The sequence below is a fragment of the Cupriavidus sp. GW822-FHT03E04 genome, assembly GCF_058801495.1.
This window is the reverse complement of record NZ_JBXANI010000008.1, coordinates 282,809-328,256: the sequence shown is the minus strand read 5'-3', so window position 1 is coordinate 328,256 and position 45,448 is coordinate 282,809. Positions and strand designations below refer to the sequence as shown.

General features: G+C 66.4%; 36 protein-coding genes and 1 tRNA gene (1 of these 37 only partly in view). 15 read left to right on the top strand and 22 right to left on the bottom strand.

From position 1 onward, the window contains the following. Positions 1-137 precede the first annotated feature (137 nt). Complete coding sequence (locus tag AC1RQC_RS14000; protein ID WP_492883701.1) at positions 138-917, bottom strand: hypothetical protein; 780 nt, start codon at positions 915-917, stop codon at positions 138-140. Positions 918-1,491: 574 nt separating this feature from the next. On the opposite strand from AC1RQC_RS14000, the gene AC1RQC_RS13995 reads away from it, so the two are divergent. Further along, a complete protein-coding gene (locus tag AC1RQC_RS13995; RefSeq protein ID WP_492374716.1) occupies positions 1,492-2,580 on the top strand; it encodes a sterol desaturase family protein in 1,089 nt (362 codons plus the stop codon). 255 nt (positions 2,581-2,835) lie between these two features. Here the strand turns inward: AC1RQC_RS13995 and AC1RQC_RS13990 are convergent. The 19 genes from AC1RQC_RS13990 to AC1RQC_RS13900 form a co-directional block, all read right to left on the bottom strand. Beyond that, positions 2,836-2,922, bottom strand: a tRNA-Leu gene (locus AC1RQC_RS13990). A gap of 100 nt (positions 2,923-3,022) precedes the next feature. Beyond that, the gene (locus AC1RQC_RS13985; protein WP_492374711.1) at positions 3,023-4,294 is read right to left on the bottom strand and encodes an amidohydrolase family protein; all 1,272 of its coding nucleotides are present in this window, start codon (positions 4,292-4,294) and stop codon (positions 3,023-3,025) included. A gap of 36 nt (positions 4,295-4,330) precedes the next feature. Further along, entirely contained in the window at positions 4,331-5,296 is a 966-nt protein-coding gene (locus tag AC1RQC_RS13980) for an ABC transporter permease (RefSeq protein WP_492374715.1), read from the bottom strand. Continuing rightward, entirely contained in the window at positions 5,293-6,384 is a 1,092-nt protein-coding gene (locus AC1RQC_RS13975) for an ABC transporter permease (RefSeq protein WP_492810554.1), read from the bottom strand. The genes AC1RQC_RS13980 and AC1RQC_RS13975 overlap by 4 nt, the downstream gene beginning before the upstream one ends. Next, positions 6,374-7,966, bottom strand: coding sequence for an ABC transporter ATP-binding protein (locus tag AC1RQC_RS13970; protein ID WP_492883699.1), 1,593 nt, complete (start codon positions 7,964-7,966; stop codon positions 6,374-6,376). Before AC1RQC_RS13970 ends, AC1RQC_RS13975 begins: the two co-directional genes overlap by 11 nt. Positions 7,967-8,072: 106 nt before the next feature. Next, positions 8,073-9,080, bottom strand: coding sequence for a BMP family protein (locus AC1RQC_RS13965; protein ID WP_492883697.1), 1,008 nt, complete (start codon positions 9,078-9,080; stop codon positions 8,073-8,075). Then, entirely contained in the window at positions 9,070-9,786 is a 717-nt protein-coding gene (locus AC1RQC_RS13960) for a TetR/AcrR family transcriptional regulator (protein WP_043355603.1), read from the bottom strand. Before AC1RQC_RS13960 ends, AC1RQC_RS13965 begins: the two co-directional genes overlap by 11 nt. Further along, positions 9,786-10,445: a uracil phosphoribosyltransferase gene (upp, locus tag AC1RQC_RS13955; RefSeq protein WP_174427839.1), complete on the bottom strand. Its 660-nt coding sequence runs from the start codon at positions 10,443-10,445 to the stop codon at positions 9,786-9,788. The genes AC1RQC_RS13960 and upp overlap by 1 nt, the downstream gene beginning before the upstream one ends. 151 nt (positions 10,446-10,596) lie before the next feature. Beyond that, the gene (locus AC1RQC_RS13950) at positions 10,597-11,919 is read right to left on the bottom strand and encodes a URC4/urg3 family protein (protein WP_492374707.1); all 1,323 of its coding nucleotides are present in this window, start codon (positions 11,917-11,919) and stop codon (positions 10,597-10,599) included. Then, entirely contained in the window at positions 11,916-13,154 is a 1,239-nt protein-coding gene (locus AC1RQC_RS13945; RefSeq protein WP_492810561.1) for a GTP cyclohydrolase II, read from the bottom strand. Before AC1RQC_RS13945 ends, AC1RQC_RS13950 begins: the two co-directional genes overlap by 4 nt. Positions 13,155-13,430: 276 nt before the next feature. After that, entirely contained in the window at positions 13,431-14,549 is a 1,119-nt protein-coding gene (locus tag AC1RQC_RS13940) for an acyltransferase family protein (protein ID WP_492374706.1), read from the bottom strand. 167 nt (positions 14,550-14,716) lie between these two features. Further along, positions 14,717-15,193: a hypothetical protein gene (locus AC1RQC_RS13935; protein WP_183037099.1), complete on the bottom strand. Its 477-nt coding sequence runs from the start codon at positions 15,191-15,193 to the stop codon at positions 14,717-14,719. Between the two features lie 67 nt (positions 15,194-15,260). After that, entirely contained in the window at positions 15,261-16,442 is a 1,182-nt protein-coding gene (locus AC1RQC_RS13930; protein ID WP_492883695.1) for an MGDG synthase family glycosyltransferase, read from the bottom strand. An 81-nt stretch (positions 16,443-16,523) separates the two neighbouring features. Next, complete coding sequence (locus AC1RQC_RS13925) at positions 16,524-17,369, bottom strand: YfaP family protein (RefSeq protein ID WP_183037100.1); 846 nt, start codon at positions 17,367-17,369, stop codon at positions 16,524-16,526. 86 nt (positions 17,370-17,455) lie between these two features. Further along, positions 17,456-18,280, bottom strand: coding sequence for a YfaP family protein (locus AC1RQC_RS13920; RefSeq protein ID WP_492883693.1), 825 nt, complete (start codon positions 18,278-18,280; stop codon positions 17,456-17,458). Further along, complete coding sequence (locus tag AC1RQC_RS13915; RefSeq protein WP_492883691.1) at positions 18,277-20,034, bottom strand: DUF2300 domain-containing protein; 1,758 nt, start codon at positions 20,032-20,034, stop codon at positions 18,277-18,279. The genes AC1RQC_RS13920 and AC1RQC_RS13915 overlap by 4 nt, the downstream gene beginning before the upstream one ends. Positions 20,035-20,041: 7 nt before the next feature. Further along, a complete protein-coding gene (locus tag AC1RQC_RS13910; protein ID WP_492883689.1) occupies positions 20,042-24,793 on the bottom strand; it encodes an alpha-2-macroglobulin family protein in 4,752 nt (1,583 codons plus the stop codon). A gap of 5 nt (positions 24,794-24,798) precedes the next feature. Continuing rightward, on the bottom strand, positions 24,799-25,461 hold the full coding sequence (locus AC1RQC_RS13905) for a DUF1175 domain-containing protein (protein ID WP_492374713.1): 663 nt from the start codon (positions 25,459-25,461) through the stop codon (positions 24,799-24,801). 26 nt (positions 25,462-25,487) lie between these two features. After that, positions 25,488-27,314, bottom strand: a complete 1,827-nt coding sequence (locus tag AC1RQC_RS13900) for a DUF2138 domain-containing protein (protein WP_492883687.1) — start codon at positions 27,312-27,314, stop codon at positions 25,488-25,490. A 272-nt stretch (positions 27,315-27,586) separates the two neighbouring features. On the opposite strand from AC1RQC_RS13900, the gene AC1RQC_RS13895 reads away from it, so the two are divergent. Then, positions 27,587-28,525, top strand: coding sequence for an amino acid ABC transporter substrate-binding protein (locus tag AC1RQC_RS13895; RefSeq protein WP_492810573.1), 939 nt, complete (start codon positions 27,587-27,589; stop codon positions 28,523-28,525). 344 nt (positions 28,526-28,869) lie between these two features. Then, a complete protein-coding gene (locus tag AC1RQC_RS13890; protein ID WP_043355619.1) occupies positions 28,870-29,178 on the top strand; it encodes a hypothetical protein in 309 nt (102 codons plus the stop codon). A gap of 119 nt (positions 29,179-29,297) precedes the next feature. On the opposite strand, the gene AC1RQC_RS13885 is transcribed toward AC1RQC_RS13890, so the two are convergent. Continuing rightward, complete coding sequence (locus AC1RQC_RS13885) at positions 29,298-30,119, bottom strand: hypothetical protein (protein WP_492374712.1); 822 nt, start codon at positions 30,117-30,119, stop codon at positions 29,298-29,300. Positions 30,120-30,352: 233 nt separating this feature from the next. Here AC1RQC_RS13885 and AC1RQC_RS13880 point away from each other — a divergent pair, with 233 nt between their 5' ends. The 8 genes from AC1RQC_RS13880 (at position 30,353) to AC1RQC_RS13845 (ending at position 38,652) form a co-directional block, all read left to right on the top strand. Then, positions 30,353-30,916 (top strand): HdeD family acid-resistance protein, encoded by a 564-nt coding sequence (locus AC1RQC_RS13880; protein ID WP_492374700.1) that lies wholly within the window; start codon positions 30,353-30,355, stop codon positions 30,914-30,916. 497 nt (positions 30,917-31,413) lie between these two features. Next, positions 31,414-33,186, top strand: a complete 1,773-nt coding sequence (locus tag AC1RQC_RS13875) for a glycosyltransferase family 39 protein (RefSeq protein WP_492883685.1) — start codon at positions 31,414-31,416, stop codon at positions 33,184-33,186. Continuing rightward, the gene (locus AC1RQC_RS13870; protein ID WP_043355625.1) at positions 33,183-33,554 is read left to right on the top strand and encodes a DMT family transporter; all 372 of its coding nucleotides are present in this window, start codon (positions 33,183-33,185) and stop codon (positions 33,552-33,554) included. Before AC1RQC_RS13875 ends, AC1RQC_RS13870 begins: the two co-directional genes overlap by 4 nt. A 63-nt stretch (positions 33,555-33,617) precedes the next feature. After that, positions 33,618-34,781 (top strand): DegT/DnrJ/EryC1/StrS family aminotransferase, encoded by a 1,164-nt coding sequence (locus tag AC1RQC_RS13865; RefSeq protein ID WP_492810578.1) that lies wholly within the window; start codon positions 33,618-33,620, stop codon positions 34,779-34,781. Further along, entirely contained in the window at positions 34,760-35,752 is a 993-nt protein-coding gene (locus AC1RQC_RS13860) for a glycosyltransferase (RefSeq protein ID WP_043355630.1), read from the top strand. Before AC1RQC_RS13865 ends, AC1RQC_RS13860 begins: the two co-directional genes overlap by 22 nt. Continuing rightward, on the top strand, positions 35,740-36,699 hold the full coding sequence (locus AC1RQC_RS13855; RefSeq protein ID WP_492883683.1) for a formyltransferase: 960 nt from the start codon (positions 35,740-35,742) through the stop codon (positions 36,697-36,699). The genes AC1RQC_RS13860 and AC1RQC_RS13855 overlap by 13 nt, the downstream gene beginning before the upstream one ends. Beyond that, positions 36,696-37,748, top strand: coding sequence for a bifunctional UDP-4-keto-pentose/UDP-xylose synthase (locus AC1RQC_RS13850; protein ID WP_052495092.1), 1,053 nt, complete (start codon positions 36,696-36,698; stop codon positions 37,746-37,748). Before AC1RQC_RS13855 ends, AC1RQC_RS13850 begins: the two co-directional genes overlap by 4 nt. Before the next feature lie 13 nt (positions 37,749-37,761). After that, positions 37,762-38,652: a polysaccharide deacetylase family protein gene (locus tag AC1RQC_RS13845; protein WP_492374696.1), complete on the top strand. Its 891-nt coding sequence runs from the start codon at positions 37,762-37,764 to the stop codon at positions 38,650-38,652. A gap of 187 nt (positions 38,653-38,839) precedes the next feature. On the opposite strand, the gene AC1RQC_RS13840 is transcribed toward AC1RQC_RS13845, so the two are convergent. Then, complete coding sequence (locus AC1RQC_RS13840; protein WP_492883681.1) at positions 38,840-41,227, bottom strand: heavy metal translocating P-type ATPase; 2,388 nt, start codon at positions 41,225-41,227, stop codon at positions 38,840-38,842. A gap of 171 nt (positions 41,228-41,398) precedes the next feature. On the opposite strand from AC1RQC_RS13840, the gene czcI reads away from it, so the two are divergent. The 4 genes from czcI to AC1RQC_RS13820 all read left to right on the top strand — a co-directional run. Beyond that, entirely contained in the window at positions 41,399-41,803 is a 405-nt protein-coding gene (gene czcI, locus AC1RQC_RS13835; protein ID WP_492883679.1) for a cation efflux protein, CzcI family, read from the top strand. Between the two features lie 74 nt (positions 41,804-41,877). Beyond that, entirely contained in the window at positions 41,878-43,146 is a 1,269-nt protein-coding gene (locus tag AC1RQC_RS13830; protein ID WP_492883677.1) for a TolC family protein, read from the top strand. A gap of 18 nt (positions 43,147-43,164) precedes the next feature. Further along, on the top strand, positions 43,165-44,451 hold the full coding sequence (locus AC1RQC_RS13825) for an efflux RND transporter periplasmic adaptor subunit (protein ID WP_492374692.1): 1,287 nt from the start codon (positions 43,165-43,167) through the stop codon (positions 44,449-44,451). Positions 44,452-44,465: 14 nt separating this feature from the next. Then, on the top strand, positions 44,466-45,448 hold the 5' portion of the coding sequence (locus AC1RQC_RS13820; RefSeq protein ID WP_492883675.1) for a CusA/CzcA family heavy metal efflux RND transporter. 2,224 nt of this gene lie beyond the right edge of the window; 983 of the gene's 3,207 nt are visible here — the first part of the coding sequence; it begins with the start codon at positions 44,466-44,468; the stop codon falls past the right edge of the window.

The following is a 45,448-nucleotide window of genomic DNA, read 5'->3' as shown; positions in this document are numbered from 1 at the left end:
GGCTGGCAGGATTCGAACCCACGACCCCTTGGTTCGTAGCCAAGTACTCTATCCAACTGAGCTACAGCCGCACGCGAAGACGGCATTCTAGCGCAGTGAGAGAAAAATGCAAGCCCCTTCTTGCCCGCCCGCCCTGGCTACCAGCGATAGCGCGCGCCCAGCGTGCCCCCAGGATTGCGCCCGGCTTTCAGCTTGACCCAGAGCTTGACGCCCCCGTTCGTGCTGCCGTGCGCGCCAAGGTTGACGGAAAGCAGCCCACGCAACATGTCGGGATCGATGCGGGTGCCATTGATATTGATCACCTGCTTGCGGTCCTGCCAAAGATCCGCCTCGACGAAGGGGTAGACCCCGCCGACGCCGGTCAGCCGGGTTGGCTGCGTCCGGTAGACCCGCACCACCACCTCCGCGGCGCTTGCGTCCGCCGGCTGTCCGGAGAGAAAACCGGTTGCGTTCTTATCGAGGCCGGGCTGATAGGCGAGTTGCAAGCGCGGCTGTATCGTCAGGCCGCCGCTGCGAGGCAATACGGTATCCAGCGCGAGCGCCATGCTTTGCATCCGGCCGCCAACAAACCCGGTGGCCGAAGTGGCATCGTCCAGCCGCAGGAAGAACTCGGCGTGTCGCGGCCGGCTGACGGGTTCGGCATAAACCGGATCGCGCAAGGCCGCCGAAAGCCCGGGGGCATCGTTGTCCGCGCTGGGCGGAGCCGATGCAGTTGAAGTACTGCCGCCCCAGGAGGACCACTTGCCGATCGACGCGACCAGCGGTGCCTGCACATCGCCACCGCTGGCCGGCGCCACCGGCGACTGGGATTCGCTGGCAAGTTGCGCAACTGAATCGGGTTCGAGCTGATCCCAGCCGAGGCCAGCGTTGCTGCCGGAGGGACGCTCTTCGGCCTGCGCCAGGGAGGCCACCAACATAGCAAGGATCGAGCAGCAACAAAGCCGGCAAGGATGGGGATGGGCAGCGTATGTGCAAAGCCTGGTCCCTGCAGTGCCTGCACCACCCTGCGTCGCGCTCGCAGATGACACACTCCTGGCCATGACTGCAACCCCTGGCTGAAATGAACCATGTCGACTCTGCTTTTGAGCATAGGTCAAACAAGGCGCAAGCGTTAGGGGCTGGGCGCGCCTTGCGTGCGGCGCCGTACAGGGCTGCCTGGCGAGCGGCCGGCACGTTCCGCCCGCTCGCCACATCGCTATGCAAACCGGGGGCGCTCCGCTAGGATCGCGGCTGGCCGCCGGGACGCAGGACGAAAGCCCGGCGAGCCTGCCGTAGCAGCGCAGCACAAGAAGAAGCGAAACAACGGAACAGCGGAAGATCCTGATGACCAACGACCCCATTGACAGGCCTGGCAATCCTGGCGAGCCCGATGCTTCAAAAATGAAACAGAACGGCGCCGCCGGCAAATTGCCGATCGCCCCGGTGCACAACGTCCTGCGCGAGACCCGCGAACTGCTGGGCAGCAGCGGCGAGCTCGAAGCCGGGCGCGGCATGATCACCGCCATCCTTGCGCTGGCCCTGGGCGGGCTGAGCCTGCTGGGCGTGATTGCCTTCCATTTCCCGCAATACTTGACCACGCCCGAGCTACGCCACAAGTATTCGGTCGACGTGTTGCGTCACGTGCTGTTTGCCGCGCTGCTGGTGTCCGGCGGCATGTCGCTGAGCAACCTGGTGCTGGGCCGCAAGCGCAGCCTGAACGCCGCGGCATTCGCACTGGTAGCGCTGGCGGTGGCGCTGGGCGGCTCACGCGTAGCCGTGGGCGACTTCCCGGACCACACGCCGTACATCGGCCTGGACTGGTTCATCCTCGACCTGCTCGGCTCGACGCTGATCTTCGTAGTAATCGAAAAGATGTTCCCGCTCTATCGCGGGCAGGCCGTATTCCGGCGCGAATGGCAGACCGACCTGGTGCACTTCGCGGTCAACCACTTCATCGTTGGCCTGATCCTGTTGACGGTCAACTTCCTGATCTTCCGCTTGTTCGGCTGGCTGGTGCGCGACAGCGTGCACGCGTTCGTGGGTGGCATTCCCTTCGTGCTGCAACTGCTGCTGTGCATACTCGCGGCCGACCTGGCGCAGTACTGGACCCACCGCGCGTATCACGAGGTGCCCTTCCTGTGGAAATTCCACGCCGTGCACCACAGCACCAAGACCATGGACTGGCTCGCAGGCTCGCGCCAGCACATGCTGGAACTGGTGTTCACGCGCGTGCTGGTGCTGGCGCCGCTCTACGTGCTGGGCTTCAACAAGGGCGTCATCGACGCGTACATCATCATCGTCGGCTTCCAGGCGGTGTTCAACCACGCCAATGTCCACCTGCCGTGGGGCCCGCTGCGCTACCTGGTGGTCACGCCGGATTTCCATCACTGGCACCATGCGTCGGATGACGAGGCGATCGACAAGAACTACTCGGCGCACTATGCCTTTCTCGACTACCTGTTTGGCACCGCGGTGAAATCCGGCAAGCGTTTCCCCGAAAAATACGGCGTAGTCGGCGACTACATGCCGGACGGCTTCGTGCGCCAGCAGCTATTCCCCTTCCGACCGATGCCACCAGCACGCAAGGACGACGAGGCATAAGACGGTTCGGCATGCTGGCATCGACGTACGCCCACCCGGGCTCGAAGCCCCGCAGGTCGGCGATGTTTTATGCCGGCCGCCGTCCCATCGCGGATGGGGGCGAGACCAAGTGGCGTGCGTGGAGTGCGAAGAATAGGCCGCCATGGGCGGCGGCGCCCTGAAATGTGCCGGATGCCGCCTGGCTAGCAACCGCATGAAAGCGCGGCACAAAAGAAAAAGGCCGCTGCATAAGCAACGGCCTTTTTCATCGAGTCTTGGTGCCCAGAAGAGGACTCGAACCTCCACAGTGTTGCCACCGCTAGGACCTGAACCTAGTGCGTCTACCAATTTCGCCATCTGGGCTTCGTTTTGCTGCTTTGCCGCAGCGCCGCGAAGAACGACATTATGCAGAACACGGAATCTGCTGTCAACTCCTGCCCTGAAATTTCTTTGGAGGCCGCGATCAAGGCTGAAAACAGACGTGCCCAGGCCTGCCATCCAGGTGCAAGGTGGCCGTGGCGGGACGCGTGCTCGCCACCACCTTGCCGGCCCGCAACACCAGCAGGCGGGTGGCGCGCAGCCGGATCGCCTCGACCGCATCGCGTGCCTGCAGCAGCACCAGGTCGGCCCGGCAGCCCGGCGTGATGCCATAGCCTTCCAGGCCGAGGATGCGCGCCGGCGTTTCGGTGACGGCAGCAAAGCACGCGCGCATGGCGTCCTGCCCGGTCATCTGGGCCACGTGAAGCCCCATATGCGCCACCTCCAGCATGTCGCCCGAGCCCAGGCTGTACCACGGGTCCATCACGCAATCGTGGCCGAACGCCACCGGCACGCCGGCGGCCAGCAGCTCCGGCACACGGGTCATGCCTCGCCGCTTCGGATAGCTATCGTGCCGGCCCTGCAGTGTGATGTTGATCAGCGGGTTGGCGATGGCCGCCACGCCCGACTCCCGAATCAGCGGGATCAGCTTGGAGACGTAGTAGTTGTCCATCGAATGCATCGAGGTCAGGTGCGAGCCCGTCACCCTGCCCTGCAAGCCAAGGCGCACGGCCTGGCAGGCCAGCGTCTCGATATGACGGGACATCGGATCGTCGCTCTCGTCGCAGTGCATGTCCACCCGCAAGCCCCGCTCGCAGGCCAGCTCGCACAGGATGCGCACGGACTCGGCGCCATCAGCCATGGTTCGCTCGAAATGCGGGATGCCGCCCACCACGTCCACGCCCATGCCGAGCGCCCGCTTGAGATTGTCGAGCGCGCCCGGCGCGCGCAGCACGCCGTCCTGCGGAAAGGCCACCAGTTGCAGGTCAAGGTAAGGCCGGACCTTCTCGCGCACATGCAGCAGCGCCTCGGTGGCAAGCAGGCGCGGGTCGCACACATCGACGTGCGAACGGATCGCCAGCAGGCCCTTGGCCACCGCCCAGTCGCAATAGGCCAGCGCGCGCTCGACGATGGCGTCCTGCGTCAGCAGCGGCTTGAGCTCGCCCCATAGCGCGATGCCTTCGAGCAACGTGCCGGACTGGTTGATGCGCGGCAAGCCGTAGGACAGCGTCGAGTCCATGTGGAAATGCGCATCGACAAAAGGCGGCGTCACCAGTTGCCCCGCAGCATCGACCTCGGCAGCGGCAGGCGCCTTGAGCGCCGGTTCCACCGCCTTGATGCGATCGCCCAGGATGCCGATGTCGATGCCGGCGCGGCCATCGGGGAGCGTGCAGTTGCGTAGGATCAGGTCGAGCATGGTGCGGGCCTTGTCATTATGATTGCTTGCCTGGAATCAGCGTTCACCCTTGCGATAGGGCTTCATCAGCGCCTGTGGGTAGGCGGCGCGGCGCGCCACCAGCACCAGCGCGAGGATCGACAGCATATACGGCAACATCAAGTAAAGCTGGTAAGGCAGCGGCGGCAAGCCGGGCAGGCTGGCGCCGCTTTGCTGCAGGCGCAGCTGCAGCGCGTCGAAGGCGGCGAACAGCAAGGCGCCGGCCAGCGCGCGGCCCGGCCGCCACGAAGCAAACACCACCAGCGCCACGCAGATCCAGCCCCGGCCGTTGATCATGTTAAAGAAGAATGCGTTGAACGCGGATAGCGTGAGGAACGCGCCGCCCACGGCCATCAGGGCGGAGCCCGCCATGATCGCACCGATACGCATCGCGCCTACGCGAATCCCCTGCCCCTGCGCCGCGGCGGGATTCTCGCCGACCATGCGTACGGCCAGCCCGAGCGGCGTCCGGTAGAGCAGCCAGGCCACCACCGGCACCAGCCCCAGCGCCAGCAGCGTCAATGCGGTCTCCTCGCCAAACACTGGGCTCAACATACCGCCGATCAGCGGAATGCCGCCGATCCAGTGCATCGGGGCAAAGGGCATGATGGTGGGCGGCGCGGACACCGAGGCAAAGCCGAGCCGGTAGGCATAGTAGGACAGGCTGGTGGCCAGCATGGTCACGCCCAGCCCAGCCACATGCTGGGACAGCGCCAGACTCACGGTCAGCCAGCCATGCAGCAGCCCGAAGGCCAGCCCGACACCGGCTGCCACCGCCACCCCGCCCCATAGCGGCGCACCGTGATAGACGGCCAGCCAGCCACCGAAAGCGCCAGCCACCATGATGCCCTCGATGCCAAGGTTGAGTACGCCGGCACGCTCACACAGCAGCACGCCCAGCGTGCCGAAGATCAGCGGCGTAGCCACGCGCAGTACCGCGATCCAGAAGGGCGCCGAGGCCACGATATCGAGCAGTTCCATCAGGCCACCTTACCCGGGGCATCGAAGCGGATGCGGTAGCGTGTCAGCATGGTCGCCACCAGCATCGCGAGCAGCGCCACCGCCACGATCACGTCGGCAATGCTGTTGGGCACGCCCACCGCGCGGCTCATGCCATCCGCCCCCACCAACACCCCGGCCACGAACACCGACGCCGCCACCACGCCAAGCGGATGCAGCCCCGCCAGCATGGCGATAACCACGCCCGCATAGCCATAGCCGGGAGAAATATCGAGCGTGAGGTAGCTGGTGCGCCCGGCCACCTCCACCACGCCCGCCAGCCCCGCAAGCCCGCCGGACAACAACGCGGCCCACATCGTCACCCTGCGCACCGGCATGCCGGCGAAGGCCGCGGCCCGTGCATTTGCGCCTACCGCCCGCATCTGCAGGCCAAACACCGTGAAGCGGTTGACCGCCCACAGAATCACGGCCAGCGCGCAAGCCAGCAACAAACCGCTGTGCACGCGCGAGCGTTCCACCAGCTTGGCCAGCTCAAGCTCCGGCACCAGCGCCACCGATTGCGGCCAGCCCATCGCGGTGGCGTCTTTCATCGGGCCATCGAGCATCATCGAGACAAACAGCAGCACGATGAAATTGGCCAGCAGGGTCGTGACCACCTCATCCACACCGAGCCGGGTCTTGAGCCACGCAGCCCCAAGCAACAACATGGCGCCGGCCAGCATGCCCGCCACCACCATCAGGACAAAGAGCAAGCCCATGGGCAGTTGCTGCGCCCAGGGCGCAACCGCGCCATCGACCTGACCGCCAACCGCCACGGCGGCCAGCGCACCGAGATAGAGTTGCCCTTCCGCACCGATATTGAACAGCCGCGCACGAAAGGCCACCGCCACCGACAAACCGGTCAGGATCAGCGGCGTGGCGCGCGTGAGCGTTTCCGACCACGCAAAACGCGAGCCGAAGCCGCCTTCCAGCAGCAGCGCATAGGCACGTCCCACCGGTGCGCCGGCCCAGCGCACCAGCAAGGCGCAGATCAGCAGCGTGGCAAGGATGGCGACGATGGGCGCCGCCAGCATGGCCACGCGCGAAACGCCGGTTCGGGCCTCAAGCCGCATGGAGCACCTCCTCTTTGCCCGCTTGCGCGTGCTGGCCACCGCCCGAGCCGGCCATGGCCAGGCCGAGCTCGCCCAGCGTCCACGCCGCCGTAGGCCGGGCTTCGGTCAGGTGTCCGGCATGCATCACAGCGATGCGATCGGCCAGCGCGTGCAGCTCATCCAGGTCCTCCGAGATCAGCAGTACGGCAGCGCCTTCGCGCGCAGCCTCGAGCAGGCGGGCGCGCACATAGGCCACCGCGCCGATATCGAGTCCCCAGGTTGGCTGGCTGGCCACCACCAGCCTTGGCGCGCTGCCTTCGCCGCGCACCGAGAGCGCCCGGCCCAGGATCAGCTTTTGCATATTGCCGCCCGACATGGTTCGCGCCGGCACATCGATGCCGGCGGTGCGCACATCGAAACGCGCGACTAGGTCCCGCGCGAAGCGCTGCGCGGCGGCGCGCCGGATGACACCCCAGCGCGAAAAGCGCGGCTCGCTGAGTTGTTCACTAACGGCGTTCTCCCACACGGCAAGATCGCCCACCACGCCGATCGCATGGCGATCCTCCGGCACGCGTGCCACGCCAGCCCCAATCCATGCGCGGGGCTTTGCGGGCATCGGCTTGCCTGCCAAGGTGACACGCCCCTCACTAGCCTCCAGCGTACCGCTGGCCAGCTCCGCCAATGCGGCCTGTCCGTTGCCTGAGACACCGGCAATGCCGACGATCTCGCCGGCACGCACCTGCAGGCTGACCTCGCGCAGCAGCGCGCGCCCGTTGGCAGCGCGCGCGCCTACGTGCTCCAGCGCGAACACGGGTGGCGCCGCGTTGCCATTGGCGCCATCCTCGACACTCGGCCGCGCCGCGCGTTCCGGCATCGCTACCACGCGGCCGACCATCAACTCCGCCAGTTCAGCCTTGGTGGTCTGCGCCGCTGCGCACTGCGCGACCAGCTTGCCGCCACGCAGTACCGCGATGCGGTCGGAAACACGCAGCACCTCGTCAAGCTTGTGGCTGATAAAAATCACTGACAATCCTTCGGCGATCAGTTGCGCCAGCGTGGAGAACAGCGTCTCGGCCTCGTGCGGCGTCAAGACGGCAGTCGGCTCATCGAGAATCAGCACGCGGGCGCCGCGATACAGCGCCTTCACGATCTCCACGCGCTGGCGCTCTCCCACCGACAGCTCACCGACCCTTGCCTGGGGGCGCACCGCCAGGCCGAAGCGCACAGCCAGGGCCATCACCTTGTCGCGCGCGGCGCGCCGCTCCAGGCGCCATTGCCACAGCGGCTGGGTGCCGAGCATGATGTTGTCCAGCACCGAGAGATTGTCGGCTAGCGTGAAATGCTGGTGCACCATGCCGATGCCGGCTGCCAGCGCCGCGCGCGGCTGGCCGGGCGGCAACGGCTGGCCGTCCACCTCCACCGTGCCGGCGTCGGCCACGTAGTGCCCGAACAGTATGCTGACCAGCGTGCTCTTGCCGGCGCCGTTCTCGCCCAGCAAGGCCAGCACCTCCCCGCGCTGCAACTCCAGCGAGATATCGTCGTTGGCCACAAGCGGGCCGAATCGCTTGGTAATGCCGGCAAGGCGCAGGATAGGGGTGGGCATGGATGGCTGATGATGGCGTTTAAAAGCGTCGACGGTTTGCTCCCCTAGCCCAAACGCGGGCGGGGGGAGCAAACGCAGCCGGGCACTTCAAGTGGCTCTGGCCACCTCACTGCGACGACTTCGGCTCCGTTTCCACCAACTTCACCGCGAACTTGCCATCGAGGATCGCCCTCTCTTTCGCCTTGACCTTGGTCATCACATCACTGGGCACCTTGCCGTCGAACGTGCCCAGCGGCGCCAGTTCCGCGCCCTTGAACTTCATCAGCGAATAAGGGCCGTAGTCCTCGCTCTTGAACTGGCCGGCCTTGACCTTGCCGAGCGCGGCGCCCACGGTGGGCTCCATGTTCCACAGCGCCGAGGCCACCACGGTAGCGGGATACTGCGGCTGCGTGTTGATGACATTGCCGATCGCCAGCTTGCCCTTTTCCTTCGCGGCGTCGGATACGCCAAAGCGTTCGGCGTAGAGCACGTCGGCGCCCTTGTCGATCATGGCGAAGGCCGCTTCCTTGGCCTTGGGCGGATCGAACCACGAGCCGATGAAGCTGACCGTGAACTTCACCTTGGGATTGACCTCGCGCGCGCCTTCCATGAAGGCGTGCATCAGCCGATTGACCTCGGGGATGGCGTAGCCACCCACCATGCCGATATGGTTGGTCTTGGTCATGCCGCCGGCGATCATGCCACTGAGGTAGGACGGCTCCTGGATGTAGTTGTCGAACACCGAGAAGTTAGGCGCCTGCGGCTTGCCGGAAGAGCCCATCAGGAACGCAGTCTTGGGATAGTCCTTGGCCACCTTGCGCGCGGCCGCCTCGACGGCGAACGATTCGCCCAGGATCAGCGACGAGCCCTGCTCCGCGTACTGGCGCAGCACGCGCTCATAATCGGCGTTGGACACGCTTTCCGAGAACACATAGTCGATCTCGCCGCGCGCCTTGGCCTCGTTGAGCGCCTTGTGAATGCGCGACACCCATTGCTGCTCGACGGGCACGGTGTATACCGCCGCCACCTTCAGCTTGGCCTGCGCCTGCGCCGGCACGACGCCACCGAGTGCGGCCACGCTGGCGGCAGCCGCCGCGAATTTCAACCAGGACCTGCGCTTACCCTCAAAACTCATGGCTCTCTCCCCTTGTTGACGATAACTCCACGGCCAGGCCAGCCGGTTCCAGCCCGCAACCGCGCAGCAAAAGCCGCACCAGGTGGTCGGTGGCCTGTTCATAATCGCGCTGGCCCAGGTGGCTCACCCCAAGCACGGCGCAAACTTGCGACTCAAAATCGGCATAGGTCTGGGTGGCGGCCCAGATTGTGAAAAACAGGTGCTGCGGATCGACGCTGGCCATCTCGCCGCGCGCGATCCATTCCCGGATCACGCCGGCCTTGCGCGCCACCAGCGCGCGCAGCGCACCGCTGAGCACGTCGCGGATCTCCGGCGCACCGTGCAGCAATTCGTTGGCAAACACGCGCGAGGCATCCGGATGGCTGGCAGACAGCCGCATCTTGGCGCGGATGTACTGCTCCAGTGCCACCTGGGGCCGCTGCTCCGCGCCGATGATGTCGGTCTCGGACAGCCACAGCGCGAGCGTATGCGCCAGCACGGCCCGATATAGCGCCTGCTTGGTGCGGAAGTAGTAATGCAGGTTGGACTTCGGCACGCCGGCGCGCGTGGCGATCTCGTTCATGGTCGCGCCGGCAAACCCGGCCCGGGCGAACACGTATTCGGCCGCGCGCAAGATCAGCGCCTCGTTCTCCTGGCGGATGCGCCCCCCCGCCACTTCCCGCGGCGGCGGAAAGCATGGCGGTGGCGCCGTAGCCGGCGCTCCCATTACTTGGTGCCGTAGAGGCGGTCGCCGGCGTCGCCCAGGCCTGGCACGATGTAGCCGTGCTCGTTGAGTTCCTCGTCAATGGCCGCGGTGACGATGGCAACGTCGGGGTGCGCCGCTCGCAAGGCCTTCAAACCCTGCCGCGAAGCGATCAGGCACACGTACTTGAGCGTGCTCACGCCGGCTTCCTTCAAGCGGTTGAGCGCGGCGATGGCGGAGTTGCCGGTAGCCAGCATCGGGTCGACCACGATCACCAGCCGCTCATGGATGTCTTCCGGCATCTTGAAGTAGTACTCGATCGGCTCCAGCGTTTCCGGGTCGCGGTACAGGCCGATATGCCCGACCCGCGCGGCCGGCAGCAAGTCCAGCATGCCATCCAGGAAACCATTGCCGGCCCGCAGGATCGACACCAGGCACAGCTTCTTGCCCGAGAGCACCGGCGACTGCATGGGCGCGATCGGCGTCTTGATGGCGATGGTCTCCATCGCCAGGTCGCGGGTCGCCTCGTAGGTCAGCAGCTGGCTGATCTCGCGCACCAGCCGGCGGAAATTGTCGGTGGTGGTGTCTTCGCTGCGGACCAGCGTGACCTTGTGCTGCACGAGCGGATGATCCACTACCATCACGGACGCAGTGGCGGGCGGTACGGCGGAGAGGTCGGTCATGATGCGCTCCTGGAAGGCGATAGCGGATAGCACTTGCTGGTTGCTCATGCTGTTTGCTGTTTGCTGTTTGCTGTTTGCTGTTTGCTGTTTGCTGTTTGCTGTTTGCTGTTTGCTGTTTGCTGTTTGCTGTGGCGCGGGTCTGGCAAACCCGCTAGAACACCGTGCCGTCGCTGTTGATGGCGAAAGGCGGCGGGCCACCTGGCCTGCGCTTGGCGGCAATGCGCCGCCCCGCGGCCCAGGTGCCGCCCTCCAGCACGCGGGCCAGCGGGAACGACTCTGCCGACAACCCGAGCGCCTCGCGCACGGACGCGGCCACGAGGTCGAGTCCCGTCACCGTGAGCGCGCGCCATTCCACGATAACCGGCTCATCCACCGTGTGCGCCACGGCAGTGAAGCCAGGGTCGCGCGGCACCATCAGCTCGAAATCGAACAGCAGCCCGCCGTTGCGGTATTCGGGCAAGCCCGTCAGGACCTCTAGCCCGGTCACGGTCAGGCCGGCATCTTCCAGCGGTTCCAGCAGCGAGTAGGTGAGCCACTGGGTCAGCTTGTGAAAAGGCACCAGGCCATCAGTACAGGCCGGGTGGTGCCAGCAGTCGCCCAGCGACACGCCTTCCAGGCTCACGCGCCCGGGCCATACCGGCCCCAGCGCCACCAGCAGCGTGGTAAGCACGAAGCCGGCCTCGATCCGCCCAGAGCTGGCATGCGCCTTGATGTAGTCGAACAGGTTGCCCAGCCGCGCCGGCGAACCAAAGACCGCTGGCGTGGCTTGCGCCACCTCGCCAAGACGGCGCAACAGCCCGGCGCGTCCATCCAGGCCCACCAGCGGGTTGTGCTGGGCCACCTGGAACGCGGTTGCGATGGAAGACGCATCGATACGCATCAGGCGCTCGGCATCGGAGCGCAGCGGCTGCCCCGGCTGGGCGGAGAAGCCGCCGCGCGCGAACAGGTCGAAGCTGGCCACGCCGAGCCCTTCGGAGCGCGTCAGCGACAGGTCGCTGGCAGGATCGCGATAGCGCCAGTCCGGGCCTGCGCCGGCATCCAGCAATACGCTGGGAATCACCAGGTCGATGCCGATGCGGGCGCGCTCCTCACGGTCGGCCTCGCCGGAGAGCCCGCCGCGTTCGCACAGGATCTGCCAGCGGTCCAGCTTCTCGCCAGGGCCGCCGCTCTCGAAATGACGCCAGCGGCTGTGGTACGGCACGTTGAGGTCGGGATAGCGCTGGCGGATGGTGGCCGCCACGTAATCGGCCACTGCCGGGATCCGCTCCGGATGCCAGGTAAACAGCTCGGACGCGCCGGCTGCCACATGATCCGTCACGGCAGCACAGCGCGTGCGTACCGCCTGGCCGGTGAGCAACGCGGCGGCCGGATGGCCCGGCGGCACGGGACTGGCCCAGCCACCGGCATCATCCTCGCCGTTGATGAAGGGATTCGCGGCGCCGCGCACGCCACCCGCTTCGGGTATCTCGTTCATTCGTGCAGTCCTCTACCCTTGGCCAGCGCAAGTTCTTCCGCGTCGGGCGGGGTATAGCTCGTGAAGTAGCCAGCCGCCACCTTGGCGTCGATTTCCACGCGGGCATCGGCCGGGATCAGTGCATCGGGAATCGCGACCTGCTCGACCACCTCGATACCCTGAGCGGTCAGCGCCCCGTGCTTCATATTGCTCATCGAAGCCCAGCGGTCGATACGCCTGATGCCGAGCCAGTGGAACACGTCGGGCATGAGTTCCTGGAAGCGCATGTCCTGCACGCCGGCGATACATTCCGTGCGTGCGAAATAAGTCTCGGCCCGGTCGCCGCCAACCTGGCGCTTGCGGGCGTTGTAGACCAGGAACTTGGTCACCTCGCCCAGCGCCCGGCCTTCCTTCCGGTTATAGACCACCAGCCCCACACCGCCCTGCTGCGCCATCTCGATGCACACCTCGATGCCGTGGGCCAGGTACGGCCGGCAGGTACATATGTCGGAGCCGAACACGTCCGAGCCGTTGCACTCGTCGTGCACGCGGCAGGCCACCTTGGTCTCGGGCTTGCCAAGCTGGCTGACATCGCCGAAGAAGTACAGGGTCATGCCGCCGATCGGCGGCAGGAACACTTTCAGGTCGGGGCGCGTGACCAGTTCCGGAAACATGCCGCTGGTCTGCTCGAACAGGCTGCGGCGCAGCATGCTCTCCTTGATCTCGAAGCGGCGCGCCAGCCCCGGCAGGTACCAGACCGGATCGATCGCGGCTTTGGTGACCCGCACGTCGCCATTGGCATGAAGGATCTGCCCGTCGGGTGTGAGCCGGCCGGCCGCAATGGCGCCCATCAGTTCCGGCATATTGATGTGGGCACGCGTAATGGCGATCGAGGGACGGATGTCGATGCCCGCGGCGATCCGGTCGCCGAAGGCGCTGGAAACCAGGTGGCCCCAGGGATCCATCGAGACGATCTTGTCCGGATCGCTCCACTGCGGGTGAGGCCCGATGACCTCGGCCGGCGAGGTATCGGTGAGATCAGCGCGGTGGTCTCGCTGCAGCTTGCCGGAGGCCACCGCCAGCGCGCGGTAAACCGCGTATGCGCCGGAATGGGTGCCGATCACATTGCGCTGAGCCGGATTGGTCAGGCTTGCGATCACGGGGCCGCGCTCCGCTGCCGTGGCGGCCCCCCAGTGGATTGGCTCGGCCGGCTTGTCGCGGCGCGCGTGCGAGGTCAGGACAATATGATCGGACATGGCAGCCTCGGAACAAGAATCCTGACCAAACGGTCAGGTTTACGATTCCATAGTAGGCAACCTTCGTGCCATATCCCAATGCTCGTTTTTACCTTGTGTTGCACGCCGCACGATGCCGCTTGCGCACCGTGCCTGTGCGCAAGCGCCGCGGCCAGCACCAGTCCTGGTGCATAGGCACCATGCAAAAGCGGCACCGGGCCGCTGGGGCCGGGTGCCGCTGGCTATGCCTTCGGATAAACCGAAAGCGCTATCGGGACTATCGGGGCTATCGGTCGGTCAGGTTGACCGTTGCTGCCCCGCCTCCTGCCGCTGGACCGGCTCGTGGGCAGCGGGCCACAGCGCCAGGCGCAATGCGCGCAACGGCGCACCGCTCTCCACGTAGCGATGGAACAATGCCCCCGCGGCGTTGCTGAGCAGCCAGGCCAGCACCATGCCGAGCGCATTGAGGAGGGGCTGGTGCGGAGCCAGATGGAAGACCAGGGCATTCACCACCAGGCAAATCGGGAAATGCACCAGGAACACCGAGTAGGAAATACGCCCGAAAAATGCCAGGAACTGGGCCTGCGGCCAGTGCTCAAGCCAACCGCCACGGCGCGCCGTGCCGAGCAGGAGCGCGATGGCCAGCGCCACCGCGATGCGCAGCCGGAAATCCACGACCAGCGCTGCCAGCACCACGGTGCACAACACCAGCAGTGCCACCGGCGAACGCTCAGGCTCGGATGCCCAGAAGGCCAGCGTGCCCAAGCCGTAGGCGCCGAAGAAGTAAATCGCCCAGATATCCCATGTGGCATCACGGTTGAACCAGAACAGTGAAGCCAGCACCAGCCCGGCCACCGCCAGCGGGCCCATCGGGCTGCCGCCCACGTCAAACCATTGCTCGCAGCGGCGGGCTGCCCACAACGCCACCATCAACAAGGCGAACAACTGCAGGTCGATGGCCACATACCAGACGCCGGCAGACAAGGCATCGAAGTCCAGCACGTTGTGCAGCAGCAGCACATGCGCCAGGAACTGGTGCAGGCCGGGGGCACCGGGAATGGAGTCGTGATGCATCCAGGTGCGCGCGATGGCGGCACCGGCAATGGCAATCAAGATAGCCGCGGTATAGGGCACCACCAGCTTCTGATATCGGCGCCAGATTGCCTGCAAGGGGCGCGGCACCATCAAATGCCCGCCGGGCGCCACGCTGCGCGCCGCCAGGAAGCCGCTGATGACGAGGAACACCTGCACGGCGATGCGCGCGTACTGCGAAAACCAGTCGAGCAGACCGGGCGCCAGCACGTGGGCCGCATCGGACATGGGGCCATAGAAGGCAAGATGGTGCAGCACGATCAGCTGTGAACTGATCGCCTTGAGAGCGTCAATGCACGCCATGCGCGAAGGACGGGGGCTCATTTGTTATAAGAATGCTACAAAGTACACAAGGGCCGGATTCTACTCCCAGGAAACAGGATGGCGCCAAAACGGGCCACGATGCACCGCCGCAAAATGGCGAGAAGCGTTGTATTGGTCACACATTGCGCCGCAACATATGCACCAAACAGCATATTGACTGCATTTGCCTAAAAACTGTAACGATTCCCCACCGGCCCCCTGCATGACAGCCAGAGCAACGCCGCCGCCACGCCCAGCGAAACCCAATAATCGGTAGGCGCGCCGGCCCACCAGTGGATGTGCCAGGGCACGAAACTCGGCGCAAAGCGCGCCAGCCCGAATGCCGGGTTCAGCACGAACCAGAGAAAATCCTCGCTGATCCAGAACACCATGATGCAGGCGATCACGCGCGCCTCGGCGCGCCAGTTCCAGCGCCCGCCGAACACCAGTGAAAAATGGAAGAACAGCGCCACGCAGGGGAATACCCACGCGTGATACCCCGTCATCGGGCGCCCGCCCCAGAAAATATCCAGCAGCCAGTGATGCTCGATGCGCCAGGTGGGCAGGTTGGCCGCCCAGCCCGCGGCGCCCTCGATCTGGATCTCCACGTTAGCGAAGAAATAGGCCAGCAGCAGGGTCCACGCCACGGTCAGCACCAGCACCATCGGATGGCGCGACGGATAGGACTGGCCCGCGTGCCGGGTGGAAGAAGACAGGTTCAGCGCGCGCATCTCAACGCGCCGCCGTCGCAGCCGCGCCGCCGTGGCCGGCTAGCTGGCCGGACCGCGCCAATTGCCCGAGCACGGTTTCCAGCACACGGCGCGCCGCCGCCGGTTGCCCCAGCGCGCTAGCCCGCGCACGCATCTGGTCGAGCCGCGCCGGCTCCGCCAGCAAGAGGCGCACCCGGTATTCGAGCGATACCAGGTCGACCGCCTTGAGCGCAGCGCCTTGCTCCAGCAGGTAATCGGCATTGCGCTCTTCCTGCCCGGGAATCGGCGCATTGACCACCATCGGCACGCCCATCGCCAGGCATTCGGACGTGGTCAGGCCGCCGGGCTTGGTGATGACCAGATCGGAGCACGCCATCAGACGCTCCACCTCATTGGTAAAGCCGAAGGGAAAGAGCCGCCCGGAGTGTGCGGCGGCGAGGGTCTTGAGCCGCGCCAGCGCGGTCTCGTTGCGCCCGGCAAGCACGATCAGCTGGAAATCGTGCTCCAGCCGCATCAGCGCGCCGGCCACTTCATCAAGGCCGCCAAGGCCTGCCCCACCCCCCATCAGCATGATGGTGCGCCTTGCCGGATCGAGCCCGAAATGCTGTGCGCAGGCCTGGCGATCCTGCGGATGGGAAAACGCCGGCACCACCGGAATCCCTGTGGTATGGATGCGGCCAGCCTCGATCCGGCTGGCCCGCATGCGAAACGCGATTTCCTCGCTGGCGGCAAAGTAACCCGTCATATGGGGAATCACCCACATGCCGTGCAGATCAAAGTCCGTCACCTGCACCCACACGGGCACCGCCAGCCGCTGCCGGCGCACCTCATGCATCAGGATCTCGGCGGGCAGGAAGTGCGTGCAGACGATGGCATCCGGGGCGAACTCGTCGATCGCACGGCGCAGCGCGCGCGTGCTCAGCCGCTCGGCGGCGCGCCGCAGCTTTTGCATCGGCGCTGCCGGGTCGGCCTCGGAAGTGTGCTGGTACAGCATGCCCCAGAGGGCCGGATAGCTGTTTACCAGCTTGATGTAGAAGTCGGTGTAGAGCTTGCGAAACGTGGCCGGGACGTATTCCATCACGTCCAGGTGAAGCGTCTGCACGCCGGGGAATTCGGCTTCGGCGGTAAGACGCAGTGCTTCAGCGGCGCGCATGTGGCCGGCGCCGGCGGAAACACTGAGGAACAGGATCTTCTGCTGCTGCATGGGGATTGTGGGAGATTGGGCTGCCGGGGTGATCCCGGAGGTGCCGGGACGCTGGGGTGCTGGAGAGTTTCGGCGCGGTGCTCACTTCATGACGAAGGACTTGATCAGCGTCAGTTCGCCGGGCTTGCGCATCGGCACGCGGAACACCTGCTGCTTTTCGTTGGGCGTGTTTTCATCGGTGATCAGCGCTACTTGCGCCACGGTAATGGCTTCGGGACCGGCGCCGCTGCCGTAGTAGTTCACATAGACCAGGTAGGTGCCGGGTGGCGGCGCGGCAATCGAATAGATCTCCGGGCCATAGCCGGTGGTGACGTCGACATCGAGCGCGCCGCCGTTGCTGGCCACGCGATTCGCATAGAAGGTGTGCTGGCCGTCGGGCGCCACCACATGCAGGTCCAGGTCGGTCTGATCGCTGTCCCACGACAGCACCACGCGCAGGCGCGGACGGGTCTTGCCCTGGTAGCCGTCGTAGAACTGCACGCGCTTGCTGGCGCCCTGCGCACTGCGGATCTCCACGCTGTTGCTGCCGCCCGAGAAGGCGTAGGGCCGTGAGAAGCGGCCATCCTCCTCAACCCGCTGCGGCATCGCCACGCCGTTGACCACCAGGGTGGCAACCGAGCCGCCACCGCGCCGCCCGCGCCCGCCGGGTGCGGGGCTCGACGCGGCGCTCGCGGCATCCGCCTCGGACTTCGGCGCCGCGCGGATGCGCCCGGCAATCATGGCGCTGGCGGCTTGCCCGGCTCGCGTGGAGACCGCCACCGCCGGGTAATGCACTTCCTGCGTATAGGCCGAAGCATCACCGGCCGAGTTGCGCCAGCCGTTGCGCGGCGTGGTGAACTCGATGGCATCGTCGGCTCGCGCGGCGCCGGCCAGCAACAATGCCGGCAGGGTCAGGCTGATCAAGGCTAGTTTCGGCGAGTGCTGCATATCCACGGTTCCTTCCTGCGTTCTTTGCGACTGCTTTCTGGCTAGGCGTCGGTCTGGCTATCAGTGTGCCTGATCGATGTGTCGGATCAGAAGCGCACCGACTTCATCAGCGCCAGTTCGCCCAGCTTGCGCAGCGGCACCACGAGCGTCTCACGCTTTTCATTGAGCGTGTTCTCGTTGTAGATCAGCGTGAGCTTAGCGGTAATCAGGTCGCGATCGTTCTTGCCTTTTTCGAAGTTGTAGCCGTCGGCGTTGAAATTGCCCCAGTAATTCACATAGAACAACCACACCCCGGGACGCGGCGCCGCGCTCGAGAAAATCTCCGGCCCCGCACCGTCCACGCTATCCACGTCCAGACCGCCCCCTTCCGGCAGCAAGGGGCTGGCAAAGAAGGCATGGCCACCGTCAGGTGAAATCACATGCAGGTCGACCTCGGCCTTGGGATCGTCCCAGGTCAACACCGCGCGCAGCTTGGCCTGGATCTTGGTCGCGTCGGCCTCGTAGAACTGCAAGCGCTGGCGCGAGGCGCCATCAGCGGACACGATCTCCACACTGTTGGAGCCCCGGCCAAACGCCCACGGCCGCGCGAAGCGCCCCTGCTCGTCGGCATACAGCGGCATGGCCGTGCCGTTGACCACCAGCGTGGGCGGCTTGCGGCCCTCCTTGCCGACCTTGCGCAGGCACCCCTCGATCAGCGTGCGGTACTTCTGCGTGCCCCGGTCCACCGGCGGCTTGGGATAAGCGGCGGTATGGCGCTCGAGCTCGTTGGACAAGCCGCCGTGGCGCCAGCCGCCCACCGGGCCGTCCAGATCGGCAACCGGCTCGGCCGCGGCCACCAGCGGCGCCGCGGCGCAGGCCAGGGCCAGCACGCCGTGGCGCCAGTTGCAGGACAGATTACGGGTGAGATTCATGATGGGTTTTGCGTACGTACCAGCTTGCGCGCCATGGCTTCGACAAAGCCTTCGTCCTGCCCGCGCGGGTGGCGGGCAAATGCAAGATGGAGATATTCGTGAGCCAGCGCAATGCGGTCGTCCTCGCTGGCCAGCCGGTGGATATAGAGCCGGTTGCGACGCGCATCGGCATAAGGGCGGCCTTCGCGCACTTCGCACACTGCGGGCAGCGGCGGCGTTTCATAGCCCGGCTCCGCCGCCAGCCGGCGCTCCCAGTGCGGCGCGCGCTGCGCCAGCCACTGCCGCGCATTGGCCACCGCCAGGCAATCGCCGGCCACGGGGCTCTGGAACGAGGTGAGCGTGGCCTGAGGCCACCAGCGGGCCAGGATGGCATCGAACGACTGCCCCTGCCCGGCCGCGCGCCGGGCCTCCAGCCAGGCCATGCGCCCCTGGCCGCTCGCGTCGTGGTGATAACGCACGGCCACGCCGGGCAACACCAGCGCATCGGTCACATCAGCGGCACGCCGCGCCGCGGCGGTAGGTGCACGTGGCAGCACACGCTGGGTGCGGCTGCTATCTGCAATATGAAAGCAGCCTTGCTCACGCGTGGCTTGCTGGATCAGGTAGCTGCGCGCGGCCACCGCCAGGGCGCGGGCGGCCTCGGGCTCGGTGGTGTCGCCCTCGCGCTCGACCACCCGCGCCACGTAGTCATTGAGACCGAAACGGCCCACTACGCGCGGCGCGGCGCCGGGCTTGCGCAGCAGCATCAGTTCGCCACGGCTCTCCACGCGCAGGGTGTTGCCATTGGCAAACTCGGCGCGATAGGTGCCGTTGAGCGGGCCATCCGCCACGGCCTGGCGACTTGCGCCGGTGCCATTGCCGGTACCGGTACCGGCGGCTTGCAGATCGCGCAGCGCATAGCGCTCGAACATATCGACCAGCACGCAGGCGCCATCATCAGGCACCGGCACGGTGGCCAGCAACGGCTGCAGGCGGGGCGCCGCACGGCGCAGCACATTGGCACTGGCGCCGGGGCCGCCCAGCCAGACCGGGCTGCCATCGGCAAGCCAGCCGGCCGCGCCGCCGATGGATGCGCCCGGCCGCGCCGGGTCCGGCATGGTCCACGTCTTGGCGCGCAGCAGGCTGCCATAGTTGGCCAGCGTGCCTTCGCCGCGCCCCACCGTCAGTACCGATACCAGCGTCGCGGCGGCTGCCTGTTGCGCGGCGGGGGGCACGGCATGCAGCCCGGCAAGCAGATCGGCAACGGCCACGTTGCGAGCGGGCTGCATCGCCCGCATGTCCTGCAGCCACGCGGGTGCGCCTGCCTCCTTCCAGAAGCGGCGCCAGTCCGCAGCGGACAGACCCAGCCGCCGCGGCTCGAAATAGCGTCCGCAGGATTGAATCAGCGCACGCTCGCGGTCGATGCTCTGGCCGGGCGTGCAGCAGTAAACCTCCTCCGGGTCACCACCACGGCAGGTGTAGTCATCGGATGGCTTGTCGCGGCCGACCAGGTAGCCATAGACGAACAGCTTCCACACGCTGCCCAATGGGGTCTGCAAGCTGGCAGGCAATGGCGTGGCAGCGGGCGCGGCGGCGTTGCCGTCGAGGGCGAACAATTGCGCGTCCGCTCCCGCGAGCCGCGCGAAGCGCAGGGGCTCGGCGGGCGCGAGCGTGGCAGCCAGCACGGGCCCGGCGCACGCCGCACCCACGGCGGCCAGCACCGCAAGCCGTCGCCACCAGGCACGGCCGGCGGCCATGCGCGCTGCGCCGTTCATGCCCGCCTCACTCCACCGTCAAGGGGAAACCCGCCGTCTTGCCGTCGCCTTGCAGGGCCTTGGCATCTGGCTGGTACATGCGGAAGTAGCGCACCGGGGGCAGGTTGAACTTGCCTGGCAGCGAAAAGCGCACCAGCTGGCGCAGCACCACCGGGCGCTCTAGCGAGACTACCGGCTGGTGATACGACAGCATGCCCATCTCGTATGTCACGGCGCGCTGGAACGGCTGCAGGCCGGTGACCTTATTGTCTGGATCGGGCAAGCCGTCGATCCGCAGGCCCCACGTCGTGCCCTCGACCTCGCCGCCGGGCGGCAGCGGTGCTTCGACCAGCCCGTAGCGATAGGTGCCCTGGCGCGGGCTCAGCACGATTTCATCGACGTAGAGCGTGTTGCTGTCGAGCTTGTCGCCCGGCTTGACCGGCTTGGCCGAGAAGCTCAGGCCGGCCGTACCCGCCGCGGCGGCTTCGGCTGGCTTGCCGTCCTTCGCTGCGCCATCGCTCGTGGGCACCAGGCGATAGAGCTTGCGCTCGATGCCGATCGGCAGGCGCGAGGCTTCCTGGGCACGGCTGCGGTAGGACACCACGGCATTGGTGTTGAACGACTGCGAAGCCGCATCCATGTTCTGCGGCACGGTAAGCGCGAGCGTCTCAGGCAGTTGCGCCCCGCTCCAGCGCCATTCCGGCAGGCCGAGCGGGCTGCGCGTAGCCTTCCAGTTGCCCTGCGGCACGCGCAGCGCGGGATCGCCCTCGCCGGCCAGCCCGCGGCCCAGCCCGCCGCCAAGGGCCTTGTTGAGCCACACCAGCGTCACGGCCCGGTCAATCGTCGGTGAGGCAGCGCCGGCGCGGGCCAGCAGCGCCTGCACGTCGGAAGTGGCCGCGCCCTTGCCCGCCATCAGCAGCAGGCTCTGCACCAGCGGCGAAGGATCGCTCGCCAACGTCAGACGCGCGGCCTCGGCGGCGCTGGCCAGGCCTTCCGGCATCGGCTGGCCGATCTGCTTGTAGAGCTGCGCGGCCAGCACGGTCGCCACGCGGCGGCCTTGCGGCGAATCCGGTGCGGCAAACACCAGGCTTTCGCCCACGGCCGCGCCAGGCGCGTCGGCGCCGGGGCGAGCGAGCTCGCCGGCCACGCCACCGAGCTGCGTGGCCACCGGCAAGCCCATCTCGTTGATGAACCACAGCGCGAGCGCACGGTGCAGCAGCGGCTCCTTCATGGCCTGCTTGTAAGCTTCCAGCGTGCGCTTCCAGTGATCGGGCGGCAGGCTGATGCCGACGGCGCGCGTTGCCAGCCAGTCGGCGTAATAGGCATACGCCGTCAGCAGCGCGCTATTGCCCACCGTATCGCCCCACCACCCAAACTGGCCATTGACCCCAGCCAGCAGCGCCAGGCGCTGGCGCTGGGTGCGCAGCAGCGCGTCGATGCCCTGGGTGCCGCCGCCCGTGTCCGCGGCGGTGGCGGCCAGGCTACGCTGGGCCAATGCCAGCGGAATCAGCCGGCTGGCGGTCTGCTCGGTGCAGCCGTACGGATAAGCCAGCAAGTCGTCCGCCACGCGGGCAAACTGGCTGGCGGCGCCGTCGACGAAGCGCAGGCGCACGTCCTGTGCGTCCGCCGGCAGCTTGAACGCGGCATTGGCACCTGCCAGCGGCAGCGTCAGCTCGCGCTGCGAGAGCCAGCCGGTGGGCTCGACCGTGAGCGTGGTCTGCAGGCGGTCCAGCACTTTGCCCTGCAGCTTGATCTCCGCATTGACCACGCCACCCTGCAGAGCGCCCTGCGCAACCGGCAGGCGCACGTAGTTAGCGCCACGCTTGAGCGTCACGCTCTGGTTGATGTTCAGGCCGGCGCCGATCACCACGAGGTCCGCGGCCACCTCCTGCTCACCCTGGTTGAAGGCCACCATGTCGATGCGCGGCGCGTCCTCGGCGCGGTAGCGTTGCGGCCCGGTCCATTTGAGATACAGGCCCTTGTCGGACCGGATGCTGGCGGTGCGCTGCCCTACCATGCCGTCGGCAGACATCGCTCGCACCGTGATGCGCCAGCGGGTCAGGGAGTCAGGCATGGTGAAGCTCATGCGCGCGCGGCCGTCTGCGCTGGTACGCAGGTTGGCCTCCCACGCGGCAGTGTCTTTCTCGTCCCGGCGTGGGCGCTCCAGCACCTTCACGCCACGCTCGTTATAGCGGCCTCGCTCAGGGCCGCCGGCGCCGGGCTGGCCCGACACGGCGAGGTCGTAGCCGATGAAGTTCAGGCTGGAAGTGGTGCGCACGCTGTTGCGGCGCGGATGGTAGAAGAAGTCGACGATGCTCGGGGCGATTTCAGGCTGCAGCACGTAGACCATCTCGTCCACCACGCTGACGGTGAGATTCGCCGGCACGGGCTTGCCATTGAAGGCGCTGGTGAGGTCCAGCGTGACGGTCTCGCCGGGGGCATAGACAGGCTTGTCGCTCTTGACCACCAGCTCGATCGTGGGCTGTACCACGGCAATGCCGGCGTTCTGGAACACGTAGTCGCCGTCCTTCACGTACAGCACGGAGAACGTCATATTGGGGCTGAAATCGTTACCCACCTTGATCCGCGCCCGCCATTGCTTGTCGGTGACCTTCTCCAGCGACAGCCAGTCGCCACCCTTGGACAGCAGGCCGCGCCGCTCCACCCGGTCGCGCTCGAGCGTCAGCAAGGCATCCTCGACGGCGAGCGGGAACGTCACCAGCGCTTCGGCCGTGTCGCCGATGCGGTAGCGGTCCCGGTCGAACACGATCTCGATATTGCCCGGCACGGTCTGCAGGCCCTCGCCGGCCACCCAGTGGCTAGCGGCGGCCAGCAGATTGCCCGCGCCGTCCTTGACGGAGAGCGTATACGAGCCCGGCTGGTCGAACTTGACCGGGAACGACACAGTGCCGTTGGCGGCGGGGCTCAGCGCGCCTTCGCTGCGGGTGCGGGACTCCAGGCGCACCAGTTCCCACTTGGCCGGCGCCTGCGCCGAGGCCTGCCCGCCTGCGGCCAGCGCCTGCAACTGGAAGGTCACGCTCTGGCCCGGGTTGGTGAAGTTGGCCGGCGCTGTCAGCTTGTATGGCGTGGCGCCACGCGCGATCAGCAGTTCGCGCGTGACCTTGACCCGATAGGCCGCGCCGTCGTTGGCGAACACCGTCACCACGTAACGGCTCGGATCCTTGGCGGCAGGCAGCACCAGCGCGGCATTGCCACTGCCGTCGGTGGTCAGTTCCTGCTGCTCCAGCTTGACCGGGAACAGGCCGGCATATTGCAGCTCGCCCTCCACCATCGTCACCTGCTGCGCGCGCAGGCTGACGGACAGCTTGGCGTCCTTGACCGGCTTGCCGTCGGGATAGCGCAGCTGGATCTTGCCCTTGACCGCCTCGCCGGTGGCATAGTCGGCCTTGTCCAACGCAAGATTCACGTCGAAATGCGGCTTGATGTACTCGGCCACGCGGAAGGCGCCGCCGTAGGTGTTGCCACCGTAGTCGAAGCGCAGCGTATAGCCGCCGGCCAGGGCATTGGCGGGCAGCGTGAAGCGCGCGTCGGCGCCGTTGTCAGCGGCCAGCGCGGTAGCGACCGAGGCCAGCGGCGCGCCGTTGGGGTCCAGCACCTCCAGCTTGATATCACCAGGCGCAGCGGGGCCGGATTCGGTGGCATTGCGGAAATTGCGGCCAATGAACTTGACCCGGACTTCGTCGCCGGGACGGTACAGCGGCCGGTCGGTGAAGGCGTACAGCTTGGTGTTGTAGATCTCGCTGTCGTAGTAGAAGTTTTCCGAGATAAACGCGCCGCCGGCCGGATCCACGCCCAGCAGGTAGCTGCGCTCCGGGCTGGCGTGGGCCAGATCTGCCGCACCGTCAGCGCCAGTGGTGGCGCTTTGGAGCACGCCGAGACCATCGGTCCAGGCCAGGCTGGCGCCGGCAACCGGGCGGCCGCTCTTGCGCTGCGCGGCCCAGACCAGCATACCGTTGCCGGTGCTCTTGGTAATGGCCACGGTATCGGACACAAACAGCAAGGTATGGGCGCGGTAGGTGCCGATGATGCCTTCGACGATGTACAGGCCCGGCTTGAGCTTGCCCAGCGGCACCATCACGTTGCCCGCGTCTCGCGGCAGGAATTCGCTGCTGCTGCCTTCCAGCTTGACGTCCTTGGGCGGCGCGATTTCCTTGGCGTCCCAGATCGGGTAGCGGAAGCGCTCGACCACGTCATAGCCCTTGAGCGGCTCGTACTGCGGGTTGTTCTCGAAGCGGGTCGGCTGGGCAATCTGGTCACCCATGCTGAACTGCGGCGCGTCCTCCACCGCCTTGCTGCGGGTCGCGAACGACAGCACGCGTTGCCATGCGCGGCGCGCCTGCTTGTACCAGCTATCCCACAGGTAGGACAAGGTATTGGCCAGCCCTTCGCCGCGGTAGTTCGCCTTGACGTCGATCCGGTGCAGGTTCTTTTGTGCCTTCAAGAAGGCGATCGGATCGGCGACCCGGTACACGAGGATGTCGGCGCCGCCGTAGCGCTGCAGCTCGCTCTTGTATTCGCGGCCCGGGGCTTCCAGGCGCACCTGCGCCGTCTGGTCGCTGCCGTAGCTGGCGTCCGACAGCAGGAAGAACGGCTGCCCTTGGAAGGCGCTATAGCCGCTTGACGGCACCGTGTCGAGCGTGACGCTCGGCCGCTCGGCGGCGCCTGCCGCCTGGGTGCCTGCCAGCAAGGCAAGCGCCAGCAGCATGCGGGGGATGGAGGAACGCAGAAGCGCGCTTGCGCGCGTCATGACGACAAGCATCGTCTTTACCTCGACAAAAAGGCGAAACGGAATACGCCGATGAAATTGGGATTGCCGTCCTGCGGCTGCCAGCGCGAATCGTTCCATTGCATCAAGCGGGAAAGGGTGACGGCACGCAGGCCGTTATCGGTACGGGTCACGGTGCCGGTGTGATAGGCCAGGTACTGGCCCATCCAGATCATCAGGTGCTGTTCATCACCCTGGTCGTAGAAAAGCAGGTCGCCAGGCTGCGCCAGGTTGACGTTCCTGGCGACAAAGCGGCTATTGCCCTGCACCAGGGCCAGGGCGGAGGCATAAGCCCCGGTGCTGCCGTCGGCGCGGGTCCAGCGCTGGCCAAGCGTGCGCTGGCTCGGGCTCAGGCTAAGCTCCGGCGGCAACTGGCGGGCCGAGGCGCTGCCTTGCATGCCGTTGGCGCGCAGCCAGCGCGCGTCATGCACCTTGAGCGCCTCGCCCACGGCAAAGCGCACCAGGCCCGCACAATCGCGCTGGTACCAGCGTGGGGTCGGGCCCTGGCGCAGCTGCTCGCCGACGATGCGCACGAACCAGGCACGAAACGCCGCGGATTGCGCGGCATCGAGCGCATCCGCGTCTGGCGTGTCCGACGCCAGGCCCGACAAGGCCCAGGCCCGACCGCCGCCGGCCAGGGGCAAGGCAAGCGCCGCCAGCATCGAGCGGCGGCCTCGGCTCACAGCTATCACTGCGCGGCCTCTTGCGGTGCCGGTGCTATCGGCGCTATCGACGGGGCCGCGGCCAGCACGCCGCGCGGCGGCGTGCCTGCCTGCTGCCAGGTCACCGACACCCACGCACGCCCCGAAGGCAAGCTATCGGGCAGCACAAGCGAGACCGCCGGGTAGGCCGCAAGGGTCTTCAGCTTAGGGAACAGGTGAGCGCGCGCCGCGTTCAGGAACAGGGCTTCCTGGTCCGCGGGCAACGCCTTGGTGGCTTCGCGCCGCACCAGCGGCGCCAGCGTCGACGGGGTGAAACTGAGCACGGTACGAGCCTGCTGGCCGCGCTGCATGGTGTCGGCCACCGCGGGGAAGCGCTTGCCCTGCACCGCCAGCGCGTCATCCACCAACGCGCCGTCAGGCGAAAACAGCACCGTGTTGCCAGCCAGTGCCAGCGTCACGGGGAAATAGGCGCCCGCCGAAAGCTGCGCCGCGAACGGCGCCCCCTTGCCCTCACGCGTGCCGTAGGGCGAGCTGACCGCGCGCGACCACAACACCGCGCCGCCCGCGCCCTGGCGGCTCTGCACCGGCAGGCGCGCATAGGCGCCCTTTTCTGCGCCGGCATTGGGTTCATAGGCGCCGATCACTTGCTCGAACAGGCTCGCCAGCACCGGACGCAGCGCGGTAGCGGCATCGGCCGACTTGACCCGGGCCATGAACAACGGCGCCACCAGCGCCGACTTGCTATACCAGCACACGGCAGCCGGCCCGTCGAAGGCCTGGGCCACCTGCGCAGCCAGTTCATCCTTGCCGCCGCTGACCTTCTGCAGCATCTTGCCTGCGGCCTGCCAGTCCACCGGCAGCGTGGCGCACGCCGCGGGGTCGGCCGGCAAGGCCTTCCAGAGTTCGGCCGTGTTCCACTTGCCCGGCAGGCGCGCGCCATCGACCAGCACCGCGCTGTGCCAGGCGGCATCATCGGCGCCGGCCTTGGAATCGGATTTGGAATCGGACTTAGAGTCGGACTTAGAGTCGGCGCCGGCAAAATCGAAACGCAGCGCTTCGATGCCCGGGAAGAATGCCTGGTAGCCAAACGAGAGGTAATTCGCGCCAACCAGCACGCGATGGCCCTTGAGCGGGCCCTTGGCGGCGTCGAGCGCGAACGATTGCAGCGGGGTCTCGCGCGCGCCGGCATCGTCGGACAGCCAGGCGGCCACCGCCTTGGCGCGGGCGCCGATGGGCTTGCCTTCCGCGTCCAGCAGCATGCCGGCTTCCGACAGCACTACCAGGCGATCGCCCTTGCCCGCCAGCAGCAGGCTGCGCGCCGGGCCGATCCGCAACGCATACAGCGGCGTGCCGCCGACCTCACCGGCACGGCTCAGCTGCGTGTCAGCCGGGGCGATCGTGCCAAGTGTCTGCAGCACCTTGGCCAGCCCGTTGCGCTCCATCGACAACGCCCAGTAGCGCAAGGTGCCATCGGCGCCGCGCCAGGCCATGAGCCGGCCCGGTTCGTCGAACACGCGCTTGAGCAACGCATCGCCCCAGTCCAGGTCGTGCTCGAAGGCAATGCGACGCAACGCGCCCGAGGCAGACAGGCGGCCTTCGTTGTCTTCGTAATAATTGACGAAATCTTCGGTGAGCACATCGCGCAGCAGCGGCACGCGGAGCATATCGCGCGGCAGGCTGGACAGGCTTTCGCTGTCGACCAGCGCATCGGGGCGGCTGAAATCGAGTTCAAGCTGGCGGGGCTGCCCCTTCCAGGCGCGTCCGAACGGGTGCCAGACCATTTGCACGGCCACACCAGCGGCAATCGCCAGCGCGGCGGTGCCAAGCGCGATTCTCTTGCGCGAAATCTTCATGATTCCCTTCACGATCGTGATCACTGCACGTCACAGATGCAGCGAACCCGGTAGCGTACCGCGCACATCAATCAAACCGCAACCCAGCCACCGTGAATTTTTGTGACTGCCTGCGCGGCCGCGCGCTCGGCGCCACCCGCCGGCGTAGTGCGCTTTCCGACCGGGCGCCTTTGCCCAGGCGGCTCTCCGGGCCGATATTTGCTTATGACAAAGATGTACTTTGCCGAAGCGGGCCACGGGCGTAGCCTCGCCATTTTTGAAATATTCGACATATGTTCTCGTTTGCCACATTCGCCAGTGCCGGCACGTTCCGTGCCTCCCGCCTGCTGGCAAAGCTAGCGTTCGTCGCTGCCGCCGCCCTCTCGATTTCCGCCCCACACGCCGCCCAGGCTCAAAGCCCGGTGCTGGACAAGATCCGCAACACCGGCACCATCGTGCTGGGCTACCGTGAATCGGCGCTGCCCTTTTCCTTCGCCAACGACAAGGGCGAGCCCGCAGGCTACGCGGTGGACCTGTGCCTGCGCGCCGCGGAGGCCGCGCGCGTGAAGCTCGGGCTGAAAACGATCAAGGTGCGCTGGATGCCGCTCACCCCGCAGAACCGGATCCCCGCCGTGGTCAATGGCCTGGTCGATCTCGACTGCGCGCCCAACACGAACTCCCTGGAGCGCCAGAAGCAGGTCGCCTTCAGCGTCTCGCATTACATTTCCACGGTCCGCATGCTGGTGCGCGCGGATTCGGGCATCAAATCCTTCGAGGACCTGCGCGGCAAGAACGTGGTGACCAGCGCCGGCTCCACGGGCGATCGCCATGTGCGCCGCCTGAAGGGCCGGTATGGTTTCCATGACATCTACGCGAAGGATCATGGCGAATCCTTCCTGCTGCTCGAATCCGGACGTGCGCAGGCATTCGTGATGGACGATGTACTGCTGTCGGGACTGCGCGCCCGCGCCAAGGACCCTTCGCAGTTCGTGATCGTGGGTCCCGCTCTGTCGATCGAGCAGAATGCGCTGATGATGTCCAAGGCCGATCCGGAGTGGAAGCAACTGGTGGACCAGACCCTGGCATCGGTATTCGCCGGCCCGCAGGTGATCGCCCTGCAAAAGCAATGGTTCCAGCAGCCAATCGGCGCCCGCAGCATCAACCTTGCGCTGGCACCGAGCCCGGAAGTCCGGGATGCGTGGAAGCATCCTTCGGATGTCGCGACCGAATAACGGCCTTCGAAGCCCGGCGATCCGCCAAAATCAAAGCCCCCGCAGGCCATCAGGCCTGCGGGGGCTTTTTTTCACCTAACGCAAACGGAAAGTGTGCGATTAGGCACATGAATCGTCAAGCGTCAAGCAAGTCTTGGCGATAAAGGCAATAGCGGCTTTCCATAGGACGATACAAAGCGTGCATTTCACAATACAGCGTATGTTGACAGCCAGGCGAAATGTTGGCGACACTGGGGACCAGCGGACAACGCGGCAACGGTATCCCACGCAATCGGCGTGGCGGCCTTAGCCGTCAGTTTCCGTGTATTCGAACCGCCGGAAGGCGGCATTTACCAGGAGAAAACATGAACAAGTTCGTCGCGACAGCCATCGCGCTGTGCATTGGCGCCGTCTCCGTGGCTGCCCAGGCGCAATCGACCGGGAAGAAGCAATTCGACCCGTATAGCCAGGGCGCCAAGTCGGGCGATAAGTTCGACCCGTATAGCCAGGGTGCCAAGTCCGGTGACAAGTTCGACCCGTATTCCCAGGGCGCGAACAAGAGCACCCGCACGGACCTGACCGACGCCTCCGCGCCGCCGGCCAAGAAGTCGACCAAGAAGAGCAAGAAGAGCAAGAGCAAGAAGCCCGCCGCATCGGCCGCAGCCGCGAACTGATCGGTAAGGGGCGCCGCGCTGGTACCCGGCGCCCTGACAGCAGAAAGCCCGCCAATTCAAACTGGCGGGCTTTCTGCTGTGTGCTGCCGGAGAATCCGCTTTGGCAGGCGGGGAAAGCGTCAGGGCGAAGTCGTATCCAGATCCATCCCCGTGACGTCGATCCGTTGCACCTTGTCCTGCTGGCGAATCTCGGTGCGCAGCACGAATGCCTCGGCGGGGCAATACCAGTCGGTTACGTGCATCAGCGTGGGCTCCACCTGCACCACCTCCTCCCCCACCATCAGCGGCCCCAGCGAAGTCCGCTTCTCGTAGGTGATCGGCATGCACTCCTTGCGGCCCAGCACGGTATCGATCATCTGGCGCTTGCCCACGTGGCGGGATCCGACGCTGATCGAGGCATATAGCGCCCGCATGCTTCCCACGACCTCGTCCGCGCCCACCGGATAGATCTGCAGCGAGACGCTGGACTCGAACGCCTCGCCCTCCAGGGTGCCGCCCTCGTGGATATCCATGCCCGCGTAGCTGAACACGCCCTGGCCCCTGAAGGCGGCTTCGCCGTACATGCGGGCATAGCGCCCTTGTGCATTGATGACGGCATGCTCGCTCTCGATACTGCTCTTGGCAGAGTCGGAGCGGCGGTCGATATTGACCATGTGGACCTGGTCCATGATGACCGGCGGCCCCATCAGGGCAGACAGCGCCGACTTGGAGCGCACCTCGAGCTGCGCCCGGCATCCAGTCTGGTTCTTGGTCGCCCGGCGCAAGGTCATGGTGATCGACATGGGCATGGCGCCATCGCCTTCCATCTGCACCCGCGAGCCGGAGCGGAACCATGGCGCGTCGCACAGCGGGGCGAGCGCCCGCGCCGGCGCCTGCTCAGGCGTGGCAGCGGCCACCGCCACTGTCTGAGCCTGCGCAAGGCCGCCCACGGCCAGCAGCACTGCGCTGGCAATGGAAGCAGCCCTAAACCGTTGCGCCTTTGTCCTCACATGAATCCTGTCTAGAATGATTTCGCGCCCCCGCTCGTTCCGACCCGGTGTCCCACACGCAAGGCCAGCCAGACGTTGTAGCTCGCGCTGGCTAGAAACTAGCGCTTTTTTGCCCGCGCGTGTCGGCAATCTTAGTCGGTCACCGTCGCTGCCGGCCCATGCGGGCAGCTTGCCAGGGAGTTCCTATGCTTCAGTATTACGCCAAGCTTTGGTGGGTCGTGGCCTTGCGCGGCATTCTCGCCGTTCTTTTCGGGATTTGTGCGTTTTTCGCACCTGTTGCCACACTGGCTGCACTTGTGCTCTTGTTTGGCGCCTTTGCCGCCGCCGACGGCGTCAGCGCGCTGCTGATGGCCATCTCGGGCAGCCAGCGCGAGGCTAGCGACCGCGGCATCCTTGCACTGCAAGGCCTGCTTGGCCTGGGCGTGGGCTTGCTGACCTGGTTCAGCCCCGTGGTCACGGCGTTTTCCCTGCTGTTATATATCGCCGCCTGGACGCTTGCCACAGGGGTGCTGCAAATTGTCGCGGCGATCCGCCTGCGCAAGGACATTCCCAATGAATGGTGGCTGATCCTGGCCGGGCTGGTGAGCATCGTGTTCGCTTTCCTGCTGCTGTGGCAACCCCTTGCCGGCGCGCTGGCGGTGCTGTGGATGATCGGAGCCTGGGCGGTGGTTTGCGGCATTCTGCTGATCGGCGTCTCGCTGCGCTTGCGTCGCGCCAGAAACATGCCGATTAATACACTTTCCAGCTAAGCCGCGCGTGCTACCCGGGCCGTCCCGCGTGCGCCGGCCCCGCGCGCGACGGCGGGTTGCGGCGGTCGTGCTAACATTGCGCGCCGCGCCACTTGGCAACCACGGTTGGCCATGAGGTAACGGCTATAAGGACGGACGAAGCAGAAGGCGCGTGGAAACGGGCACGATCGCTTGCTTCTTTTGTCTACCAAAGCCGTCGCTGCTGCGTTGTGATGTTTTCGCCCGGTGCCCGGGCAGTCCGAAACCGTCAAACAGTCTGGCAGCGCGCTGCGGTAACAGCCTGACTCCGCTTTTTTAGCGGGGCCAAGACGGTATACCAAGCTTTGATCATCGTGCAAGTGGCCGCGTCATCGCGAGCCAATGCAATGATTGTGTGGCAGCAGGCGGGACAAGCCACCCGGTCCGCCAGCGCGCGGATCGCCACACCCCGCAAGCCCGAGAACCGGTCGTCATGTGCGCAAGCCAGGGCGGTCACCCGATCCCTTTCCAGGAGACGTATGCGTAGTTCCGTGACCTCGCGAGACACCTCGCGAAGCACCGCACAAGGTGTTTCGCAATCTGCCGGCTTGCCCACGACCACCATCGTCCTGGTTTGCCTGTTTATTCTCCTGGTCTGGTTCGGCACGCTCGACGCTCGCCACCTGCTGCGCTCCGATGAAGGCCGCTATGCCGAGATCGCGCGCGAGATGTTCTCTACCGGCGACTGGGTAACCATCCGCTACAACGCACTCAAGTACTTCGAGAAGCCGCCCTTCCATATGTGGGTGACGGCGCTGTCCTACACTGTGTTCGGCGTAGGCGACTGGCAGGCCCGGATGTGCGTGGCGCTGTCCGGCATGGTCGGCCTTGTGGTCTCGATGCTCGCCGCCCACCGCTGGTATGGCTTCCGGGCCGCCTTCCTGACCGGGCTGGTGCTGGCCGCCGCGCCGATGTGGAGCGTGGCCTCGCACTTCAACTCGCTGGACATGACGCTGTCCGGCGCCATGGCCTGCGTGCTGGCCTTCATGCTGCTCGCGCAGCACCCGGCTGCGACGCCGGCCGCCCGGCGGTACTGGATGTGGGCCTGCTGGATAGCGATGGGCGTGGCGATCCTGACCAAGGGGCTGGTAGGCATTGCCCTGCCCGGTCTCGTGCTGGTCATCTACACCCTGATCTCGCGCGACTTCGGACTGTGGCGCCGCCTGCACCTGATCACCGGCATCGCGCTGATGCTGATCGTCACGGTGCCCTGGTTCTGGCTGGTGTCTGAGCGCAACCCCGAATTCCTGAATTTCTTCTTTATCCACGAGCACTGGCAGCGCTATACCTCGACGGTACACTCGCGCAAAGGCCCGCTGTGGTACTTCGTGCCGTTGCTGGTGGCGGGCTTCATCCCCTGGCTGGGCCTGGCGCCGCGCATGTGGCAAGTGGTCCGTGGCGAGGGCGCGGCGGCACGCGTGGCGCCGGCACGGCCATTCCAGCCGGCGCTGTTGCTGGCCGTGTGGGCCATTGCCATCTTTGTCTTCTTCAGCCTGTCCGGCTCGAAGCTGCCCGGCTACATCGTGCCGATCTTCCCGGCGCTTGGCATGCTGGCAGCCGTGGCGCTGCAGCACATCGATGAGCGCAGCTGGAAGCGGCAGCTCAACGGCATGCTGGTCATTGCGGCAATCGGCTTGCTGGCCAGCCCGGTGGTGGCCACGCTGAATTCCGACAACACGCCCAACGAGCTGTACCGCTTGTTCGCGGTCTGGGTCGGCGCCGCCTTCGTGCTGATGCTCGGCGCCGTGTTCCTCGCGCGCAAGCTGCTGGCGAGCAAGGGCCTGATGGTCAGCATCACCGTTTACTCGCTCGGCTTGTTCACCAGCTTCACGGTGGCGCTGCTGGGCCACGAGGTCATGGGACGGCAGACTTCGGGCGTGGACATGGTACCCGCCATCAACGCCGTGCTGACGGATGACATGCCGATCTACGGCGTGCGCATGCTGGACCACACGCTGCCGTACTACCTGCGCCGCACCACCATCATGGTGGAATGGCCGGACGAACTGGAGTTCGGCACCAAGCAGGAGCCGCAGAAATGGCTCCCCACGCTGGATGCCTTTATTGCAAAATGGCAGGATGGTCAGCACGCCGTGGGCATCATGTCGGCTGCCACCTACAAGATGCTGCAAGAGAGCAAGGTGCCGATGTACAAGATCGGGCAAGACAAGCGCCGCGTCGCGGTCACCAACTTCCCGCCTCCCGGCCAGGCGCCGGCGGCCCCGCAGCAAGAACCGAACCGCGCGCCATGACGCTCTCTACCTTCGCTTTTATCTTCACCGGCGTGCTGCTTAATGCGTGCGCGCAGTTGCTGCTCAAAGCCGGCACCAACGCCGTGGGCGCAATCACCATCGAGCGCGCGACGCTGTTTGCCACGGCGTTTCGCGTGCTGACGCAGTGGCCGGTACTGGCTGGCCTGACACTGTACGTAGTCAGCGTCGGCGTGTGGATCGTCGGGCTGTCGCGGGTCGATGTATCGATCGCTTACCCGATGCTGTCGCTCGGTTACGTCGTGAACGCCCTGGCAGCCTGGTGGCTGTTCGGTGAAATGATCGGCCCCCTGCGCGTAGCGGGCATCCTGCTGATCCTCGCTGGCGTGTTTCTCATCGCGCGTTCCTGATCACCGCACCATCGCACCATCGCACCATCGCCACAAGACACAAGACACAAGAGCCTGATTGCCATGACCGCTTCCGCTGCGCAAGCCTTCCTGCCCTTCGTCAAGCCGAATATTGACGCCGCTGCCATCGCCGAGGTGGGCAAGGTGCTGGCCTCGGGCTGGATCACCTCCGGCCCCAAGATGCACGCCTTCGAGGCCGCCCTGTCCGAGCTGTTCGGGGGCCGCCCGGTGCGCACCTTCGCCAATGGCTCAGCGACGATGGAAATCGCGCTGCGCGTGGCCAATATCGGCCCCGGCGACGAAGTCATCACCACCCCGATCACCTGGGTTGCCACTGCCAATGTCGTGATCACGGTGGGCGCCAAGCCCGTCTTTGTCGACATCGATCCGCGCACGCGCAATATCGATCTCGATGCCGTGGAAGCCGCCATCACGCCCCGTACCCGCGCCATCATGCCGGTCTACCTGTCGGGCCTGCCGGTGGATATGGACCGCCTCTACGCCATCGCAAAGAAGCACAACCTGCGCGTGATCGAGGATGCCGCGCAGGCCATCGACTCGCGCTGGCGCGGCCAGCGCATCGGCGCCTTCGGCGACCTGGTCAGCTTCAGCTTCCAGGCCAACAAGAACATCACCAGCGTCGAAGGCGGCTGCCTGGTGATGAACTCGCCCGAAGAAGCCGAACGTGCCGAACGCCTGCGCCTGCAAGGCGTGATCCGTACCGGCATGGACGGGATGGACGTGGAAGAGCCCGGCGGCAAATTCAACCTGACCGATGTCAACGCCGCCATCGGCCTGTCGCAACTGGTGCAACTTGACGCCATCACGGCACGCCGCGCCGAACTGGCCGAGGCGTACTACCGCTGCGCCGCCGGCAGCGGCCTGGCCGAACTCGGCATCGAGCTGCCGCTGCCGCGTGACGGCGAGCTAGCCACCACCAACTGGCATATGTTCCAGGTGGTGCTGCCGGCCGAACGCATCGAAGGCGGGCGCACCGCGGTGATGGAGGCCATGCGCGAGCAAGGCGTCGGCACCGGCGTGCACTATCCCGCCGTGCACCTGTTTTCTTATTACCGCTCCCTGGGCTGGCGCGAAGGCATGCTGCCGCACGCCGAGCGCATCGGACGGGGCATCGTCACGCTGCCGATGTTCCCCGCCATGCAAGCCGCCGACGTGGAGCGGGTATGCGCAACTCTTAGTGAAACATGCAAACGCCTCTTCAAATGAGCCCTGTCGAAGTCTCCGTCGTCATTCCCGTCTATAACGAGGAAGATGGCCTGCAAGCTCTGTTCGACCGGCTCTACCCGGCGATGGACGGGCTCGGCTGCAACTACGAGATCATCTTCGTCAACGACGGCAGTCGCGACCGTTCGGCACAGATCCTGGCCAGCCAGTTTCACAAGCGCCCGGACACCACGCGCGTCGTGCTGTTCAACGGTAACTTTGGCCAGCATATGGCCATCCTGGCCGGCTTCGAGCACACCCGCGGCCAGATCGTGATCACGCTGGATGCCGACCTGCAAAACCCGCCGGAGGAAATCCCGCGGCTGGTGGCAACCATGCGCGAAGGCCATGACTACGTTGGCACCATCCGCCGCGAGCGCAACGACACGGCGTTCCGCCGCATTGCGTCCCGGGCCATGAACCGGCTGCGCGAGCGCATCACGCGCATCAAGATGACCGACCAGGGCTGCATGCTGCGTGCCTACGACCGCAATGTCGTCGACACCATCAATGCCTGCCGTGAGGTCAATACCTTTATCCCCGCGCTGGCCTATACCTTCTCCTCCAATCCGGTGGAGATCGTGGTCGAGCACGAGGAACGCCACGCCGGCGAATCCAAGTATTCGCTGTTCCAGCTCATCCGGCTGAACTTCGACCTGGTAACCGGCTTCTCCATCGTGCCGCTGCAGTGGTTCTCCGCCATCGGCACCTTGCTGTCGCTGGCATCGGCGGGCCTGGTGGCGGTGCTGCTGGTTCGGCGCTTCGTGCTTGGCGCGGAAGTGCAGGGTGTGTTCACCCTGCTCGCCTTCAACTTCTTCCTGGTTGGCATCATGCTGTTCGGCATCGGCCTGCTGGGCGAGTACATCGGCCGCATCTACCAGGAAGTGCGCAACCGTCCGCGCTACCGCATCCAGGCGGTGCTGGAAGGCACGCCGGAACAGCAAAAGGCGACGGAGGTCTCGTGCGCGCAGTAGTCTTCGCTTATCACAACGTCGGCGACCGCTGCCTGCGCGTGCTGCACGCGCGTGGCGTGGAGGTGGCGCTGGTCGTCACGCACCGCGACCGCCCGGATGAGAACATCTGGTTCCGCCGCGTTGCCGATACCGCAGCCGAACTCGGCTTGCCCGTCACCTACGGCGAAGACCCGGCCGATCCGGCGCTGGCTGCCGCAGTGGCCGCGGCGCGCCCCGACGTGATCTTCTCCTTCTACTACCGCGCGATGATTCCCGCGGCAGTGCTGGCGCTGGCGCCGCAAGGCGCGTTCAATATGCACGGCTCGCTGCTGCCCAAGTATCGCGGCCGCGTGCCGGTGAACTGGGCGGTGCTGCACGGAGAAAGCGAGACCGGCGCCACGCTGCATGCGATGGAAGCCAAGCCGGATGCCGGCTTCATCGTCGACCAGACGTCAGTGCCGATCCTGCCCGACGACACCGCCGGCGAGGTCTTCGAGAAAGTGACCGTGGCCGCCGAGCAAACGCTGTGGCGCGCCCTGCCCGCCATGATGGCCGGCAACATCACGCCGCTGCCCAACCGCCTTGCCGAAGGCAGCTACTTCTCCGGGCGCAAGCCGGAGGACGGCCGCATCGACTGGCAGCAGCCGGCCGCGCAGGTCTACAACCTGATCCGCGCAGTCGCACCGCCCTATCCCGGCGCCTTCACCGATGTCGGCTCGCGCCGCTTCGTGGTGGCGCAGGCGCGCCTGCCGCATGCCGGCAGCGCAGCCGGAGCAGCCCCATTGCAGTCCACCAGCGCCGCCCGCCCGGGCTTACACGTGATCGACGGGCAGATCGTCGGCGTGTGCGGCGATGGCGGCCTGATCCTTGTACGCGAACTGCTGGACGATGGCGCCCAACCCGCGCCCGTCTCGGCTACCGCGCTTTCCACATTTCTTACCGCATTGTCCAAAGAGGAAAACCGATGAAAAAGGTCCTGATTCTTGGCGTCAACGGCTTCATCGGCCACCACCTGACGCGCCGCATTCTCGAAACCACGTCGTGGGAAGTCTACGGCATGGACATGTCCAGCGATCGCCTTGGCGACCTGATCGACCATCCGCGCATGCACTTCTTTGAAGGTGACATCACCATCAACAAGGAGTGGATCGAGTACAACATCCGCAAGTGCGACGTGGTGCTGCCGCTGGTGGCCATCGCCACGCCCGCCACCTACGTGCGCCAGCCGCTGCGCGTGTTCGAACTCGACTTCGAAGCCAACCTGCCGATCGTGCGCGCCGCCGTGAAGTACGGCAAGCACCTGGTGTTCCCGTCCACCTCCGAGGTGTACGGCATGTGCCATGACGACGAGTTCGATCCCGAGACGTCCGAGCTGATCTGCGGCCCGATCAACAAGCCGCGCTGGATCTATGCCTGCTCCAAGCAGCTGATGGACCGCGTGATCCACGCCTACGGCATGGAGCAAGGCCTGAACTACACCCTGTTCCGCCCGTTCAACTGGATCGGTGCCGGCCTGGACTCGATCTTCGAATCGAAGGAAGGCTCCTCGCGCGTGGTCACCCAGTTCCTCGGCCACATCGTGCGCGGCGAGCCGATCAAGCTGGTGGACGGCGGCGCGCAAAAGCGTGCCTTTGCCGATGTCACCGACGGCATCAGCGCCCTGATGCGCATCATCGAGAACCCGAACGGCATCGCCACCGGCAAGATCTACAACATCGGCAACCCGCGCAACATCCACTCCGTGCGCGAGCTGGCCGAGATGATGCTGAAGATGGCCGGCGACTACGCCGAGTACGCGGAAGAAGCCAAGAAGACCCAGATCGTGGAAACCTCCTCGGGCGACTTCTACGGCAAGGGCTACCAGGACGTGCAGAACCGCGTGCCGAAGATCGACAACACCGTGGAAGAGCTCGGCTGGAAGCCCGAGGTCAGCATGGAAGACGCGCTGCGCGCCATCTTCGAGGCTTACCGCAGCAAGGTGATCGAGGCGCGTACCCTGGTCGATTCGGCCAACTGAGCGCACGCACCCGATGGCCCGTATCGCCCTGAAGGTCGACGTCGACACGCTGCGCGGCACCCGCGAAGGCGTGCCGGCGCTGCTCGCCATGCTGGCCCGCGTGCGGGCCGAGGCCACCTTTCTATTCAGCCTTGGCCCCGACCATACCGGCTGGGCGCTGCGGCGCGTGTTCCGTCCCGGCTTCCTGAAGAAGGTGTCGCGTACCTCGGTGGTGTCGAACTATGGCTTGCGCACGCTGATGTACGGCGTGCTGCTGCCCGGTCCCGATATCGGCCGCAAGGGCGCGGCCGAGATGCGCGCGGCGCGTGCGGCGGGGCACGAGTGCGGCATCCACACCTGGGACCACGTCTACTGGCAGGACAACGTGCGCGAGCGCGATGCGGCCTGGACCCGGCGCCAGATGCAAAGTGCATTCGACCGCTTCGTCGAGATATTCGGCGAAGCACCGCCCACCCATGGCGCGGCCGGTTGGCAAATGAACGATGAGGCCTTCCGCCAGATCGACGACTGGGGCATGGTGTACGCGTCCGATGGCCGCGGCACCGGTCCGTATATCCCCACGGTCGATGGTGTGGCATGCCGCCACGTGCAGATGCCGACCACGCTGCCGACGCTGGACGAACTGATCGGCGTGGGCGACATGACGGAAGACAACGTCCACCACGCCGTGCTGCGTCTGAGCGAAGACGGGCGCGACCACGTGTTCACCCTGCACACCGAACTCGAGGGCGGCAAGCTTGCGCCGGTGTTCAACCGCCTGCTGGATGGCTGGCGCGCGCAGGGGCATGAACTGGTGTCGATGGCCACGCTCTACCGGCATATCGATCGCAGCGCCCTGCCGCAACTGCCGGTGACGTGGGGCGCGATCGAGGGAAGAAGCGGCGAGCTGATCCTGCAGCCGTAGGCATCTGGCCGGGACGGCATGTTGCCCGCGCCCGCCCGCATCAAAACACAGTCAGTACCATCAACGATCGTCAACGGCCGGCAACCGGCCATTGACGATGCGTTCATGCGTGCACCGCTTGCGTGCGCGTGTGCCTCAGCCTCGCTTCGGCCCGTTGGCGAAGGCCCCGGCGGACCCTCGACAACGTTCAGCTACGGTCCCTCCCCGCCAGCCTCAGGCCGTTGAAGACCACCAGCAAGCTCGCCCCCATATCGGCGAACACCGCCATCCACATGGTGCCCAGGCCCATGACCGTGAGGGCCAGGAAAATCGCCTTGATGCCAAGCGCCAGGGCAATGTTCTGCTTCAGGATCGTCGAAGTCTGCCGCGACAGCCGGATAAAGGCGGGGATCTTGCGCAGGTCGTCATCCATCAGCGCCACGTCGGCGGTCTCGATCGCCGTATCGGTCCCGGCCGCGCCCATGGCGAAGCCGATATCGGCACGGGCCAGCGCGGGCGCATCATTGACGCCGTCACCCACCATGCCCACCACGACGCGCTTGCTACCATTGCTACCATTACCCGGCGCCCCTTCTGCCCCCTTCACGCTCAGCGCAGCGATGGCGTCCGCCTTGTCCTGCGGCAGCTGATTGCCGCGTGCCTCGTCGATCTGCACCTGCGCTGCGATCGCTTGCGCGGTATGCGGGTTGTCGCCCGACAGCATCAGCGTCCTGACGCCCAGCGCGTGCAGCTCAGCCACCGCCTCGCGGCTGCTGTCCTTGACCGTATCCGCCACGCCGAACAGCGCCTCGACACCGTGATCCGCGCCCAGCAGCACAACCGTCTTTCCCTGCCGCTCCAGCGCTTCCAGCGTAGCCTCCAGCTCCGGCGAGCACAGCCCGCGGTCGTGGATCAGGCGATGGTTCCCCAGATAGTAGCTGCGCCCGTTCACGCTGCCGCTGACCCCGTACCCGGGCAGCGCCGCAAAGTCCTGCACTTCCAGCGGCACGATGCCATGCGCACGCGCGGCATTGGCCACGGCCATCGACACCGGATGGTCGGACCGGGCAGCCAGGCTAGCCGCCATCAGGCGCGCCGCATCGCTCGCCGCCGCACCTGCCGCGGCGGTTGCGCCCAGGGGCTGGAAATCGGTCTGGGCCGGCTTGCCGTGGGTGATGGTGCCGGTCTTGTCCAGCGCCAGCCATTTCAGATCCTTGCCCTGCTCCAGGTAGACGCCCCCCTTGATCAGGATGCCGCGCCGCGCCGCGGCCGCAAGGCCGCTCACGATCGTTACCGGCGTGGAGATCACCAGCGCGCACGGGCAGGCAATCACCAGCAGCACCAGCGCCTTGTAGATCCATGCGCTCCAGTCGCCGTCCATCACCAGCGGCGGCACCACGGCCACCAGCACCGCGCCAAGGAACACCAGCGGCGTGTAGATGCGGGCAAAGCGGTCGACAAAGCGCTGCGTGGGCGCGCGGCTGCCCTGCGCCGCCTCCACCGCGTGGATGATGCGCGCCAGCGTGGAGCCGCTGGCCGGCGCGGTGACTTCGTACTCCAGTTCGCCAGCTTGGTTGATGGTGCCGGCGAAAAGTGCATCGCCGACGGTCTTGTCGACCGGCACGCTCTCGCCGGTGATCGGTGCCTGGTCCAGCGTGGACTGGCCACGCAGCACCCGCCCGTCGAGCGCTACACGTTCGCCAGGGCGCAGGCGCACCAAGGCGCCGATGGCCACCGCGCTAGCCTCCACGGGCAGCCAGCTGCCGTCGGGCTGCTGCACCGTGGCCTGCTCCGGCGCCATTGCCATCAGGCCGCGCACGGCATTGCGGGCACGGTCCAGCGACGCCGCCTCGATGCGCTCGGCCAGCGCGAACAGCACCATCACCATGGCCGCTTCCGGCCACTGCCGGATCAGCATGGCGCCAGTGACAGCGATGCTCATCAATGCGTTGATGTTCAGGTTGCCATTGGACAGCGCAATCCAGCCCTTCTTGTAGACGCCCAGCCCGGCTATTGCCACAGCCACCAACGCCAGCAGGGGCGCCAGCCATTCCTGGCCGGGCACTTGCAGCCACTGCACAGCCTCCGCGCCGAGCGCGGCCACGCCGGCGAACGCCAGCGGCCACCACGGCCTGGCGGCTTGCGGCGGCAGCGCCGCGGCCTGCTCCGACAGCGGCTCGGCCTTCATGCCGAGGCTCTCGATGGCCCGCACCACCGGCTCCAGAGAGTCCAGCGTATGGTGCACCGTCAGCACGCGCTGCATCAGGTTGAACTGCAGCGCGGCCACGCCCGCCATGCTGCCCAGCTTGTTGCGGATCAGGGTCTCTTCCGTGGGGCAATCCATCGCGTCGATGCGATAGCTGGCCGCGGCGGCGCCGACAGGAACGGCTACGGCAATCGGCGGCGCCACGCTGGCGCTGCCACAGCAAGCGGCGCCGCCCGCCTGAGCGTGCTGGTGGCCGCGATCGTGATCGTGGCCATGGTTGTGCTGGTGTGCTTGATCGTGCTTATGCGTGTGTTCGTGTGCATCAGAATGCCCATGACCGCAGCAAGATGGGTCACGGAGCGAAGCTTGGTCTGGCGTTGCGCTAGGCATGGCGGTTTTCCCTGCTTGTTTTTGCTTACCGCCCATTTAAGACCCTGAAGCGACTACAGGGTCAAGTGCTGTCTGCACATCGGCCGGTGCGGGCACCTGAGGTCACCTTTGCGCCACGGTTTAAGCCATAGTCGCGCAAGGGTCATGCTTGCTGCCTATATAATCCGCCGCATGCGCCGTTTCCTGATCCTGCTTTTCGCCATCATGCTGCCCCTCCAGTTCGCCTGGGCCGGGGCTGCGGCGTATTGCAATCACGAAAGCACGCAGCAGGGCAACGACACCGCCACGGCCATCGCCAACTGGCATTTTGGCCACCATAGCCACGCCCATCAGGGCAAGCTCAGCCAGCACGGCAGCAACGACAGCAGCGACAGCAAGAGCGGCAAGGACAACATCAAGCTGCCCGACCTGGACTGCGCCGTGTGCCACTTTGCCAGCGCCCAACTGGTCTTGCCGGACATGGCCACGAGCGCCTCGCACCACGGCGTAGCCATCAGCTACCGGGCGCTAGCCGCGTCCTACCTGTCTGCGCCCGGCGCCACCCCCGACCGCCCGCAGTGGCCGCTCGCCGCCTAAACGGCGAGACGACTCCCTTTACCTCCAGACTCTCGTCTCGCCGAACTTCCCTGGCTTCTTCCCGGTGAAATTCGATGAGAACACTTGTGATGCCGCTCGGGCTGGCGGCAGCTTTGCTCAGCCCTGCCGCGTTCGCCCAGAACGCGGCGACGACCCCATTGCCCGCCGCGCAAGCGGCGCAACAGATCCCCGAGCCCGTCGGCACGCTCACGCTGGACGATGCGCTCGCCCTCGCGGCCGGGCGCAACTTCACGCTCTCGGCCGCCAGCCATGAGCTCGATGCCGCCGACGGCGGCATCATGCAGGCCCGCACCATCCCCAACCCGGAAGTCGCGGTGCTCCTCGAGGACAACCGCCGCGACACCCGCACCACCACGGCCCAAGTCAACCTGCCGATCGAGCTCGGCGGCAAGCGCGCCGCGCGCATCGGCGCCGCGCAGAAGGCGCGCGAGCTGGCCCAATCGCAACTGGGCGCAACGCGCACCGACCTGCGCGCGGCCGTGGTTGGCGGCTTCTTCGCGGTGGTCATCGCGCAGGAGCGCGTCAAGCTGGCGCGTGGCTCGGCCGAGATCGCCGCCAAGGGCGCACAGGCGGCAATCCGCCGCGTAGCCGCCGGCAAGATCGCGCCACTAGAAGAGAGCAAGGCGCGCGTGGAGCAGGCCAATGCGGAACTCGAGGTCGCCGACGCCGAGGCGGCACTCGCGATGGCACGCCAGTCCCTGGCCGGCCTTTGGGGCAGCAGCGAAGCCCGCTTCCAGGAAGCCGCCGGCAACCTGGACACCCTGCCCGCGCGGCCCGACGGCGCCAGCCTCGCCCAAGCGCTGGACAGCGCGCCGGAACTGGCAAGCCAGCGGCTGGAACTGGAACGCAGGCAGGCCATCATCGGCGTGGAGCGCAGCCGCCAGTACCCCGACCTGACCGTCAGCCTGGGCAGCAAGCGCGACAACGGCTCAGACCGCGGCACCATGCCCGTGCTGGGCGTGTCGCTGCCGCTGCCGCTGTTCGACCGCAACCAGGGCAATCTCTACACCGCGCTGCGCCAGGCCGACAAAGCGGCCGACGAGTACCGCGCCACGCAGGTGCGGCTCGCCAATGCGCTGCAGCAGGCCACGCGCCAACTGAGCGTATCGCGGAGCTCGGCCGACTCGCTAAAGGGCACCGTGCTACCGGCCGCCCAGCAGGCCTATGAGGCCGCCACGCGCGGCTTCGAAGCCGGCAAATTCAACTTCCTCGACGTGCTCGATGCGCAGCGCACCTGGTTCCAGGCGCGCATCCGCTATCTCGGCGTGGTCGCCAATGCCTATCAGGCAGCCACCACCATCGACCGCATTCTTGGCCGCTAGCACCAAAGGAATTCCATCATGGCAATCAGCAACAAGCAAAAAACGAGCATCGCCATCATCCTGGCGGGCGGCGCCATCGCAGCCGCGGGATTGATCTTCACTGGGCGCGGCAGCGCCGACGCCACGACCGAAGCTGCTCACGCAGCAGGCGCGCATAGCGAAGACGCGGCCCACGGCGACGGCGAGCATCACGGCGGGCCGGCCAGCGCGGCGCACGGCGACGCCGCCCGGCACACCGACGGGGAGCACCACGACACGCAAGAAAAAGAAGGCCACATCGAGATGACCCCGGCGCAGGTCCAGGCGGCCGGGCTCACGCTGCGCACGGCAGGACCAGCGCACATCGAGGGCACGGCATCCTTCCCCGGCGAGATCCGCTTCAACGAGGACCGCACGGCCCACGTGGTGCCGCGCGTAGCCGGCGTGGTGGAAGGCGTGTCCGCCAACCTGGGGCAACAGGTGAAGAAAGGCGATTTGCTGGCGGTGCTGGCTAGCACCGCGCTGTCCGACCAGCGCAGCGAACTGCTGGCCGCGCAAAAACGCCTGGAGCTGGCCGAATCCACCTTCCAGCGCGAGAAGAAGCTGTGGGAGGACAAGATCTCCGCCGAGCAGGACTACCTGGCCGCGCGCACCGCGCTGCAGGAAGCCCGCATCGCCACGCAAAACGCCATGCAAAAGCTAACCGCCATCGGTGCCAGCGGCAACGCAGGCAGCGCCAGGTCGCTCAACCGTTTCGAGCTGCGCGCGCCCTTCGACGGCACCGTGGTCGAAAAGCACCTGGCGCTGGGCGAAGCTGTGGCGGCCGACGCCAACGTGTTCGTCATCTCCGACCTCAGCACAGTATGGGCCGAGTTCGTGATCGCGCCCAAAGACCTGGATCGCGTGCGGGTTGGCGAGAAGGTGAAGATCGCCTCCACCGCCTTCGACGGCAAGGCAGAAGGCACGGTCTCGTATGTCGGCTCGCTGCTGGGCCAGCAAACGCGCACCGCCACCGCCCGCGTCACGCTGCCCAACCCCAAGACGGCCTGGCGTCCCGGCCTGTTCGTCACCGTGGGCGTGACCGACTCCAGCGCCGAGGTGCCGGTGGCGATCGAGGCCGAAGCCCTGCAAAGCAACGGCGATCAGCAGGTGGTATTCGCTGTCGTTCCAGGCGGCTTCCAGGCGCAGCCGGTCAAGACCGGCCGCAGCGACGGCAAGCTGGTGGAGATCACCGAAGGCCTGAAAGCCGGCACGCAATACGTGGCAGGCAACAGCTTCGTGATCAAGGCCGAGCTTGGCAAGGCCGGCGCCGAACATAGCCACTAAGCGGAGAATCCCTCATGTTTGAAAGACTGATCCGCTTTGCCATCGAGCAGCGGTGGCTGGTGCTGCTGGCGGTGGTCGCCATGGCGGCGCTCGGCATCTACAACTACAGCCGGCTGCCCATCGACGCCGTGCCCGACATCACCAACGTGCAGGTACAGGTCAACACCTCCGCGCCAGGCTATTCGCCGCTGGAAACCGAGCAGCGCGTCACCTACCCGATCGAGACCGCGATGTCCGGCCTGCCGGGCCTGGAGCAAACCCGCTCGCTGTCGCGCTATGGCTTGTCGCAGGTGACAGTGATCTTCAAGGACGGCACCGATATCTACTTCGCGCGCCAGCTGGTCAACCAGCGTATCCAGGAAGCCGCGCAGAACCTGCCCACAGGCGTTGCGCCACAGATGGGCCCGATCTCCACCGGGCTCGGCGAGATCTACCTGTGGACGGTGGAAGCCGAGGACGGCGCCAGGAAGGCCGATGGCACGCCCTACACGCCTACCGACCTGCGCGAGATCCAGGACTGGGTCATCAAGCCGCAGCTGCGCACGGTGCCCGGCGTCACCGAGATCAACTCCATCGGCGGCTTCGCCAAGGAGTACCTGGTGGCGCCCAGCCCGGAACGGATGGCCTCCTACGGCCTGAGCCTGCAGGACGTGGTGGTGGCGCTGGAGAAGAACAACGCCAACGTGGGCGCCGGCTATATCGAGCGGCGCGGCGAGCAATACCTGGTGCGCGCGCCGGGGCAAGTCAGGTCCGTCGACGATATCCGCGAGATCATCGTGGGCAGCGCGCAGGGCCAGCCCATCCGCATCCGCGACCTGGCGGACGTGGGCATCGGCCGCGAACTGCGCACCGGCGCGGCCACCGACAACGGGCGCGAAGTGGTGCTGGGCACCGTCTTCATGCTGATCGGCGAGAACAGCCGTGCCGTGTCGCAAGCGGTGGACCAGCGCATGGCCGCCATCAACCGCTCGCTGCCCGCCGGCGTCAAGGCCGTCAC

Coding starts and splice junctions, on each gene's coding strand:
- AC1RQC_RS14000 (WP_492883701.1), bottom strand. CDS start 917: ATGTTGGTGGCCTCCCTGGCGCAGGCCGAAGAGCGTCCCTCCGGCAGC.
- AC1RQC_RS13995 (WP_492374716.1), top strand. CDS start 1,492: ATGATCACCGCCATCCTTGCGCTGGCCCTGGGCGGGCTGAGCCTGCTG.
- AC1RQC_RS13985 (WP_492374711.1), bottom strand. CDS start 4,294: ATGCTCGACCTGATCCTACGCAACTGCACGCTCCCCGATGGCCGCGCC.
- AC1RQC_RS13975 (WP_492810554.1), bottom strand. CDS start 6,384: ATGCGGCTTGAGGCCCGAACCGGCGTTTCGCGCGTGGCCATGCTGGCG.
- AC1RQC_RS13970 (WP_492883699.1), bottom strand. CDS start 7,966: ATGCCCACCCCTATCCTGCGCCTTGCCGGCATTACCAAGCGATTCGGC.
- AC1RQC_RS13965 (WP_492883697.1), bottom strand. CDS start 9,080: ATGAGTTTTGAGGGTAAGCGCAGGTCCTGGTTGAAATTCGCGGCGGCT.
- AC1RQC_RS13960 (WP_043355603.1), bottom strand. CDS start 9,786: ATGGGAGCGCCGGCTACGGCGCCACCGCCATGCTTTCCGCCGCCGCGG.
- upp (WP_174427839.1), bottom strand. CDS start 10,445: ATGACCGACCTCTCCGCCGTACCGCCCGCCACTGCGTCCGTGATGGTA.
- AC1RQC_RS13950 (WP_492374707.1), bottom strand. CDS start 11,919: ATGAACGAGATACCCGAAGCGGGTGGCGTGCGCGGCGCCGCGAATCCC.
- AC1RQC_RS13945 (WP_492810561.1), bottom strand. CDS start 13,154: ATGTCCGATCATATTGTCCTGACCTCGCACGCGCGCCGCGACAAGCCG.
- AC1RQC_RS13940 (WP_492374706.1), bottom strand. CDS start 14,549: ATGAGCCCCCGTCCTTCGCGCATGGCGTGCATTGACGCTCTCAAGGCG.
- AC1RQC_RS13935 (WP_183037099.1), bottom strand. CDS start 15,193: ATGGTGCTGGTGCTGACCGTGGCGTGGACCCTGCTGCTGGCCTATTTC.
- AC1RQC_RS13930 (WP_492883695.1), bottom strand. CDS start 16,442: ATGCAGCAGCAGAAGATCCTGTTCCTCAGTGTTTCCGCCGGCGCCGGC.
- AC1RQC_RS13925 (WP_183037100.1), bottom strand. CDS start 17,369: ATGCAGCACTCGCCGAAACTAGCCTTGATCAGCCTGACCCTGCCGGCA.
- AC1RQC_RS13920 (WP_492883693.1), bottom strand. CDS start 18,280: ATGAATCTCACCCGTAATCTGTCCTGCAACTGGCGCCACGGCGTGCTG.
- AC1RQC_RS13915 (WP_492883691.1), bottom strand. CDS start 20,034: ATGAACGGCGCAGCGCGCATGGCCGCCGGCCGTGCCTGGTGGCGACGG.
- AC1RQC_RS13910 (WP_492883689.1), bottom strand. CDS start 24,793: ATGCTTGTCGTCATGACGCGCGCAAGCGCGCTTCTGCGTTCCTCCATC.
- AC1RQC_RS13905 (WP_492374713.1), bottom strand. CDS start 25,461: ATGCTGGCGGCGCTTGCCTTGCCCCTGGCCGGCGGCGGTCGGGCCTGG.
- AC1RQC_RS13900 (WP_492883687.1), bottom strand. CDS start 27,314: ATGAAGATTTCGCGCAAGAGAATCGCGCTTGGCACCGCCGCGCTGGCG.
- AC1RQC_RS13895 (WP_492810573.1), top strand. CDS start 27,587: ATGTTCTCGTTTGCCACATTCGCCAGTGCCGGCACGTTCCGTGCCTCC.
- AC1RQC_RS13890 (WP_043355619.1), top strand. CDS start 28,870: ATGAACAAGTTCGTCGCGACAGCCATCGCGCTGTGCATTGGCGCCGTC.
- AC1RQC_RS13880 (WP_492374700.1), top strand. CDS start 30,353: ATGCTTCAGTATTACGCCAAGCTTTGGTGGGTCGTGGCCTTGCGCGGC.
- AC1RQC_RS13875 (WP_492883685.1), top strand. CDS start 31,414: ATGCGTAGTTCCGTGACCTCGCGAGACACCTCGCGAAGCACCGCACAA.
- AC1RQC_RS13870 (WP_043355625.1), top strand. CDS start 33,183: ATGACGCTCTCTACCTTCGCTTTTATCTTCACCGGCGTGCTGCTTAAT.
- AC1RQC_RS13865 (WP_492810578.1), top strand. CDS start 33,618: ATGACCGCTTCCGCTGCGCAAGCCTTCCTGCCCTTCGTCAAGCCGAAT.
- AC1RQC_RS13860 (WP_043355630.1), top strand. CDS start 34,760: ATGCAAACGCCTCTTCAAATGAGCCCTGTCGAAGTCTCCGTCGTCATT.
- AC1RQC_RS13850 (WP_052495092.1), top strand. CDS start 36,696: ATGAAAAAGGTCCTGATTCTTGGCGTCAACGGCTTCATCGGCCACCAC.
- AC1RQC_RS13845 (WP_492374696.1), top strand. CDS start 37,762: ATGGCCCGTATCGCCCTGAAGGTCGACGTCGACACGCTGCGCGGCACC.
- AC1RQC_RS13840 (WP_492883681.1), bottom strand. CDS start 41,227: ATGCCTAGCGCAACGCCAGACCAAGCTTCGCTCCGTGACCCATCTTGC.
- czcI (WP_492883679.1), top strand. CDS start 41,399: ATGCGCCGTTTCCTGATCCTGCTTTTCGCCATCATGCTGCCCCTCCAG.
- AC1RQC_RS13830 (WP_492883677.1), top strand. CDS start 41,878: ATGAGAACACTTGTGATGCCGCTCGGGCTGGCGGCAGCTTTGCTCAGC.
- AC1RQC_RS13825 (WP_492374692.1), top strand. CDS start 43,165: ATGGCAATCAGCAACAAGCAAAAAACGAGCATCGCCATCATCCTGGCG.